This window comes from Ferrimonas sediminicola (assembly GCF_005116715.1).
GTDB classification, from domain to species: Bacteria; Pseudomonadota; Gammaproteobacteria; order Enterobacterales; family Shewanellaceae; genus Ferrimonas; species Ferrimonas sediminicola.
The window spans coordinates 169,379-225,604 of the sequence record NZ_SWCI01000002.1; the positions used below are offsets into that span (position 1 = coordinate 169,379).

58 protein-coding genes (2 of these 58 only partly in view) are annotated in these 56,226 nt (G+C 61.5%); 44 read left to right on the forward strand and 14 right to left on the reverse strand.

The features are described from left to right. The 4 genes in view from FCL40_RS04185 to FCL40_RS04200 are tightly spaced (at most 23 nt apart) and all read left to right on the forward strand, a layout consistent with a single transcriptional unit that may run on beyond the window. Positions 1-453 carry the 3' portion of a phasin family protein gene (locus FCL40_RS04185; RefSeq protein WP_136851662.1) on the forward strand. The gene continues 36 nt to the left of window position 1, outside the view, so the window shows 453 of its 489 coding nt (coding positions 37-489); the start codon falls outside the window, past its left edge; it ends in the stop codon at positions 451-453. Positions 454-476: 23 nt separating this feature from the next. Then, positions 477-827, forward strand: coding sequence for a phasin family protein (locus FCL40_RS04190; RefSeq protein ID WP_205729086.1), 351 nt, complete (start codon positions 477-479; stop codon positions 825-827). A gap of 16 nt (positions 828-843) precedes the next feature. Then, the gene (locus tag FCL40_RS04195; RefSeq protein WP_136851664.1) at positions 844-2,241 is read left to right on the forward strand and encodes a wax ester/triacylglycerol synthase domain-containing protein; all 1,398 of its coding nucleotides are present in this window, start codon (positions 844-846) and stop codon (positions 2,239-2,241) included. A gap of 9 nt (positions 2,242-2,250) precedes the next feature. Further along, complete coding sequence (locus FCL40_RS04200; RefSeq protein WP_136851665.1) at positions 2,251-3,171, forward strand: alpha/beta hydrolase; 921 nt, start codon at positions 2,251-2,253, stop codon at positions 3,169-3,171. Here the strand turns inward: FCL40_RS04200 and FCL40_RS04205 are convergent. The 3 genes from FCL40_RS04205 to FCL40_RS04215 are packed head-to-tail and all read right to left on the reverse strand — an operon-like array spanning position 3,134 to position 6,208. After that, complete coding sequence (locus FCL40_RS04205) at positions 3,134-3,721, reverse strand: TetR/AcrR family transcriptional regulator (protein ID WP_136851666.1); 588 nt, start codon at positions 3,719-3,721, stop codon at positions 3,134-3,136. The two genes, FCL40_RS04200 and FCL40_RS04205, sit on opposite strands and share 38 nt — an antisense overlap. A gap of 1 nt (position 3,722) precedes the next feature. Continuing rightward, the gene (locus FCL40_RS04210) at positions 3,723-4,220 is read right to left on the reverse strand and encodes a DUF2505 domain-containing protein (RefSeq protein WP_136851668.1); all 498 of its coding nucleotides are present in this window, start codon (positions 4,218-4,220) and stop codon (positions 3,723-3,725) included. Positions 4,221-4,228: 8 nt separating this feature from the next. Beyond that, the gene (locus tag FCL40_RS04215; RefSeq protein ID WP_136851670.1) at positions 4,229-6,208 is read right to left on the reverse strand and encodes an SDR family oxidoreductase; all 1,980 of its coding nucleotides are present in this window, start codon (positions 6,206-6,208) and stop codon (positions 4,229-4,231) included. A gap of 283 nt (positions 6,209-6,491) precedes the next feature. On the opposite strand from FCL40_RS04215, the gene folD reads away from it, so the two are divergent. The 13 genes from folD to FCL40_RS04280 all read left to right on the forward strand — a co-directional run bounded on the left by folD (position 6,492) and on the right by FCL40_RS04280 (position 16,660). After that, on the forward strand, positions 6,492-7,358 hold the full coding sequence (folD, locus tag FCL40_RS04220) for a bifunctional methylenetetrahydrofolate dehydrogenase/methenyltetrahydrofolate cyclohydrolase FolD (protein WP_136851672.1): 867 nt from the start codon (positions 6,492-6,494) through the stop codon (positions 7,356-7,358). Between the two features lie 101 nt (positions 7,359-7,459). Beyond that, positions 7,460-7,768: a hypothetical protein gene (locus FCL40_RS04225; protein WP_136851674.1), complete on the forward strand. Its 309-nt coding sequence runs from the start codon at positions 7,460-7,462 to the stop codon at positions 7,766-7,768. A gap of 2 nt (positions 7,769-7,770) precedes the next feature. Then, on the forward strand, positions 7,771-8,646 hold the full coding sequence (locus FCL40_RS04230) for a patatin-like phospholipase family protein (protein ID WP_136851676.1): 876 nt from the start codon (positions 7,771-7,773) through the stop codon (positions 8,644-8,646). Then, positions 8,646-9,521, forward strand: a complete 876-nt coding sequence (locus FCL40_RS04235; RefSeq protein ID WP_136851678.1) for a fructosamine kinase family protein — start codon at positions 8,646-8,648, stop codon at positions 9,519-9,521. Before FCL40_RS04230 ends, FCL40_RS04235 begins: the two co-directional genes overlap by 1 nt. A gap of 611 nt (positions 9,522-10,132) precedes the next feature. Further along, complete coding sequence (locus FCL40_RS04240; RefSeq protein ID WP_136851680.1) at positions 10,133-10,339, forward strand: hypothetical protein; 207 nt, start codon at positions 10,133-10,135, stop codon at positions 10,337-10,339. 122 nt (positions 10,340-10,461) lie between these two features. After that, a complete protein-coding gene (locus tag FCL40_RS04245; RefSeq protein ID WP_136851682.1) occupies positions 10,462-10,923 on the forward strand; it encodes a type 1 periplasmic-binding domain-containing protein in 462 nt (153 codons plus the stop codon). A gap of 388 nt (positions 10,924-11,311) precedes the next feature. Next, positions 11,312-11,968, forward strand: coding sequence for a hypothetical protein (locus FCL40_RS04250; RefSeq protein ID WP_136851684.1), 657 nt, complete (start codon positions 11,312-11,314; stop codon positions 11,966-11,968). A gap of 38 nt (positions 11,969-12,006) precedes the next feature. Then, positions 12,007-12,672 (forward strand): hypothetical protein, encoded by a 666-nt coding sequence (locus FCL40_RS04255; RefSeq protein ID WP_136851686.1) that lies wholly within the window; start codon positions 12,007-12,009, stop codon positions 12,670-12,672. A 310-nt stretch (positions 12,673-12,982) separates the two neighbouring features. Then, positions 12,983-14,182 (forward strand): DEAD/DEAH box helicase, encoded by a 1,200-nt coding sequence (locus FCL40_RS04260; protein WP_136851688.1) that lies wholly within the window; start codon positions 12,983-12,985, stop codon positions 14,180-14,182. A 184-nt stretch (positions 14,183-14,366) separates the two neighbouring features. Beyond that, positions 14,367-15,038, forward strand: coding sequence for a class I SAM-dependent methyltransferase (locus FCL40_RS04265; protein ID WP_136851689.1), 672 nt, complete (start codon positions 14,367-14,369; stop codon positions 15,036-15,038). A 105-nt stretch (positions 15,039-15,143) separates the two neighbouring features. Beyond that, positions 15,144-15,437, forward strand: a complete 294-nt coding sequence (locus FCL40_RS04270; RefSeq protein WP_136851691.1) for a hypothetical protein — start codon at positions 15,144-15,146, stop codon at positions 15,435-15,437. Positions 15,438-15,510: 73 nt separating this feature from the next. Continuing rightward, the gene (locus FCL40_RS04275; protein ID WP_136851693.1) at positions 15,511-15,804 is read left to right on the forward strand and encodes an antibiotic biosynthesis monooxygenase family protein; all 294 of its coding nucleotides are present in this window, start codon (positions 15,511-15,513) and stop codon (positions 15,802-15,804) included. A gap of 418 nt (positions 15,805-16,222) precedes the next feature. Beyond that, positions 16,223-16,660: a GNAT family N-acetyltransferase gene (locus FCL40_RS04280; RefSeq protein WP_169306997.1), complete on the forward strand. Its 438-nt coding sequence runs from the start codon at positions 16,223-16,225 to the stop codon at positions 16,658-16,660. Between the two features lie 219 nt (positions 16,661-16,879). Here FCL40_RS04280 and FCL40_RS04285 read toward each other — a convergent pair whose 3' ends face one another. Continuing rightward, the gene (locus tag FCL40_RS04285) at positions 16,880-17,383 is read right to left on the reverse strand and encodes a hypothetical protein (RefSeq protein WP_136851697.1); all 504 of its coding nucleotides are present in this window, start codon (positions 17,381-17,383) and stop codon (positions 16,880-16,882) included. Positions 17,384-17,573: 190 nt separating this feature from the next. Between FCL40_RS04285 and FCL40_RS04290 the strand changes: the two genes are divergently transcribed. Next, a complete protein-coding gene (locus tag FCL40_RS04290; protein WP_136851699.1) occupies positions 17,574-17,939 on the forward strand; it encodes a hypothetical protein in 366 nt (121 codons plus the stop codon). On the opposite strand, the gene yfaE is transcribed toward FCL40_RS04290, so the two are convergent. The 5 genes from yfaE to ubiG all read right to left on the reverse strand — a co-directional run bounded on the left by yfaE (position 17,872) and on the right by ubiG (position 23,332). Next, complete coding sequence (gene yfaE, locus FCL40_RS04295; protein ID WP_136851701.1) at positions 17,872-18,129, reverse strand: class I ribonucleotide reductase maintenance protein YfaE; 258 nt, start codon at positions 18,127-18,129, stop codon at positions 17,872-17,874. The genes FCL40_RS04290 and yfaE overlap by 68 nt on opposite strands. 2 nt (positions 18,130-18,131) lie before the next feature. Further along, positions 18,132-19,268, reverse strand: coding sequence for a class Ia ribonucleoside-diphosphate reductase subunit beta (gene nrdB / locus FCL40_RS04300; protein WP_136851702.1), 1,137 nt, complete (start codon positions 19,266-19,268; stop codon positions 18,132-18,134). A gap of 44 nt (positions 19,269-19,312) precedes the next feature. Then, positions 19,313-21,589 carry a class 1a ribonucleoside-diphosphate reductase subunit alpha gene (gene nrdA, locus FCL40_RS04305; RefSeq protein WP_136851704.1) on the reverse strand — a complete coding sequence of 759 codons (2,277 nt, stop codon included), beginning with the start codon at positions 21,587-21,589 and terminating at the stop codon, positions 19,313-19,315. 362 nt (positions 21,590-21,951) lie between these two features. After that, positions 21,952-22,629, reverse strand: a complete 678-nt coding sequence (locus FCL40_RS04310; RefSeq protein ID WP_136851706.1) for an HAD family hydrolase — start codon at positions 22,627-22,629, stop codon at positions 21,952-21,954. After that, complete coding sequence (gene ubiG, locus FCL40_RS04315) at positions 22,622-23,332, reverse strand: bifunctional 2-polyprenyl-6-hydroxyphenol methylase/3-demethylubiquinol 3-O-methyltransferase UbiG (protein WP_136851708.1); 711 nt, start codon at positions 23,330-23,332, stop codon at positions 22,622-22,624. The genes FCL40_RS04310 and ubiG overlap by 8 nt, the downstream gene beginning before the upstream one ends. A 312-nt stretch (positions 23,333-23,644) precedes the next feature. Between ubiG and gyrA the strand changes: the two genes are divergently transcribed. The 12 genes from gyrA (at position 23,645) to FCL40_RS04375 (ending at position 37,988) form a co-directional block, all read left to right on the forward strand. Next, complete coding sequence (gene gyrA / locus FCL40_RS04320) at positions 23,645-26,296, forward strand: DNA gyrase subunit A (RefSeq protein WP_136851710.1); 2,652 nt, start codon at positions 23,645-23,647, stop codon at positions 26,294-26,296. Positions 26,297-26,411: 115 nt separating this feature from the next. Then, the gene (serC, locus tag FCL40_RS04325; protein WP_136851712.1) at positions 26,412-27,476 is read left to right on the forward strand and encodes a 3-phosphoserine/phosphohydroxythreonine transaminase; all 1,065 of its coding nucleotides are present in this window, start codon (positions 26,412-26,414) and stop codon (positions 27,474-27,476) included. 23 nt (positions 27,477-27,499) lie between these two features. Further along, positions 27,500-28,597: a histidinol-phosphate transaminase gene (gene hisC / locus FCL40_RS04330; protein WP_267873498.1), complete on the forward strand. Its 1,098-nt coding sequence runs from the start codon at positions 27,500-27,502 to the stop codon at positions 28,595-28,597. Between the two features lie 78 nt (positions 28,598-28,675). Next, on the forward strand, positions 28,676-29,956 hold the full coding sequence (gene aroA, locus FCL40_RS04335) for a 3-phosphoshikimate 1-carboxyvinyltransferase (protein WP_136851714.1): 1,281 nt from the start codon (positions 28,676-28,678) through the stop codon (positions 29,954-29,956). A 190-nt stretch (positions 29,957-30,146) separates the two neighbouring features. Further along, complete coding sequence (gene cmk / locus FCL40_RS04340; RefSeq protein ID WP_136851716.1) at positions 30,147-30,830, forward strand: (d)CMP kinase; 684 nt, start codon at positions 30,147-30,149, stop codon at positions 30,828-30,830. Between the two features lie 101 nt (positions 30,831-30,931). Then, a complete protein-coding gene (gene rpsA, locus FCL40_RS04345) occupies positions 30,932-32,599 on the forward strand; it encodes a 30S ribosomal protein S1 (RefSeq protein WP_136851718.1) in 1,668 nt (555 codons plus the stop codon). Between the two features lie 68 nt (positions 32,600-32,667). Further along, a complete protein-coding gene (gene ihfB, locus FCL40_RS04350) occupies positions 32,668-32,958 on the forward strand; it encodes an integration host factor subunit beta (protein WP_028108420.1) in 291 nt (96 codons plus the stop codon). A 125-nt stretch (positions 32,959-33,083) separates the two neighbouring features. Continuing rightward, complete coding sequence (locus tag FCL40_RS04355) at positions 33,084-33,371, forward strand: LapA family protein (protein ID WP_136851720.1); 288 nt, start codon at positions 33,084-33,086, stop codon at positions 33,369-33,371. Next, the gene (gene lapB / locus FCL40_RS04360; protein ID WP_136851722.1) at positions 33,364-34,521 is read left to right on the forward strand and encodes a lipopolysaccharide assembly protein LapB; all 1,158 of its coding nucleotides are present in this window, start codon (positions 33,364-33,366) and stop codon (positions 34,519-34,521) included. The genes FCL40_RS04355 and lapB overlap by 8 nt, the downstream gene beginning before the upstream one ends. A 116-nt stretch (positions 34,522-34,637) precedes the next feature. Continuing rightward, positions 34,638-35,333, forward strand: a complete 696-nt coding sequence (gene pyrF, locus FCL40_RS04365; RefSeq protein ID WP_136851724.1) for an orotidine-5'-phosphate decarboxylase — start codon at positions 34,638-34,640, stop codon at positions 35,331-35,333. 157 nt (positions 35,334-35,490) lie between these two features. Beyond that, on the forward strand, positions 35,491-36,345 hold the full coding sequence (locus tag FCL40_RS04370) for a BKACE family enzyme (protein ID WP_136851726.1): 855 nt from the start codon (positions 35,491-35,493) through the stop codon (positions 36,343-36,345). An 80-nt stretch (positions 36,346-36,425) separates the two neighbouring features. Next, positions 36,426-37,988 (forward strand): long-chain-fatty-acid--CoA ligase, encoded by a 1,563-nt coding sequence (locus FCL40_RS04375; protein ID WP_136851728.1) that lies wholly within the window; start codon positions 36,426-36,428, stop codon positions 37,986-37,988. 73 nt (positions 37,989-38,061) lie between these two features. Here the strand turns inward: FCL40_RS04375 and metG are convergent, their stop codons facing one another. Further along, complete coding sequence (metG, locus tag FCL40_RS04380) at positions 38,062-40,116, reverse strand: methionine--tRNA ligase (RefSeq protein WP_136851730.1); 2,055 nt, start codon at positions 40,114-40,116, stop codon at positions 38,062-38,064. 158 nt (positions 40,117-40,274) lie between these two features. Between metG and apbC the strand changes: the two genes are divergently transcribed. The 9 genes from apbC to FCL40_RS04425 are packed head-to-tail and all read left to right on the forward strand — an operon-like array spanning position 40,275 to position 47,199. Next, positions 40,275-41,387, forward strand: a complete 1,113-nt coding sequence (gene apbC / locus FCL40_RS04385; protein ID WP_136851732.1) for an iron-sulfur cluster carrier protein ApbC — start codon at positions 40,275-40,277, stop codon at positions 41,385-41,387. A gap of 49 nt (positions 41,388-41,436) precedes the next feature. Beyond that, positions 41,437-42,078 (forward strand): uridine kinase, encoded by a 642-nt coding sequence (gene udk / locus FCL40_RS04390; RefSeq protein ID WP_136851734.1) that lies wholly within the window; start codon positions 41,437-41,439, stop codon positions 42,076-42,078. Positions 42,079-42,125: 47 nt separating this feature from the next. Continuing rightward, positions 42,126-42,710 (forward strand): dCTP deaminase, encoded by a 585-nt coding sequence (gene dcd / locus FCL40_RS04395; RefSeq protein WP_136851736.1) that lies wholly within the window; start codon positions 42,126-42,128, stop codon positions 42,708-42,710. Beyond that, positions 42,710-43,519, forward strand: coding sequence for an aminodeoxychorismate lyase (pabC, locus tag FCL40_RS04400; RefSeq protein WP_136851738.1), 810 nt, complete (start codon positions 42,710-42,712; stop codon positions 43,517-43,519). Before dcd ends, pabC begins: the two co-directional genes overlap by 1 nt. Beyond that, positions 43,516-44,526, forward strand: coding sequence for an endolytic transglycosylase MltG (gene mltG / locus FCL40_RS04405; RefSeq protein ID WP_136851740.1), 1,011 nt, complete (start codon positions 43,516-43,518; stop codon positions 44,524-44,526). The genes pabC and mltG overlap by 4 nt, the downstream gene beginning before the upstream one ends. Next, a complete protein-coding gene (gene tmk, locus FCL40_RS04410; RefSeq protein WP_136851742.1) occupies positions 44,523-45,149 on the forward strand; it encodes a dTMP kinase in 627 nt (208 codons plus the stop codon). The genes mltG and tmk overlap by 4 nt, the downstream gene beginning before the upstream one ends. Further along, a complete protein-coding gene (gene holB / locus FCL40_RS04415) occupies positions 45,146-46,042 on the forward strand; it encodes a DNA polymerase III subunit delta' (RefSeq protein ID WP_136851744.1) in 897 nt (298 codons plus the stop codon). The genes tmk and holB overlap by 4 nt, the downstream gene beginning before the upstream one ends. Positions 46,043-46,068: 26 nt before the next feature. Next, positions 46,069-46,395: a PilZ domain-containing protein gene (locus FCL40_RS04420; RefSeq protein ID WP_136851746.1), complete on the forward strand. Its 327-nt coding sequence runs from the start codon at positions 46,069-46,071 to the stop codon at positions 46,393-46,395. A 42-nt stretch (positions 46,396-46,437) separates the two neighbouring features. Next, the gene (locus FCL40_RS04425) at positions 46,438-47,199 is read left to right on the forward strand and encodes a TatD family hydrolase (protein ID WP_136851748.1); all 762 of its coding nucleotides are present in this window, start codon (positions 46,438-46,440) and stop codon (positions 47,197-47,199) included. A gap of 224 nt (positions 47,200-47,423) precedes the next feature. Here the strand turns inward: FCL40_RS04425 and rsmF are convergent, their stop codons facing one another. After that, positions 47,424-48,836 carry a 16S rRNA (cytosine(1407)-C(5))-methyltransferase RsmF gene (gene rsmF / locus FCL40_RS04430; RefSeq protein ID WP_136851750.1) on the reverse strand — a complete coding sequence of 471 codons (1,413 nt, stop codon included), beginning with the start codon at positions 48,834-48,836 and terminating at the stop codon, positions 47,424-47,426. Positions 48,837-48,905: 69 nt separating this feature from the next. On the opposite strand from rsmF, the gene FCL40_RS04435 reads away from it, so the two are divergent. Then, positions 48,906-50,135, forward strand: a complete 1,230-nt coding sequence (locus FCL40_RS04435) for a nucleoside recognition domain-containing protein (protein ID WP_136851752.1) — start codon at positions 48,906-48,908, stop codon at positions 50,133-50,135. Between the two features lie 52 nt (positions 50,136-50,187). Here FCL40_RS04435 and FCL40_RS04440 read toward each other — a convergent pair whose 3' ends face one another. The 3 genes from FCL40_RS04440 to FCL40_RS04450 are packed head-to-tail and all read right to left on the reverse strand — an operon-like array spanning position 50,188 to position 53,918. Then, positions 50,188-52,785 carry an MlaD family protein gene (locus FCL40_RS04440; RefSeq protein ID WP_136851754.1) on the reverse strand — a complete coding sequence of 866 codons (2,598 nt, stop codon included), beginning with the start codon at positions 52,783-52,785 and terminating at the stop codon, positions 50,188-50,190. Further along, the gene (locus tag FCL40_RS04445) at positions 52,775-53,398 is read right to left on the reverse strand and encodes a paraquat-inducible protein A (protein WP_136851756.1); all 624 of its coding nucleotides are present in this window, start codon (positions 53,396-53,398) and stop codon (positions 52,775-52,777) included. The genes FCL40_RS04440 and FCL40_RS04445 overlap by 11 nt, the downstream gene beginning before the upstream one ends. Beyond that, complete coding sequence (locus tag FCL40_RS04450) at positions 53,376-53,918, reverse strand: paraquat-inducible protein A (RefSeq protein WP_229360267.1); 543 nt, start codon at positions 53,916-53,918, stop codon at positions 53,376-53,378. The genes FCL40_RS04445 and FCL40_RS04450 overlap by 23 nt, the downstream gene beginning before the upstream one ends. 242 nt (positions 53,919-54,160) lie before the next feature. On the opposite strand from FCL40_RS04450, the gene FCL40_RS04455 reads away from it, so the two are divergent. The 4 genes in view from FCL40_RS04455 to prc are tightly spaced (at most 51 nt apart) and all read left to right on the forward strand, a layout consistent with a single transcriptional unit that may run on beyond the window. Next, positions 54,161-54,643, forward strand: a complete 483-nt coding sequence (locus tag FCL40_RS04455) for a GAF domain-containing protein (RefSeq protein ID WP_136851761.1) — start codon at positions 54,161-54,163, stop codon at positions 54,641-54,643. Further along, the gene (locus tag FCL40_RS04460; protein WP_136851762.1) at positions 54,640-54,939 is read left to right on the forward strand and encodes a hypothetical protein; all 300 of its coding nucleotides are present in this window, start codon (positions 54,640-54,642) and stop codon (positions 54,937-54,939) included. Before FCL40_RS04455 ends, FCL40_RS04460 begins: the two co-directional genes overlap by 4 nt. Further along, on the forward strand, positions 54,929-55,576 hold the full coding sequence (proQ, locus tag FCL40_RS04465; RefSeq protein WP_169306998.1) for an RNA chaperone ProQ: 648 nt from the start codon (positions 54,929-54,931) through the stop codon (positions 55,574-55,576). Before FCL40_RS04460 ends, proQ begins: the two co-directional genes overlap by 11 nt. A gap of 51 nt (positions 55,577-55,627) precedes the next feature. Next, positions 55,628-56,226: the start of a carboxy terminal-processing peptidase gene (prc, locus tag FCL40_RS04470; RefSeq protein ID WP_229360268.1), read on the forward strand. It continues 1,444 nt past the right edge of the window; the window shows 599 of its 2,043 coding nt (coding positions 1-599); the start codon lies at positions 55,628-55,630; the stop codon falls past the right edge of the window.

The window sequence follows — 56,226 nt, forward strand, 5'->3', positions numbered from 1 at the left end:
GCTGACACCCAGGAAGCACTGTATCGGAAAATCTGGTTGGCCGGTCTGGGCGCCTACTCCAAAGGGGCCGAAGAGATCAGCCAGCTGTCGGAAAGGGGCCTGAGCCTGTTCGATGAACTGCTGGAGCGGGGCAAGGAGCTGGAATCCTCTACCGTCGAGCGCGTCTCCGAAGCGTCCACTCAGACCAAGGAAGCGTTCGAGGCCCAACTGCACAGCCAGGTCCAGAAGGTGACCGGACTGGAGGCTGAACAACTCGAAGAGCTGGAGTCCAAGATCGACCGGCTGACCACGCTGGTGGACAAGATGGCGGAGGAGAAGGCCGCCGCCAAGGCCGCCCCCAAGGTCACCGCGACCCCGAAGACGCCACCTAAAGCAGCCCCTAAGGCCGCCCCTAAGCCTGCCGCCAAACCAGCGGCAAAGACCCCCCGCCGTACCACCAATAAGCCCGCCTGAAGCCGCGGTGTAAGGAGCACATGATGACTGAACAAGTGAAGGGAATGCCACCCGTAGAAGGCGTTGACAACGAGCAGCTGGCTCGAAACATCTGGCTCGCCGGGCTGGGTGTCTACAGCCGCAGCATCGAGGAGGCCAGGGAGCTGGAGGGCAAATCCGGTGACCTGTTCGAGAAGCTGGTTGAGCGCGGCCGCGAAGTGGAAGCCAACACCCGAGCCCGGGTAGAGGACAACCTGGATCGCGCCAACGAGGAGGTGGAAGCCCGGGTGCATAACCTGTTCTACCGCCTGAGCGGCATCCATCCGCGTCAGATTGAGGAACTGAACGCCAAGGTAGACAAACTGGCTGACGCCATCGAGAAACTGGCCAAGTAGGCCTGAAGGAGGGCGCATGACCACCTTGTCCCTGTCCGAGCTGGTGTTCCTGCTTTTTGAAAGCGACTCGACACCGCTGCATGTGTCAGGGCTGATGATGCTGCGCCCTCCTGAGGATTTGCCCGATTTCGGGTCGCGCCTTCACCGCCAACTGGTCCGCTGCGGACCGGTGGTGGCCCCCTTCGATCAGGTGATCCACTTCACCCCCTCCAGCTTGCCCCGCTGGCAGGCGGCGGATGAGGTGGATCTCTCCTACCATGTTCGCCTGGCGAAGCTACCCAGGCCCGGTGATGGCGATCAGTTGATGGAACTGGTGGCGCGGATCCACAGCTACCGACTGGATCGCAGCCGCCCCCTGTGGGAGCTGTGGGTGATCGACGGGCTGGAGAGTGGCGAGATCGCCCTGGTGATGAAGTTCCACCATGCCCTGACTGACGGCCTGCGCGCCGCCAGCCTGGTGAGAGACAGTTTCGACCTAACCGAGCGCCTGGGTTACCTGGTGCCCTTCTGGCAGCTCGGCAGCCGCATCGACGAGGAGCAGCCGGATCTGAGCCAGTGGCTGCAGACCCTGACCCCCGCCTTCTGGGCAAAGCAGGCGAGGATCGGCCTGGACAGCCTCAAGCTGCTGTGCCTGGCCACCACCGATCGGCTGTGCCTGACCCACAGTGGTATCCGCCTGCCCTTTACCGCACCGCGTACCCCCTTTAACCACATCAGCCCGGAGCGGGCCAAGCAGGTGACCCTGGCCAAACTGCCCGCCAGCCGCCTCAACCGCTTGGCGCTGCACACCGGCGGCCGTTTCGATGATGTGGTGCTGACCCTGTGTGACATGGCGCTGCACCGTTACCTCAGGGTACACAACTGGGGGGACAGTGACCCGCTGGTGGCCATGGTGCCCCTGCATTCCGCCGACAGCGACGAGCGATTGCATATGATCTCGGTCGGCCTGGTAGAGCTTGGACGACCGGGACTGACACCGATGCAGCGGCTTAAGGCGATCGGCCGCACCAACCGGCGCATCCGCGAACAGACCCGGCGCACCAGCGCCCGCGCCTACAACCGCTACTCGTCGGTGGTCAATGCCCTGTCGCTGGTGGCGGCCCGCTACGACAGCCAGCAGTGGCTGCCGCCGGCGGCGAACATGCTGATCACCGAGGTGGACGCGTCGGATCACCCCCTCTCCCTGCGCGGTGCCAGGATGACCGCCAGCTACCCACTGTCGCTGCTGATGCCGGGGCAGACCCTCAACATGACCCTGCTGCGCTACGATGGCATGCTCCACTTTGGCCTGGTGTGCTGTCGCCACTCACTGCCGGGATTTGAATCTTTCGACCGTTATCTGGAGGAGGGCTTGGAAGAGCTTGAGTCTTCAGTGTTTTCTCACATATCATCTAGCCTTTCTCCCGCAAACTAAGGAAAGTGGATGTCCAGCTGGCGTGCCAAGGCGCTCAACAAGGTGCTCTACCGGGCGATTCGAGGCCGCCTGGAGCGGTGTAACGACATCCTGTCGGTCAGGGGAGTGATAGCCGGGCTGGACAAGCTGAACTCCTACATAGGCACCCCGGCGGGGCTGGAGTGGATTGAGGACAGTCTCTCCGGCGTTCCATGTCAGTGGATCGTCAAAGGCCGCCCGGCCGGGGACAGCGTGCTGCTCTACTTTCATGGTGGTGGCTTCTGCTTCCGCTCTCCCCAGGTCCACAGCGCCATGCTCCACTACCTCAGCAGGCACAGCCGGGCCCGCGGGGTGATGGTCAACTATCGGTTGGCCCCAGAGTTTCCCTTTCCTGCCGCCCTCCACGATTGCTTTACCGCCTACCGCACCCTGCTGGAGCAAGGGGTGCCCCCGGAGAAGATCATCCTCGGGGGCGATTCCGCCGGCGGCAACCTGGCGCTGGCGACCATGGTGAAGTGCAAGGAGAAGGGGTTGCCTCAGCCGTTGGCGGCGCTGCTGTTCTCGCCGGCGCTGGACCTGACCATGAACAGCCAGTCCGCCTTCGTCATGCGTAACGAGGATCCCTTCTTCGACCTGGGCAGCCTGATGCTGCTGCGCAACTCCTACCTCAATGGCCACACTCCCTGTGACCCGCTGGCATCACCCCTGGCGGCGGATCTCAGCGACCTGGCACCGATAATGGTGCACGTGGGCAGCCTGGAGATCCTGCTGGATGATTCGGTCAGGCTGAAGTCCAGGGTGAGGCGCCAGGGCGGGGTGGCTGACCTGACCATCTGGCCAGGCCTGCCCCATGTATTCACCCTGTTTCAGCAACTGCCCGAAGCCCGGGAAGCGATGGAGCGGTGTGGCCGCTTTATTGATCAGTGCCGGCAAGATTCAGCTGCCGGGTAAGGTGAGGGTTGACCAGGGAGATCAGCCGTTGGGCCCCGCGCTCAACCGCCTTGTCGTCGCTGTCGCCTGAATCGAAACAGAGCCAGGAGAGCCCCAGCAGGAATAGGTTGTCCGCCAACTGCTCCCGCTGCTCCCCCTTTACCTGCAGCAACGCCTTCTCCTCCAGCGCCTCCAGGCTGTGGGCGGTGAAGCTGTGCAGCTGCTTCATCAGCCGCTGGGCGCCGCGGTTGCCCTGGGGCGGTGCCACCGTCTGCAGATCCAGGAACAGGAAACGGTAGTGCAGGCACACCCGCAGCAGGGAGAGCAGGAACACCCAGTACTCCGACTCGCTTATCGCCTCCAGGTCCACCCTGGCCAGCAGGGTGCCCACGGCCAGTTCACACTCCTTGGAGAGCTGGTTGATGATCTCCTCCTTGCCCTTGAAGTGGTAATAAAGGTTGCCCGGGCTGATCTCCAGCTCGGCGGCGATGTCCAGGCTGGTGATGTTGGCGGAACCGTGATGGTTGAACATCGCCAGGCTGGTGTCGAGGATACGCTGTCGGGTTCCCATATCAGGCCGGCTCTGTGGTCAGTTGGGTCTGCAGGTAGTGCCATTCGGCGTTGGCCATCCGCTCGATCTCGTCATGGACGAAGCGGGTCAGCTTGTTGCCGATGAAGGGCAGGGCGCTTTTCATCTGCATCTCCACCCGGTTGACACACCCCTGCTTTGCGGGTTCGAACACCATGGTGCCGGTGATCTTGATCGGCACCCCCACCAGTTCCACCGACATCTCGCAACGGTAGAGCGGCGCCCGGTCCAGCTGCCACTCCTCCACCTGCTTCACCAGGTTCTGCGATCCGAGCAGCCGCTTGAGCACCGCCGGCACATTGCTGGTCACCTCACGCTTAGTGGAGAGGGCGACGCCGCTGGGCTCGGCGAGATGTTGCGGAATACGCACCCGCTGACACCCCAGTGCCTCATACTTCTGCTGGATCATCTCAGGCTCGACGAAGAAGCGCAGCAGTTCCTCGGTGGAGCAGGCGTAGGTGTGGGTGAGTTCCAATTTCATTGTGTCTCCTAAAAGTGAATGCCCCGGAGCATCGCTGCCAGGCCTATCATCTGTTGCTGTTGGCTGTAATTCAGTTTCTCTTCCTGTACTTCGCCGGACTCGGGGAACATCCGGTAGATCATGTTCATGGTTATCTCCGCCAGCCTGGGGGAGAGGGCGTGCATCACCGCCCCCAGCACCCCGAGGCGGGTGGCCACCCGCTTGGGCTGGTGAACCACCGCCTTGGCCACCAGGTCGGCGGCCTGCTCGGCGCTGAGGGTGGGGACCGCCTGGTAGAGCTGGGTCGGGGCGATCATCGGCGTATCCACCAGCGGCATGTTGATGGTGGTGAAGCGCACCCCCTGATCCGAGTACTCGGCGGCGGCGCAGCGACAGAAGGATTCCAGGGCGGCGTTGGAGGCCACATAGGCGCTGAATCTGGGGGCGTTGGTGAGCACGCCGATGGAGGAGATGTTGATCACCTGGCCGGACTGCGCCTTGGCCATGGCCGGCAGGCACCCCAGTATCAGCCGCAGGGCGCCGAAGTAGTTGATGGCCATGGTGCGCTCATAGTCGTGCACCCGTTCGGTGGAGGCCGCCACCGAGCGGCGGATGGAGCGCCCGGCGCAGTTGATCAGCAGATCCACCCGCTCGTGGGCGCCGAGGATCTTGGCCAGCATCGCCTTGGCGACCACCTTGTCGGTGAGGTCGCAGCTGAAGCACAGCGCCTTGCCTCCCAGGGCTCGCACCTGCTGCTCGGTCTCCTTCAGCCGCTCGCTGTTTCGTGCCACCAGCAGCAGTTTGGCCCCGTAGGGCGCCAGCCGCAGGGCGGTGGCCCGGCCGATGCCGGAGCTGGCGCCGGTGATCAGCACCACCTTGTTGGTCAGCCTGTGGCGCAGGCTGTCATCCAGGAACAGGTCCGGATCCAGGTTGCGCTCCCAGTAATCCCAGATGGGCACCACGTAGCTGGCCAGGTCCGGACAACGGATGCCGGCGTCCCGCAGCAGCGCCTGGGTGGACTGGCTGTCGAAGCGGGTGGGATAGTTGAGCAGGCTCAGGGTCTCCGGCGGGATGCCGTAATCACTGACGATGCGCCGGGCCAGCTTGACCAGGGGCGGGTACTGGCTGGCCAGCTGCAGCCAGGGCCGGGGCAGCAGGCTGCTGAGGTTGAGATTGAATCCCAGCGCCAGGGTCGGCCCATGGCCCGCCTTGGAGAGCAGGTTGAGCACCTGGCCGGCGCTGTAGGGACGGGGATCGGTCAGGTGGAAGCAGCGCCGGTCCAGCTCGGGCTGACGGATCAGGTAGGCCATGGCCTCGGCGACAAAGTCCACCGGCACGATGTTGATCGGGCCCCCTTCGAACCCCACCAGCGGAAACCAGCTGGGCAGGGCGTTGCGGATCTTCTGCAGCAGCTTGAAAAAGTAGTAGGGGCCCTGGATGCGGTTGGCTTCGCCGCTGTGGCTGTCGCCCACCAGGATGCCGGGGCGGTAGATCCGCCAGGGCAGCGCGCCTTGCTGGCGGACCGCCTTTTCGCACAGGTGCTTGGAGAGGAAGTAGGGATGGGTCAGCTGCTCCGCTTCCTGGAACATGGTCTCATCGAAACAGCCGCGGTAGAGGCCGGCGGCGGCGATGGAGCTGAGATGGTGAAAGCACTGTGCCCCGAGATCGGCGGCGCAGGCCAGGGCGGCCTCGGTGGCCTGGACATTGGCCTTGACCACACCGTTGCCGTCGCGGCGGAAGTCGTTGTAGGCCGCCAGGTGGATGAAGTGGTCGATCTGCCCCCTCAGCCGGTCGCGGTTGGCCTGGGACAGCCCCAGTGCCGGGTCCTTGAGACTGCCGGCCACGGGGTGAATCTGCCCGTGGGCGTCCAGTTCGTCGGCCAGGGCGTCGAGACGCGCCTGTCCCTCCTGGTCGCGGACCAGGCAGTAGAGGGGGGCGCCACCGCTGAGCAGACGACGGATCAACTGCCGCCCCAGCAAGCCGGTGGCTCCGGTTACAAAGTAGCTCATCTGCGGCTCCTTCCTTGTGGCCCGGGGAGCGCTCCTGCGCCCCTGAGATGGCAGGCTAACTTTTCACCTAAGTTACCCCCGAAGGTAATTAAGTAGTTGACCTAAATCAATATCCTTCGAGGTATTCCCCTATAAAAGACGGGAATCTTTGTTTCTGTTATGGAAATGACCGGGGCCGGGATCGCCCAGAAAAACAGCGTTCGCGAGCGCGGTGGTGGTGAGGGGCTCGGCCCTTGCTCTAAGATGAGTGGTTTTTTCAAAATGGCGAGGTCAGAGGAACAAAATGAACCAGCCCAAGCGAATCGATGGACGGCGCATTGCCGATGAACAGGTGGCCCAGATCGCCCAACGGGTGGCGGCCTTGACCGAGCAGGGCAAGCGTCCTCCCGGGCTGGCGGTGGTGATGGTGGGGGACAACCCTGCCAGTGACGTCTATGTTCGAAACAAGATTCGCCGCTGTGAGCAGGCGGGGATCCTCAGCCGGGAGCACCGCCTGGATGAGCGGACCACCGAGGAGGATCTGCTGGGGCTGCTGGACAGCCTGAACCAGGACCCGCAGATCGACGGCATCCTGGTGCAGCTGCCGTTGCCGGCCCACCTGGAGGAGGGGCGGATCCTGAAACGGATCTCACCCGCCAAGGACGTGGACGGGTTCCACCCGGTCAACGTCGGCCTGCTGGGCATTGGCGATGCGCGCGCCCTGGTGCCCTGCACCCCGGCGGGCTGCGTCATCCTGGCCAAGGAGGTGCTCGGCGATCTCACCGGCAAGCACGTGGTGGTGGTGGGCCGCTCCAACATCGTCGGCAAGCCGGCGGCGCAGCTGTTTTTGGCCGAGGATTGCAGCGTCACACTGGTCCACTCCAAGAGCGCCAACGGCGCCGAACTGGCGCGCCAGGCCGACATCCTGGTGGTGGCGGTCGGACGGCCGCAGATGGTGGATGAGAGTTGGGTCAAGCCCGGCGCGGTGGTGATCGATGTGGGCATCAACCGCATCGATACCGGCGAGGGGACCCGGCTGGTGGGCGACGTGGATTATCAGCGGGTGGCCCCGGTCGCCGGAGCCATCACCCCGGTACCCGGCGGGGTGGGGCCGATGACCATCGCCGGCCTGCTGAACAACACCCTGACCGCCTATGAGGCGGTGGAGTAGGGCTGAGGCCCGCGCCTAGCACAAAAATGATCGGCGAAGGTCAACAGCCACCCCTGGGTGGGTTAGACTGGAGCCGATGAGTTAAACACAGGAATCAATTCATGGTATTACCTGGATTTGAAGGGCATGAAACCACCGAGTTCGCACTGATCCGGCTGCGGGTCGGCTTCAAGCTGGCGCCTGAGCATGTGTCCGGGCTGGAGCGGCTGCTGGAACAGTATATGGACGCGGCGATCTCCGACTCCAACGTGATGTCGTGCCAGTACCTGGATGGCGAGATGCAGCTGGAGATGAGCTTCTTCGGTGCCGATCAGACCACGGTCAAGATGGAGCTGGCCCGGCTGCACAAGGTGGTGCAGAGCCTGCTCAATCCCACCCCGGTGTTTACCGTGACCGTCGACAAGGAGTAGCGATGACCGAGGACAGGGATGGGTCCGGCGCCGCGGCGCACGGTGGCAGAAGAGAGGCCCTGGTTGTGGAGGGCGGGGCGATGCGCGGCATCTTCGCCGCCGGGGTGCTGGACAGGTTCATCGAACGGGATCATTTCGCCTTCGATGGCTGCTTCGGCGTCTCCGCCGGCTCCACCGCGCTGGCCGCCTACCTCTCCGGCCAGCGCGGACGTACCCGGCGCATCATCGAGGATTACTCCTGCCGGCCCGAGTTCATCAACCCCTGGCGGTTCCTGTGCGGCGGCCACCTGCTGGACCTGGACTGGCTGTGGCCCATCACCCTGACCGAGCTGCCCTTCGACTTCGACGCCTTCGAGGCCCGCGGCATTCCCCTCTACATTGGCCTGACCCGGGCCAGCGACGCCGCGCCCCGTCAGCTTAAAGCCGACCGCCACAACCTGGCGATGGCGATGAAGGCCTCCTGCTCGCTGCCGCTGGCCTACCGCGAGTTTGTCTCGTTGGAGGGGGAAGCCTACACCGACGGCGGCGTCTCCGACTCCATCCCGGTGGAGGCGGCCTGGCGGGCGGGCTTTACCGAGATCACCGTGGTGCTGTCCCAGAGGGCCGGTTACCTGAAGTCGCCGCCGCGATTCCCCGCCCTGATGCGCTGGGCGTTTCGCCGCCATCCCCAGCTGGGCCGGGCGATGCTTGAGCGCCACCGCCACTACAACCGCACCCTGGCGTTTCTCGCCTCCCCGCCACCGGGCTGCACCGTCCGGCTGATCCAGCCGCCGCCGCAGTTTCCGGTGGGCCGGCTGACCAAGGACTCCGCTCTGCTGGGGCTGGGCTATCAGATGGGCGCAGCGGCGGCGGATGGCTACCTGGCAGGACTTGGCTGATGGGCCTCTGCTGGTCGGCGGTCGCAAAGGGGATGGCTGAGGCGCTGAACGCACCGGTGTCCCTGTCCTCGCCGCAGCCGGTCTGCGGCGGCGACATCAACCCGGCGTTTTCGGTCAGCGACGGCCACAACCTCTGGTTTGTGAAGGTCAACCGCCGCAGCCACGGCGCCCTGTTCGAGGAGGAGGCCGAGGGGCTGATCGCCCTGGGCACTCTCGCCCCTCAGCCGCTGTGCTGGGGGGAATCCGGCGGCTGGCAGTACCTGGTGCTGCCCTGGATGGAGCTGGGGCGCCGGGGTGACGAGCGGGCGTTGGGCCAGGCTCTGGCCCAGTTGCACCAACAGCCCTCCAGGGACCGCCGCTACGGCTGGCAGGGCGACAACCACATCGGCACCACGGTGCAGCTCAACGGCTGGAGCGACAGTTGGCAGGGCTTCTGGTGGCGGCGGCGGCTGGAACCCCAGCTGACCTGGGCCATCGAGGCGGGCGCCGCCCGGCTTCGTCGCTGGCAGCGGCCCCTGAAGGAGGCCAGCGACGCCCTGCTGGCGGATCACCAGCCGCAGCCCTCGTTGCTGCACGGTGACCTGTGGCGGGGCAACGCCGGCTTCGACGGTGACCGCCCGGTGATCTTCGACCCCGCCTGCTACCAGGGGGACAGGGAGGCCGACCTGGCGATGACCCGGCTGTTTGGCGGCTTCTCCCCCTCCTTCTATCAGGGCTACGACAGTACCTGGCCACTGGCGCAGGACTGGCAGCGCCGAGAGGCGCTGTACAACCTCTATCATCAACTCAACCACCTCAACCTGTTCGGAGAGGGCTACCTGGATAGGGTGCTCTGTGGCTGCCAAGAGGTGATGCGCCAGGCCGAACGGGTTTAGCCTGCCGGCCGTTACAGCCATTCCCAACGCCGTCTGGTGATATTGCGTCACAGAGGGTCATCAAATGTCCCAAATCCAACACTCTGTGACCTGCCGCCTACCAAACCCCTGTGAAAGGGGGTAACTTAAACAATCAGTTAAATCAGTTAGATGTGGCCTGCCTAAGATGGCAACGACGAGCGCCCCCGCGCGTTATGGCGAAGCTTGGCCAACGTTCAGCCAGAACATTAATCAAGCCTTTAAAATTCAATAAGCTATAGGTTGGCAAAGACTAACCTCTCGGCAAAGCAAGATACTGTGCGTATGCACAGGTGTTGGTTGAATCCGCCTTTCCGCAAGCAACCGCCGCCTTGCACGCAGAACCGGGGTCACCAAGGCGTTGGGGTTCTAGCCTATCAACCTGAAAGGGTTGAAAAAGATGGCGCCAAGCAAGAAACCCTGGTTTGAGGATAGGCGGACAACTTCAATGAGCGAAAGGCGGATTGGTTCCGCATATTAAACTGTTATGTGGCAAAGGGAATAAATTGACTATTACAGCAAAAATAACTTTTTTGACGATTCCCAGACCTCCATATGGATATAGGTACTTTGGTAACAATTGCTGGATGCGGATGGACTCCGCAAAATTTACTGATTTAGCATGTGCATTGAGTTTTGAAGAAGGTAAAGAGTTTTTCGACGGTGATACTGCAGACGTAGAACTAGTATTCTACAACGGTGAGCCACTAGTTGAATCATTCGAAGAGGGAATGCAGTTCGACTTAAGGGTTCTCGATCTAAAAGTTGCAGAAGGAACCCTCACCAATGTATCTATTTAGCCAGCCACATAACAAACGCATGAATGAATGGACGTCTAAAGCTTGGCTGTCACTCGTTCCTCGCTAATTTTAGCCAAGCTTAATCCGCCCATTATGCGGGCGTTAGTTGCCAAGGATAGCTCATGGAATATTTATATCGCGGTGTTAGTGAAGAATTTTTTGAAAAGTTAGGTGGTAAATTATCACCTAAAAAAATGCATGAAAATTTTGCTACTTATGCGTCAGCAGGTGATCCACATGCTTTATGTGGTTCTGGAGTTGAGTGTGGCGAATCTACACTTAATACCACGATACTTCACCAATGGGAGCAACTTGGTTTGCCTACATCCGGGGTGTCTTCATCACCAGATAAAGAACGTGCAAAATTTTATGCTTTAAACGGTGGCAAGGTCAATAAAGGTTATGTTTTTCAAATTTCTGTCACAAAACTAAAAGAGCATGATGTATCAATATATATTGTTAACGATTTAGTGCCTTACCCTGCTATCCCGGAAGATAATGAGCATATTCTAGTTGCTAGTGATTTTGGAGCGATACCTACCCAAGCAATCGTTAGTGTTGAGTCGGTTGATATAGGCAACTAACAAACGCCTTAAAAAATGGACGCAAAACGCTTGGCTTGCGCTCATTCTTCGCTAATTTTAGCCAAGCATTTTCCGCCTCTTAGGCGGGCGTTAAATTCTAAGGGAGTACTGAGTGCAGTCTGTAATATTCGCAAAGAAGCTAGCAAGAGCCTGGAGCACTGAATCTAGTAAATCCAACTTTTCCGAGGTTCAGCAGTTCAGAGCATTAATGAGAAGCTTTGCTACGTTACGTGGGCCATTCAACATCGAAGAGTTTCACGGAATGAAACATCAAGTTGTTTTTAATGGTAAAGGTAGTTGGGGGCGTCCATCCGCAAGATGCGAAATTTCTGACTTGCTTATTGTGTCGTATAAGTAAAACCCTGAATTTCAGGCTAGAGTCACATTATTGCAAGCAAAGAAATCAAACGAAAAGCACACTAGTTTGTGTTGTGGTCTCGGTCATTCTGTTCCCTATACAGACTTTAAAGCGAACCTAGAGCAGTGGGACTTATTATCTCGTCGGCCAAATGTGCTTCCGTACCCGCCTTTTGATTGTCATCCAGAGATTCTAAGTGGGGCGATACTACCATCTATTGGTTCACTAGGCGTCTTTCACAGATACTCCGGTAAAAACTATGGTTTCTTTTACATGTCTGCGGATTCGGCTGAGCCTTTAAGCTTTCCAAAGCGTAAACACGCAAAATTGAAAACCAAGACAACTACAAATTATAGAAATTTACATGGATACACCGAATGCACTTACGCGTGCTGTTTGTCTACATTTGCAAGAGCACTTTATGAGCTGGAAATCGGCACCCCTATTGAGCCAAAAAATGTTACAAGTAAAAAGGACGAGAACTACAGAAATATTTTTAGGGGTTGGTTGCGCACGGTTTTATATAGTCACCTAGAAATGACTGATAATAACTCTGAATTGGCGAGAGACTTACTTAGTCAAATTGATTCAGAGTATGACGGGGAGTTCATGGGCGAACCACCATCGTTGTTGCTCCTCAACTGTGATGACATCGAATTTAACAAGCAAAGGCAGTCGGACGCGTAAACGCGCCGCTGCTTAGAGCGTTATAAGTTTGAGGAAATATGACAACAGTCAGAGAAGTTTTAGTTCGTACAGAACAAACGTTGGAAACTGCAAAGCATGGCTTTGACGACCTAGTTTCATCAAACATGACTCGACGTTTTACTGGTTTAAGGAACCTTATCGTATTTGGTCGTTCGGTAACTTTTGCGCTTCAAAATTTAAGGACTGCTGTTGGTAAAGAAAGATTCGATGCATGGTATGAACCTCATCAAGAATCGATGAAGCAAGATGTGGTGATGAAATACTTTGTGAAACTCAGAAACGAACTTGAAAAACAAGGACGTTTACCTGTCTCGACATCAGCACGTATCCATAATTTTTCTTCTGATATGATCTCACAATATAAGAAGCCACCGGGTGCTGTTGGTTTTTTCATCGGTGATCAACTCGGTGGTAGCGGTTTTGAAGTTGAGCTTCCAGATGGTAGCAAGGAAAAATATTACGTTGAAATACCAACCAGTGTTGCAGAGGTAACACAACATTTTAACGAATTACCTGTGCCTGATGACGATGAACTAAAATCAAAGACTATTGAGCAACTTTCTGAACATTTCCTCAAATCTTTAGAGGCTCTTCTGGATAACGCAAGAAAAGAGTTTCTTGACCAAGACACACAAATCATAAATGGACGCCGGTTGCCACCATACATGAGAGTGGTGAAATAAAACTTATAACAAACAATTAAAGAGGGATTCTCAACGCTTGGCATTTTTGCTTCTACTTCAATTTTAGTGGTTACGGTACAATGCTTTAGGTTGGGTGGTAGCGTTGCTCACCCCTTAATTGGGCGTTGATATGATTCCCCTGTCAGTAGACGCAGATCTGTTCAGGCCGGGCCCCAAAAGGCCGGTCTGTGCCGTGAAGCCTGAAGCGCCACCGCCCGCGTTTCCCGAATCAGATGGCTTTGTTATACTCGCCGCCCCTGTCCGCGGCCGTCTTTTGCCGAGCCGTTGTTTCACCTGAATGAGACCGCCGATGCCTTTCTCACGCCTGGGCTTATCCGCCCCACTTGTCGACGCCGTAACCGAAGCCGGGTACAGCGAGCCTACCCCGATTCAGCACAAGGCCATTCCCGTGGTGCTGCGGGGCGACAACCTGATCGCCGCGGCACAAACCGGAACCGGCAAGACCGCCAGTTTTGTGCTGCCGATTCTGCAGCGGTTGAGTCAGGGCAGTCGTGGACGCAAGAAGCGGGTCCGGGCTCTGATCATCGCTCCGACCCGGGAGTTGGTGGTACAGGTGGCCGACAGTGTCGAGCGCTATGCCCGCCACCTGCCGCTAACCTGCATGCCCATGTACGGTGGCGTAGACATTGAGCCGCAGCGCCAAGCCCTGCTGGATGGGGTTGATGTGTTGGTGGCCACCCCGGGACGGCTGTTGGACATGTACAGTCGCCGTGCCGTCCATTTCGATGAGGTGGAACTGCTGGTGTTGGACGAAGCCGACAAGATGCTCGACATGGGCTTTATTGACGACATCAATGACATCGTGGTCAAGCTGCCAACCGATCGCCAGTCTCTGCTGTTTTCTGCCACCCTGTCCAACAAGGTGCGGGCCCTGGCCAAGAGCGCGATCACCGACGCGGTTGAGATCAGCATTGCCGCCAGTCAGGCCAGCAAGGCGACCATCAGCCAGTGGCTGACGACCGTGGATAAAGACAGGAAGTCGGCGCTGCTGAGCCACCTGATCCAAACCACTCCCTGGAACCAGGCGCTTGTCTTCATCGAGACCAAGCACGGCGCGGCCAAGCTGGTGAGTCAATTGGCCAAACGCGGCATCAAGGCCGAATGTATCCACAGTGGCCGTAGCCAGGCGGTCAGGGAACAGATACTGGCCGATTTTAAGGATGGGAAGATTCGTTATCTGGTGGCCACCGGCGTTGCCGCCCGTGGCATCGACATCGATAACCTGGAGCGGGTGGTGAACTATGACCTGCCGTTCCCGGCGGATGAGTATGTCCACCGCATTGGTCGTACCGGCCGAGCCGGCGCCAGCGGCGAAGCGGTGTCACTGGTCTCAAAGGACGACTTCAAGAACCTGTGCATGATTGAAAGCCGGTTGAATCACTTGATTGAGCGCCGCGAGGTTGAGGGGTTTGCACCGAGAAAAGTGGTGCCGGTATCGATCTTAAATTATGTTCCCAAGGCCAAACGACAGGCCGACAACCCCAAGTAGCGGGTATATCGTCCAGGCCAGCTCTGCTGATGTGCGGCCTTAGGCACGGCTGTCGCTCCTTGAGAGTGAACAACTAGGCGAGTCGCGGCCGATGACTGCTGCTGATATCCTGGGTGACAGGATAGGTTGGCCGGCTCAACCCGCCATAGGGGAGTGTTAGGTCGAATAGCAGGGAGATCGGTGAGTGCGCAACGCACTAGGCAAGGGCAGGTTGAAAGAGATCTATGGGCATATCGCCAAGCGGTATGATTGCCAGCACGCCCTTGTTACCCTCCGTTCCGATCAGAAGGGCAGGGAAGTGCTGGTCGATAACTCTGTCAAAGAGGGAGACCAGGTACTGGATTGCGGCGCGGGCACCGGAACTACCGCACTCTTGGCAGCCAAGAGGGTCGGAGCCAGTGGCAAGGTCACCCTGTTTGATCTCAGTGAAGCGATGCTCGTCGTTGCACGCGAAAAGGCCGCCCGAGACAATCTGCAAGAAAGGATGTCATTTCAAACCGGCGACATGGTTGATCTGCCGTTCGACGACAACAGTTTCGACGTCGTGTTTTCAACCTACAGCCTGTGCCCACTGTATGATCCCGTAGGAGGCGCCCTAGAGCTCTACCGGGTGACCAAACCAGGAGGCAAGATTGCCGTTGCCCATTCGGTGGAGCCGGAACACCCTGTCGTGAGGTGGTTGGCCGAGCGCATCGACGCTGTTGCCTGGCGTTTGCCCTGGCTATCGATGGGTTGTCGATCTGTCGATGTCCTTCCTGATCTGGAGGACGCCGGAGGGAGAGTGCTTCTACTGAAACGCATCGGCGTTCCGCTGTGGCCATTTTTGCTGTTCGTCCTCGAGAAGCCTGCAACATAGCCATGCACCTTTATGGAACACTTTCCCGAAACCCTTACGCAGAGCGCATGCCACTGGCCGAGTTTTGCTCCGGTTGACCGATGGTTTTCGGAATGGTCTTTTCCTATGGTTGAACGAATTACGATGTTTTTTCGTATGATTGCCATCTCCTCGTGTATCGCGTTGTTCCCATTGCTTCTCGGCTACTTGGCCGGCGGTATTGCAGATATTTTGGACTGCCCGATTGCTGATGGGGTTATCGATCAGTGCCTGGTTGGCCCGTTAGACCTGAGTACGGTCCTCAATGTCATGCTATTAAGTCTTTGGTTATTGATTTTGACCTTTCCACTCGGTGCGTTTGGGGTGGCATTCAGTCTGGGTTACGTGGTTTTCGATTTTTTACGCCGAGAAAAAGCCTAGTCGGGCGCTGTCAGCGGTTCTCAACCCGCCCGGCTGTGGTCCAGTGTCGCCGGTTATAGTCAAGGAGAGATTGATGTACGCGGTGATTTTCAAAGCCAAAGCCGGTGTCCAGGATTCCCAGTACTCGCAGATGGTTGAGCTGATGCGGGAGTTGGCGTTCAGCCAATATCAGTGTCAGGACTTCATCGCGGTGACAGAAGGGGACCAGGAGATCGCAATATCGTATTGGGACAGCGAAGAGGATATCCGCCGCTGGCACGCAGATAGCCAGCATGCGCTAGCTCAACGGTTTGGCCGTAAGAAGTGGTACCGGTCCTACGTCGTCGAGGTGGTGAAGATCGAAAGACGCTATGCATTTGGTGGATAGCGGCCCAGCTTGACTGCGCCTATCATAGAGCGCCAAAGAGTGGGGGAAACGACAGGAGCCGCTGTGGCGGTCGACCCCAGCGCTTCATTGGCCAACAGCCCATACCAAAACAGGAGCCCCGGAGGCTCCTGTTCTGTATTCGGCTGAGTTACTCGGCGAAGCCGTCGGCATCGGCATCGGCAGCGCCGGGATCGTTACTTCGGCCAATTACACAACCAACCCTCTTCGGCCGGGCCTCCTTGAGCGTCGATTTCACTGTTATGAGCCATATAGATCATTGATTTAAAACGAGACAATTGCTAGCATGCCGTCGATTCTCAGCCGTCCTTGCGACCCCTCGGTTACACTCAGTCAGGCGGGACTTTGACTAATCCACCGGAGCAATATGTGTAGTGATATCACCGTCAGAGACGGAAGAGTGGCCGACGCCAAGTTAGTTCAGGCGATTGCCTCGCCAATCATGGAAAGTTATGGACTTGTACCAGATTTCGATTGCTTAGATTATGAGCTGGGCCATTTCGGGGAGTGTTACCATGGCTCCATTGCCCAACTTGTGGCCTGCTCAGACGGTGTTGTAGTTGGCTCGGTTATCCTCAAGGCTCACCAGGGAGAGGTGGCCAAACTTACCGGGTTCTATATAGCGGCGTGCCATCAAGGGAAGGGGGTAGGGAAGAGGTTGTTGGGTGCCGCTATCCAGAGGGCAAAGTCATCTGGACATCGCGCAATCTACCTGGAGACATGGGACAAGATGGCCGCCGCCACCGCCTTGTACAAGAGATTTGGCTGGAAGAAGATCACCGACCTTCCGCCAGAAAGTGGTGCGCAGCGGGGATACTGTCTCGATTTAGGCTGTTGAGCTCGCTCTGAGCATGGGGGGACAGCGTGGTCCCAGCGCCTGGCCACCAAGTTCGCCGCCTCCTTAGGTCGGATCTCCACCGGTTCGAACAACCCTATCGTGGCGGTGACAGTCGCTATGGAGCCAGAGCCATCAAGCAAAACAGGAGCCCCGGTGGCTCCTGTTTTGTTTTCGGCCCAGTGGCCTTCCGCAACGCCGCCATCGGCGCCGCCGTCGTCGTTACTTCAGCAGCAGCGGCCGCTGCTCGACCAGTTGCAGGAACTGCTCCATGTCGATCTTGTACAGCTCGGACAGCTGACCGATGAAGGCCTGGTGATCCCAGTCGCTGCTGCGCTGCTCGGCCACCGCCGCCATCAGGGTGGCGGTATTGTCCTGGTGCAGCTCAACCGGGCGCTCGCCCAGCAGGGCGCCGGTTTCCGCATCGAACACCTGCAGCATCAGCGGCAGGCGGCCGTCGGTCAGCTCGGGCTGCACGAACTTGTCGCCCAGGCCCTTGGCCTCGAAGGGGCAGTCCATCACCAGGCCGTTACCGAAGTCGAAGGAGAGCAGCAGGGCAGGGGCGCGGTAGATGACACCGGCCTGCACCTGGTGACTGCCCTGGCCCAGCACCTGCTCCACCTCGGGGTGGCTGGGGGCGGGGATGGCGATCAGGATGCGGTTGCTGTCGCCGGCAAACAGGTCGACGGAGGCGCCTTCCGGCGGAAGCTTGGTTGATTCGGTCATGGGTACTCTCTTTAGCGTGATAGCCGTGTGCGCCAAGTGTACCAGAGCCATGGGCACATGCCAGGGGTTGCATCCATCTGCGCTTAAGAAGGTGGCCAAAAATCAATCTGTTCCAAATGGCAGGTGCGCATTGTCCGCAGGGGTGGCGGATTTTGGACTAGGATAGAGATCCAACAGAGGAGGCCGGATCATGGTGCGCAAGGCATTCAAACTGGGCGGGGTTTTGCTGGTGGTGGCCGGGCTGTCGGGCTGCAGCGAGGACAATCAGCAGCGGGTCGAGGACGCCCTGGTTCAGGCGGGCCAGGCGGTGGAGATGCTCGGCAGCAGTGCCGCGGAGCTGGCCCAGGTGGCCTGGCTGGAGGGGCAGTCGCTGTGGCACTCCGGCGAAGCCCTGGCCCGTGACAAGCAGCAGGCGTTCAACCAGTGGCGCCGGCCGGTGTCACCCATCAGCCGCTACGGGGTGGTGGAGCCGGAGGTTACCGCCCGGGTCACTGCGGCGCCAGGTGAAGATCCGTCTCAGGCACGCAGCAACAGGGAAGAATCTCATCACCCCTGACCAGGGCCATGGGGGTGGAGAGATAGCGGACCCGGCCGTCGAGCAGCCGGGTCTTGCAGGCGCCGCAGTAACCGCTGCGGCACTCGCTGTAGTGTCCCTCAAGGGCGGTGAGCAGCGGGGTGGAGTCACCGCGGTGGCTGACCGGCGCCCGCTGGCCAACCCGCACCTTGAAGGTGTTGCCGTTAGCCAAACTTACAGCTCAAACCCGGACAGATCGTCCTGGTCCACCTCGTTCTTGATCTGGTTGGTCAGGTAGGAGGAGACCTCCACCTCCTGGGGCGCCACCTGCACGGTGTCGCTCTCCAGCCACTTGCTCATCCACGGCAGCGGGTTGGAGCGCTTGGGGAACAGCTCGGGCAGTCCCAGGGCGCTCATCCGCTGGTTGGTGATGAACTCCACGTAGTCCTCGATGATCTTCTTGTTCAGGCCCAGCATCGAGCCATCCTTGAACAGGTAGGCGGCCCACTCCTTCTCCTGCTCGGCGGCGCGGCGGAAGATCTCCACCGACTCCTGGAAGCACTCCACGGCGATCTCCGCCATCTCGTTGTCATCCTGGTTGGTGGCCATCAGGTTGAGCATGTGCTGGGTGCCCACCAGGTGCAGCTGCTCGTCCCGGGCGATAAAACGGATGATCTTGGCGTTGCCCTCCATCACCTCACGCTCGGCGAAGGCGAAGGAGCAGGCGAAGGAGACGTAGAAGCGGATCGCCTCCAGCACGTTGATGGAGACCAGGCACAGGTACAGTTTGCGCTTGAGCTCGCGGCGGCTGATGGTGAAGGCTTCCTCGCCCACCTGGTGCTCGCCCTCGCCAAACTGCTGGTAGCGCTGGGTGTAATCGATCAGCTCGTCGTAGTAGCCGGAGATGTCACCGGCGCGCTTCTGGATCTCGCTGTTGACCACGATGTCATCGAACACCACCGACGGGTTGTTGACGATGTTGCGGATGATGTGGGTGTAGGAGCGGGAGTGGATGGTCTCATAGAAGGACCAGGTTTCGATCCAGGTCTCCAGCTCCGGCAGTGACACCAGCGGCAGCAGCGCCACGTTGGGGCTGCGACCCTGGATGGAGTCCAGCAGGGTCTGGTACTTGAGATTCGACAGGAAGATGTGCTTCTCGTGCTCCGGCAGCTCGGCGAAGTCGATGCGGTCCTGGGTGACGTCCACCTCTTCGGGGCGCCAGAAGAAGGAGAGCTGCTTCTCGATCAGCTCCTCGAAGATGGGGTGCTTCTGCTGGTCGTAACGGGCAACGTTCACCGGGTTGCCGAGGAACATCGGTTCCTTGAGGGCATCGTTGGCTTCCCGGGAAAAGGTGCTGTATCTGTGGCTCATGGTCATATCCTTGGCTGAGAGAGCGGCCCTGTCGGGCCGGTCGCTTAAATCTTACAGGCGCCGCCGGCGCAGTCATCGGCGCTGTCGGTCTTGCTGCTGGTGTCCGACTGGCCGTCCCGGGTGTTCTGATAGTAGAGGGTCTTCAAACCGTACTTGTAGGCCAGCATCAGGTCCTTGAGCAGCACGCTCATCGGCATCTTCCTGTCGTTGAAGCGGCTGGGATCGTAGTTGGTGTTGGCGGAGATCGCCTGGTCCACAAACTTCTGCATGATCCCCACCAGCTGCAGGTAGCCGTTGTTGTCGGGAATGTCCCACAGCAGCTCATACTGGTTCTTCAGGGTTTCGATGCCGGGCACCACCTGCTTCATGATGCCGTCCTTGGAGCCCTTGACGCTGACCAGGCCGCGGGGGGGCTCGATGCCGTTGGTGGCGTTGGAGATCTGCGAGCTGGTCTCCGACGGCATCAGCGCCGACAGGGTGGAGTTGCGCAGGCCGAACTCCTGGATGTCGGCGCGCAGGCTTTCCCAGTCCAGGTGCAGGGGCTCGTCGCAGAACTCGTCCACCGCCCTCTTGTAGGTGTCGATGGGCAACAGCCCCTGGGCGTAGGTGGTTTCACCGAAACCCGGGCAGGCGCCCCGCTCCTTGGCCAGGGTGCTGGACGCCTTGAGCAGGTAGTACTGGATCGCCTCGAACGCCTTGTGGGTCAGGCCGTTGCCGCTGCCGTCGGAGTAGCGGGCGCCGTTCTTGGCCAGGTAGTAGGCGAAGTTGATCACCCCGATCCCCAGGGTGCGTCGCTTCATCGAGCCCAGCTCGGCGGCGGGCACCGGGTAGTCCTGGTAGTCCAGCAGGCTGTCCAGGGCGCGCACCGCCAGTTCCGCCAGCTCCTCCAGTTCACCCAGGTCGTCAATGGCGCCCAGGTTGAACGCGGACAGGGTGCACAGGGCGATCTCGCCATCGGGATCGTCCAGCCGGGTCAGCGGCTTGGTGGGCAGGGCGATCTCCAGGCACAGGTTGGACTGCTTCACCGGCGCCACCTTGGGATCGAACGGGCTGTGGGTGTTGCAGTGGTCCACGTGCTGGATGTAGATGCGGCCGGTGGAGGCACGCTCCTGCATCAGCAGGCCGAACAGGCTGACCGCTTTCACCGTCTTGCGGCGAATGCTGCTGTCCGCCTCGTACTGGGTATAGAGCCGCTCGAACTCCTCCTGATCGGCGAAGAAGGCGTCATACAGGCCGGGCACGTCCGAGGGGGAGAACAGGCTGATGTTGCCGCCGTCGATCAGCCGCTGGTACAGGGTGCGGTTGATCTGCACGCCGTAGTCCAGGTGGCGGATGCGGTTGGCGTCGGTGCCGCGGTTGTTCTTCAGCACCAGCAGCTCCTCCGCTTCCAGGTGCCACAATGGGTAGAACAGGGTGGCGGCACCACCGCGGACCCCGCCCTGGGAGCAGGACTTCACCGCGGTCTGGAAGTGCTTGAAGAAGGGCAGGCAGCCGGTGTGGAACGCCTCGCCGCCGCGGATCGGGCTGCCCAGGGCGCGGATACCGCCGCCATTGATGCCGATGCCGGCGCGCTGGCTGACGTAGTTGACGATGGCCGCGGAGGTGGCGTTGATGGAGTCCAGGCTGTCGCCGCACTCGATCAGCACACAGGAGCTGAACTGGCGGGTCGGGGTGCGCACGCCGGACATGATCGGCGTGGGCAGGGAGATCTTGAACTTGGAGGTGGCGTCGTAGAAGCGCTTGACGTAGTCCAGCCGCTCCGCCTTGGGGTAGTCGGCAAACAGGCAGGCCGACACCAGCATGTAGAGGAACTGGGCGCTCTCATACACCTCACCGGTGACCCGGTTCTGCACCAGGTACTTGCCCTCCAGCTGCTTCACCGCAGCGTAGGAGAAATCCATGTCGCGCCAGTGATCGATGTGATCGTTCAGCTGGTTGAGCTCGTCGCGGCTGTAGTCGCTGAGGATATGGGGATCGTAACGGCCCGCCTCGACCATCTTGGTGACGTGGTCGTACAGGTGGGGCGGTTCGAACTGACCGTAGGCCTTCTTACGCAGGTGGAACACCGCCAGCCGGGCCGCCAGGTACTGGTAGTCCGGGGTCTCCTCGCTGATCAGGTCGGCGGCAGCCTTGATGATGGTCTCATGGATCGCTTCGGTGGTCATGCCATCGAAGAAATGGATGTGACTGGCCAGCTCTACCTGGGACACTGACACATTGTTCAGGTCCTGAGCCGCCCAGTAGATCACCCGATGGATCTTATCCAGATCCAGGGGTTCCTGTTTACCACTTCGCTTGGTGACGAGGAGAGATTTATTCATGTCCGACTTTCGGGCGGGGAGTCACCAGCTGCCGCAAAGGTGACGCCGCGCCCTTATCCTTATTTTGAGTACCTGAGAACTGCCGATCGCCGCCTGAACGGCAATCATCCTTAATAGTGTGTGTTTCCCCTATTGGACACTATATGTAGTAGCGCCAATGGCATAATTTACAAGATAAGGCGGTTTCGGGATCTGTGCAATAGGTCCGGATGTGATCAATTTGTGGGTAAGGTTGTGAATAATTGGGGAGGGGAAAATATGGGCTTCTGCCAAGCCTTACCACCATTGGCCTGGCGGAAATGCAAGTGTTTTTTTCAAAAAAAGTGAGGGACAAAAAAAATTTTTTGCCCCGGTCCGTATGACTAATTTTGAGTCAGATCGCGGATCAGATCGAACAGATCGCTGGGGCGATCGCAGCGGTGGTGAGCGGGCCAGGTGTGGGCCTGATCCTCGTCGCTGATGTAGCCCCACAGGGCGGCGACGCTGATCATGCCGGCGCGGTTGGCCGCCACCATATCACGCTCGGCATCCCCCACGTAGAGGATGCTGTCCGGGGCCAACGCCAGGGTGTCGGCACCCAGATGCAGCGGCGCCGGATCCGGCTTGGCCACCGCCAGGGTGTCGCCGCCCACCAGCACGCCGCTGCCGGCCAACGCCGGCTGCAATGCCAGCAGCTGCCGGGCCAGTCCCTCCGGCTTGTTGGTGATGATCCCCCAGGGCAGCCGGTTGGCGTCCAGGTAGTCGAGCATGGTGGGGATACCGTCGTAGGGGCGGGTATGATGGCTGATGCGCTCGGCGTAGGCCGCCAGCAGGGTGTCGCGCATCGGCCCGATGTCGGTGCGGTGGAAGCTCTCCCCCAGCCCCGCCTTGAGCAGCCCCCTGGAGCCGTGGCTGGAGTAGAGGTAGGCCTGTTCGTCGCTGATGCCGGGGTAGCCGAATCGGGCCAGGGCCACGTTGGCGGCATGGCCCAGGTCCAGCGCGGTGTCCAGCAGGGTGCCGTCCAGATCGAACAGCACCCCCTTGATGGCGCCGTTACTCATGGGGCTTGACCGCGTGGATCATGTAGTTGATCTCCATGCGGCTCGACAGGCGGAAGGTCTCGGTCAGCGGGTTGTACAGCACGCCGTCGGCATGTTGGACACGCAGGCCGGCGCGCTCACACCACTGGATCAGCTGGGAGGGGCGCAGGAACTTGCTGTAGTCGTGGGTGCCCTTGGGCAGCACCTTGACGATCTGCTCGGCCCCGACGATGGTGGTCAGGTAGGCCAGCGGCGTCTTGTTGATGGTGGACAAGTACAGGTGGCCACCGGGCTTGACCATCTCGGCGCAGGCGCGGACCACGGATTCGGGGTCCGGCACGTGCTCCAGCATCTCCATGCAGGTGACCACGTCGTAGTGGGCCCCCTTGTGGGCGGCGTGGGCCTCGGCGGTGCACAGCTGGTAGTCGATATCCAGCTCGCTCTCCAGGGCGTGCAGCCTGGCCACTTCGATGGGCTCCTCGCCCATGTCCAGGCCGGTGGCCTGGGCGCCGGCCCGGGCCATCGCTTCGGTCAGCAGACCACCGCCACAGCCCACATCCAGCACCCGCTTGCCAAACAGACCGTCGGCATGGCGCTCCACGTAGGCGGTGCGAAGGGGGTTGAGCTGATGCAGAGGCTTGGAGTGCCCCAGGGGATCCCACCAGGTGGCGGCCAGCTTCTCGAATTTGCCCACTTCGACGGGATCGACGTTTGACTGCTGCATGTTGTGTCCTTTCTCTTGATACGGCCGGCTCCCCAACCGGGGAAGCGTGATGGGGCCAGTATACGATGGGGCAGGGTGGGTAGAAAGCCGGTTACGGCAGGAAAACCGTGCAAACGGGTCTGAAAAGGTACATTTTAACCACGGTGCAGCGTGTTTTTTAGTCAGTTGTAAGCCGTTGTTTCCTTAGGCAAGAAACGCCGCTTTCCAACAGCTATCTCTGTGCTACAATGCCGAATTACCGTTTTTACCGGCCTGGCCGGGACGGCGGAGGAATTGGGATTCTCCGTCGCATTTAGGGGACACTATCTGTCTATGACTGATCTGGCTAACGAAATTACGCCAATTAATATCGAAGAGGAGCTGAAGAGTTCCTACCTCGACTATGCCATGAGCGTGATTGTCGGGCGTGCACTGCCCGACGTCCGGGACGGCCTTAAGCCGGTACACCGTCGCACCCTGTTCGCGATGCACGGCCTGGGCAACGACTGGAACAAACCCTACAAGAAATCCGCCCGTGTGGTGGGTGACGTTATCGGTAAATACCACCCCCACGGTGACAGCGCGGTCTACGATACCATCGTGCGTATGGCCCAGCCCTTCTCCCTGCGTTACTGCCTGGTGGACGGCCAGGGCAACTTCGGCTCCGTCGACGGCGACTCCGCCGCGGCGATGCGATACACCGAAGTGCGCATGGCCAAGATCTCCCACGAACTGTTGGCGGATCTGGACAAGGAGACCGTGGACTACGTGCCCAACTACGACGGCACGGAACTGATTCCCGAGGTGCTGCCCACCAAGGTGCCCAACCTGCTGGTGAACGGCTCCAGCGGCATTGCGGTGGGCATGGCCACCAACATCCCGCCTCATAACCTGACCGAAGTGGTCGATGGCTGCCTGGCCTACATCGATAACTCGGAGATCAGCATCGATGAGCTGATCGAGATCATCCCCGGACCCGACTTCCCCACCGGTGGCATCATCAACGGCCGCAAGGGGATCATCGACGCCTACAAGACCGGTCGTGGCAAGATCTACGTCCGTGCCCGCACCGAGGTCGAGACCAGTGCCAGCGGCAGAGAATCGATCATTGTTCACGAGCTGCCCTACCAGGTGAACAAGGCCCGCCTGATCGAGAAGATCGCCGAGCTGGTCAAGGACAAGAAGCTGGAGGGGATCTCCGGCCTGCGCGACGAGTCCGACAAGGACGGCATGCGGGTGGTGATCGAGCTCAAGCGCGGCGAAGTGCCGGAAGTGGTGCTGAACAACCTCTATGCCCAGACTCAGATGCAGACGGTGTTCGGCATCAACATGGTGGCCCTGGGCAACAACCAGCCCAAGCTCTACAACCTGAAAGAGACCCTGGAAGCCTTCGTCACCCACCGTCGTGAAGTGGTGACCCGCCGTACCGTGTACGAGCTGCGCAAGGCACGCGAGCGGGCCCACATCCTGGAAGGTTTGGCCATCTCCCTGGCCAACATCGACCCGGTGATCGAGCTGATTCGTCACTCTCCGACCCCGGCAGAGGCCCGTGAGGCTCTGCTCACCCGAGGCTGGGAGCTGGGCAACGTCGCCGCCATGCTGGAGAAGGCCGGTGACGATGCCGCCCGTCCGGACTGGCTGACCCCGGAGTTTGGCATCCGCGACGGCCTCTACTACCTGACCCAGACCCAGGCCCAGGCGATCCTGGACCTGCGCCTGCAGAAGCTGACCGGCCTCGAGCATGAGAAGATCCTCGACGAGTACCGCGAGCTGCTGGACGTCATCGCCGAGCTGATGCACATCCTGGCCAGCCCGGAGCGCCTGATGGAGGTGATCCGTGAGGAGCTGGAAGCGATTCGTGCCGAGTACGGTGACGAGCGTAAGACCGAGATCAGTTCCGCCTCCGCAGACATCTCCCTCGAGGACCTGATCAACGAAGAGGACGTGGTGGTCACCCTGTCCCACGCCGGATACTGCAAGTACCAGCCCCTGACCGACTACGAGGCCCAGCGCCGTGGCGGTAAGGGTAAGGCGGCGGCCAAGATGAAGGATGAAGACTTCATCGAGCGGCTGCTGGTGGCCAACACCCACGACACCATCCTGTGCTTCTCCAACGCCGGTAAGGTTTACTGGCTCAAGGTGTACCAGCTGCCCCTGGCCAGCCGCACCGCCCGTGGCAAGCCCATCGTCAACCTGCTGCCGCTGGATGAGGGTGAGGTGATCCAGGCGATCCTGCCGGTCCGCGAGTACGACCCCAGCAAGTTTATCGTCTTCGCCACCGCCAAGGGCACCGTCAAGAAGACCGCGCTGGACGCCTACAGCCGTCCCCTGTCCTCCGGCATCCGCGCCATCAACCTCAACGAGGGGGATGAGCTGATCGCCGTGGACATCACCGACGGCAGCAACGAGGTGATGCTGTTCTCCGACGCCGGCAAGGTGGTGCGCTTCGACGAGTCCAACGTTCGCGCCATGGGCCGGACCGCCACCGGGGTGCGCGGCATTGCCCTGGACGACGTGGATCGCGTGGTCTCGATGATTGTACCCCGCGACGATGGCGCCATCCTCACCGTGACCCAGAACGGTTACGGCAAGCGCACCGCCGAGTCCGAGTACCCCACCAAGAGCCGGGCCACCAAGGGGGTGATCTCCATCAAGGTGAGCGAGCGTAACGGCGCCGTGGTCGGGGCGGTCCAGGTCCATGACAACGACGAGATCATGCTGATCACCGACGGCGGCACCCTGGTGCGCACCCGGGTGCACGAGGTCTCCGAAGTAGGCCGCAACACCCAGGGAGTGACCATCATCCGCACCATGGAGGGCGAACAGGTGGTGGGTCTGCAGCGCATCGATGAGATCGCGGAGCCGGAACTGGCGGAAGGCGAGCCGGTCGACGGCGAGCAAGTGGAGGCGATCGAGGGCGACGCCCCGGCCACCGATACTCCGGCCAGCGAGGCGCCCGCCGCCGACGAGGCCAACGACGAGTAACCGCTGCTTATCGCGCAATAACCGAAAACGGACGCCCAGGCGTCCGTTTTTTTATTCCTTAGCCGGGAAAACTGGTGTTAAATGGGGTGTTTTATCTAGATAAAGGATCCGAGGAATGAGCGTGTACAACTTCTGCGCCGGTCCGGCGATGTTGCCGGCCGAAGTGATGGCCAAGGCCCAGAAAGAGCTGGTGGACTTCCATGGCCTGGGCGTATCGGTAATGGAGCTCAGCCACAGATCCAAGGAGTATCTGGCGGTGGCCAACGCCGCGGAAGCCAACCTGCGCGAGTTGATGGGCATCAGTGACGACTACGCGGTCCTGTTTACCCACGGTGGCGCCCGGGCGCACTTCTCCGCCATTCCCCTGAACCTGGCCGGCGCCGATGACCAGGTGGATTACCTGATCTCCGGCCAGTGGTCGGCCGGTGCCGCCCAGGAAGCGGCCAAGTACGCCCAGGTCAACCGCATCGATCTGCGCGTCGGTAACGGCCTGGAGATGACCAGGGCCGGCGAGGCGGGGCAGGGTGCCTACCTGCACTACTGCCCCAACGAGACCGTCGACGGAGTGGCGATCTTCGATGAGCCGGACAGCGACCAGCCGCTGATTGCCGATTACTCCTCCTGCATCCTGGGCCGGGAGATTGACATCAACCGCTACGGCCTGATCTACGCCGGCGCCCAGAAGAACGTCGGTCCCGCCGGGTTGGCGCTGGTGATCGTCCGCCGCGACCTCATCGGTCAGGCGCAGCCCACCACCCCCTCCATCCTGGACTACGGATTGCTGGACAAGCACGACTCCATGTACAACACCCCGCCCACCTACGCCTGGTACCTGGCCGGGGAGGTGTTCAAGTGGATCAAGGCCCAGGGTGGGGTGGCCGCCATGGCCGAGCTCAACCGCCACAAGGCGGCGTTGCTGTACGATTTTATTGACAGCGGTGACTTCTACCAAAATCGGGTGGATCCAAGCCATCGCAGTGAGATGAATGTACCTTTCCAACTGGCCAACCCTGATCTGGACGCCGCCTTCCTGGCGCAGTCGCAGCAGGCCGGGCTGATGGCGCTGAAGGGGCACCGCAGTGTGGGCGGTATGCGGGCCAGCCTCTACAACGCCATGCCCATCGAGGGGGTCCAGGCCCTGGTGGCCTTCATGAAAGCCTTCGAGCTTCAACACAAATAGGAAAGAAGATAAGGAAAGCATAAGTGTCAAATGAACTGACCCGGCTCGCCAACCCCGGGGTTGACGGGCTGATGCCCTACCAGCCCGGCAAGCCCATGGAGGAGCTGGAGCGGGAACTGGGGATCACCGACGTCGTCAAGCTGGCGTCCAACGAAAATCCCCTGGGACTGAGCCCACTGGCGCGGGCCGCCATCGACAAGGCGGCGCCGGAGTTGGCGCGCTACCCGGACGCCAACGGATTCTACCTGAAGCAGAAGCTCAGCGGCCTGCTGGGCTGCGGCAGCGACCAGATCACCCTGGGCAACGGCTCCAACGAAGTGCTGGAGATCCTGTTCCGCACCTTCGTCGGCGCCGAGGACGAGGTGATCTTCGATGCCCACGCCTTCATCGTCTACCAGCTGCTGACCCAGTCCTGCGGCGCCACCGCGGTCAAGACCCCGGCCAAGGAGTGGGGCCATGATCTGGAGGCGATGCTGAACGCCATCAGCAAACGCACCAAGCTGATCTGTATCGCCAACCCCAACAATCCTACCGGCACCTTCCTGACCGCCGACGAGCTCGAGGCCTTCATGGCGCGGGTGCCGCAGCGGGTACTGGTGGTGCTGGACGAAGCCTACTACGAGTACCTCACCCCGGAGCAGCGCCCCCCCAGCCTCCAGTGGCTGGCCGACTACCCCAACCTGTGCGTCAGTCGCACCTTCTCCAAGGCCTACGGCCTGGCGGGGTTGAGGGTCGGCTACCTGGTGGCCTCGGCGGCGATGACCGATCTGCTTAACCGGGTTCGGGAGCCCTTCAACAACAACGCCCTGGCGTTGGCCGCCGCCGAAGCGGTGCTGGACGATCACGACTACCTGGCGCGAGGCATCGAGCTGAACCGGAGGGAGATGGCGCGAATGGAAGCCTATTTCACCGATCGCGGCATCCCCTATATCCCCAGCGTGGCCAACTTCATCACCATCGAGGTGGGCCAGGCCGCTGCCCTCTATGAGGCGTTGCTGAAAAAGGGGGTGATAGTACGTCCCATTGCGGGTTATGGTATGCCTTCTCACCTGCGCGTCAGCATCGGGCTGGAGTTTGAGAACTCCCGCTTTATGCAGGCGCTGGATGACGTCATGAGGTAACGCCCTAACCACCTCGGCGAATTACAGCAGTTTTCAAGGGGCCAACGGCCCCTTTTCATTTTTAAGCGGGAGCAGTCCATGGAGCAGTTACACCTTTCTCCGATTTCCCGGGTCGATGGGGTGATCACCCTGCCCGGTTCCAAGAGCATCTCCAACCGAGCCCTGCTGTTGGCCACCCTGGCCAGCGGCAGCACCCGGTTGACCAACCTGCTGGACTCGGACGACATCCGCCATATGCTCAATGCGCTGACCACCCTCGGGGTGAGTTACGATTACGACCGGGGCGCCGCCACCATCGAGGTCGAGGGGCTGGGCGGACGCCTGGCCCGGGGCCAGCAGGCGGAGCTGTACCTGGGCAACGCCGGCACCGCCATGCGGCCGCTGGCCGCGGCCCTGGCCATCGGCAGCGGCCAGTTTGTGCTGACCGGTGAGCCGCGGATGAAGGAGCGCCCCATCGGCCACCTGGTCGAGGCCCTGGCGCCGCTGGGGGCCGAGATCCGCTACCTGGAAAACCCCGGCTACCCGCCGCTGGCGATCACCGCCGCCGATCTCGGCGGCGGCGAGGTGGAGATCGACGGCTCCATCTCATCGCAATTCCTCACCGCCCTGCTGATGGTGGCGCCGCTGCTCGGCGGCAGCCTCACCATCCGCGTCAAGGGGGAGCTGGTCTCCAAGCCCTACATCGACATCACCCTGGGGATGATGGCCCGCTTCGGTGTCGAAGTGGAGAACCGCGACTACCAGAGCTTTAAGATCGCTTCTGGTCAGCAGTACGTCAGCCCGGGCGACTACCTGGTAGAGGGGGATGCCAGCTCCGCCTCCTACTTCCTGGCGGCGGCGGCCATTGGCGGCGGCACCGTCGAGGTGCGCGGCGTCGGCACCGACAGCCTGCAGGGGGATAAACACTTTGCCGATGTGCTGGCGGCGATGGGCGCCCGGGTCGAGTGGGGCAGGGACTTTATCCGCTGCGGACGCGGCACCCTCAAGGGGGTGGACATGGACATGAACGCCATCCCCGATGCGGCGATGACCATCGCCACTACCGCGCTGTTCGCCGAGGGACCGACCACCATCCGCAACATCTACAACTGGCGGGTGAAGGAGACCGACCGGCTGACGGCCATGGCCACCGAGCTGCGCAAGGTGGGCGCCCTGGTTGAGGAGGGAGAGGATTACCTGCGCATCGAGCCGACGCCGCAGCTCAGGCACGCCGAGATCGCCACCTACAACGATCACCGCATCGCCATGTGTTTCGCCCTGTTGGCCGTGGGTGGGCAGCCGGTCACCATCCTCGACCCAGGCTGTACCGCCAAGACCTTCCCGGACTTCTTTGACCGGCTGGCGTCCATCAGCCGCTAGCAGCTGCTACACTTCATGGTTTTGCCGCGGCAGGGCCATTTTGGCGCAAGCGATCGAGCAATTGTGAGCTAAGGGCTTACTTTAACTTGGGAATCTGTATAATGGGCCCGCTTTCCTGCCGCCGGTTGCGGCAGGATACTGCCGGGTCATGGTCCCCGGTGGATATTGAGAAACTGTTTTGGAGACAAGCATGCCTCATCAGGCCCCTGTGATTACCATTGACGGACCCAGCGGGGTGGGGAAGGGCACCGTATGCCACCTATTGGCCGAAAAGCTGGGTTGGCACCTGCTGGACTCCGGCGCCATCTACCGTGTCCTGGCCCTGGCAGCGCTGCACCATAACATTGAACTGGACAACGAAGAGGGGCTGGCGTTGATGGCCGCCCACCTGGACGTGTCTTTCAGCCCGGATGACGAGGGCGGCATCAAGGTGGTGCTCGAGGGCGAGGTGGTCAGCCGCGAAATCCGCAGCCAGGAGTGCGCCAATGCCGCTTCAAAGGTGGCGGCTTTTCCCCGAGTCCGTGAGGCGCTGCTGCGCCGCCAGCGGGCATTTCGGGTCGAACCCGGGCTGATTGCCGACGGCCGCGACATGGGAACGGTGGTGTTCCCTGACGCAGAGGCTAAAATCTTTATGACTGCCAGTGCGGAGGAGCGTGCGCGACGCCGTTACTTGCAGTTGAAGGAGAAGGGCTTAGATGCTAGTATTGACCGCCTTTTGGCGGAGATACGCGAGCGTGACGAGCGCGATGCCAACCGTAAGGTGGCACCGATGAAGCCCGCCGAAGACGCATTACTGATTGATACCACGGAGCTGTCCATCGACCAGGTGGTCGACAAGGCGCTTCGCTTCGTGGTGGAAAAACTGGGCCGGTAACGGCCCGCAAGCTGCCCGTATCAAGGAGTGACGCGGGTTTATGGCAACTACCCCATGTCCAGGATGGCACATGGATGACCACTATTAATTGTTGATTAAACATGACTGAATCTTTTGCTCAACTGTTTGAAGAATCCCTGAAGGATCTGGAAACCCGCCCCGGTGCCATCGTTAAAGGTACCGTTGTTGCTATCGAGAACGGCATCGTTCTGGTTGACGCCGGCCTGAAGTCCGAGTCCGCCATCCCCGCCGAGCAGTTCAAGAACGCCAAGGGCGAGCTGGAGATCAACGTAGGCGATTCCGTAGACGTAGCTCTGGACGCTGTTGAAGACGGCTTCGGTGAGACCCAGCTGTCTCGCGAAAAAGCCAAGCGTCACGAAGCATGGCTGCGCCTGGAGAAAGCCTACGAAGATGAAGAGACCGTTATCGGTATCATCAACGGCAAGGTTAAAGGCGGTTTCACCGTCGAGCTGGAAGGCATCCGTGCGTTCCTGCCTGGTTCCCTGGTTGACGTACGTCCCGTACGTGACACCACTCACCTGGAAGGCAAAGAGCTGGAATTCAAGGTGATCAAGCTGGACCAGAAGCGCAACAACGTTGTTGTTTCCCGTCGTGCGGTTATCGAATCTGAGAACAGCGTTGAGCGCGAGCAGCTGCTGGAGAACCTGCAAGAAGGTCAAGAAGTTAAGGGTATCGTTAAGAACCTGACCGACTACGGTGCCTTCGTAGACCTGGGCGGCGTTGACGGCCTGCTGCACATCACCGACATGGCTTGGAAGCGCGTTAAGCATCCTTCCGAGATCGTGAACGTTGGCGACGAGATCAACGTTAAGGTACTGAAGTTCGACCGCGAGCGCACCCGTGTTTCCCTGGGTCTGAAGCAACTGGGCGAAGATCCATGGGTAGCCATCGCTGGCCGTTACCCTGAAGGTACCAAGCTGACCGGTCGCGTGACCAACCTGACTGACTACGGCTGCTTCGTTGAGATCGAAGAGGGCGTTGAAGGTCTGGTTCACGTTTCCGAGATGGATTGGACCAACAAGAACATCCACCCATCCAAGGTTGTTAGCCTGGGCGACAACGTTGAAGTGATGGTTCTGGATATCGACGAAGAGCGTCGTCGTATCTCCCTGGGCCTGAAGCAGTGCAAAGCCAACCCATGGGATGAGTTCGCGTCCAACTTCAACAAGGGCGACAAGGTTTCCGGTAAGATCAAGTCCATCACCGACTTCGGTATCTTCATCGGCCTGGAAGGCGGCATCGACGGTCTGGTTCACCTGTCCGACATCTCTTGGAACGTGGCTGGCGAAGAAGCCGTTCGCGACTACAAGAAGGGCGAAGAGATCTCCGCTGTGGTTCTGTCCGTAGACCCCGAGCGCGAGCGCATCAGCCTGGGTGTTAAGCAGATTGAAGAAGATCCCTTTAACAAGTACCTGTCTGATAACAAAAAAGGTGCTATTGTTAAGGGTACCATCACTGCCGTTGACGCCAAGGGCGCCACTGTAGAGCTGGGCGAGAACGTTGAAGGTTACATCCGTGTAGCCGACATCTCTCGTGATCGCATTGAAGACGCTTCCACCGTGCTGTCCGCCGGTGAGGAAGTTGAAGCCAAGTTCATGGGCGTTGATCGTAAGAACCGCACCATCAGCCTGTCCATCCGTGCTAAGGATGAGGCCGATGAGAAGGAAGCGATTGACAGCCTGAACCAGCGTGAAGAAGCTACCTTCTCCAACGCTATGGCTGAAGCCTTCAAAGCTGCTAAACAATAATCGCCTGTTGATTGGGGAGCCCCGGCTCCCCATAAAGGCGACTGGTATTGGCTTTTAGGAGAGCGAGGATGACCAAGTCCGAACTTATCGAAAGATTGGCCAGTAAACAGTCGCACCTGTCCGGAAAGGAAGTGGAAGGTGCAATAAAAGAGATGCTGGAGCAGATGGCTACCACGCTGGAGCAGGGGGATCGCATTGAGATCCGCGGCTTCGGCAGCTTTTCGCTTCACTATCGGGCTCCTCGGGTTGGCCGTAACCCCAAAACCGGGGATGCCGTTGAGCTGACTGGCAAATACGTACCTCATTTCAAGCCGGGCAAAGAGTTACGCGAACGCGTGAACCAAAGCCTTCAGGGTTGATTATTAAAAAGCCTCCGCCATGCGGAGGCTTTTTGTTTTGGGGCGCCTGAACCAGATGCCCCTAGCCATCATTTTCTTTTTATAAGATAATCTTACTCCCTGTTTGACGCTCATGAGGAGCCACAGTGAAAGCCCTGCTTATCACGGCACTGGTTGCTGTCTTCTTCGTGGTTGCCATGGCCTTTGGTGCCCGCAACGACCAGGTGATCACCCTGAACTACTTCATCGCCCGAGGTGAGTTTTCCCTGCCCATGGTATTGGCGGCCACCTTCTTTAGCGGCTTCGTGATCAGTTGGCTGATCACCATGGCCCTGATGTTGGGACAAAGGTTCAAATTGGGACGCATCACCGCCCGAAACCAGCAGCTGGAGAAGCGGATAGCCGAGCTCGAGTCCAACGACACCAATGCTTGAGCTGTTTTTCCTCCTCCTGCCCGTCGCCGCCGCCTACGGCTGGTACATGGGCCAGCGCAGCGCCGGTAACTCCGAGCGCCGCCGCGCCCGTGCTTTCTCCAAGAATTACTACGAAGGCCTCAACTTCCTGTTGTCGGATCAGCCCGACAAGGCGGTGGATCTCTTTATCGAGCTGCTGCAGGTGGACGAGGAGACCTTCGAGACCCACCTTTCCCTGGGAAACCTGTTCCGCAAGCGGGGTGAGGTGGACCGCTCCATCCGCATCCATCAGAACCTCATTGCCCGTCCGCACCTGACCACTGAGCAGCGGGATGCGGCGATGATGGAGCTGGGCAAGGATTATCTGGCCGCCGGCCTCTACGACCGGGCGGAGGATCTGTTCCTCAAACTGGTCAAGGAGCCGGACCACAGCGAGGACGCCGAGCGCCAGCTGCTCTCCATCTACCAGGCCACCAAGGAGTGGTGGAAGGCGATCAAGGTGGCGCGCAAGTTCGGCCGGGTGAGCCGCAAGGAGCTCAAGCCCATCGTCGCCCACTACTACTGCGAACTGGCCCAGCAGGAGCAGGATCCGGCCGGGCGGATGAAGCTGCTGGACCGGGCGCTGTCCACCGACGGCCACTGCGTCCGCGCCATGGTGGAGAAGATCCGCGCTTTGCAGGGCCGCGACAACGCCGGCGCCGCCAAGCTGGTGACCAAACTGGTGGCGGTGGCCCCGGACATGCTGCCCGAGGTGGTGGATGATGCCGAGGCGATCTACCGCCAACTGGGACTCGAGGACCAGTTTGTGTCGTTGTTGCACACGGTGCTGGAGCGAGATGGCAACGTCAGTACCCTGTTGAAGCTGGTGGACATCACCGCCCAGACCACCGGCACCGAACAGGCCGAGCTGCTGCTGCTGGAGCACCTGAAGCGCCAGCCGACCATGCGTGGCTTCCACCACCTGATGCAGCTGCAGATGGCGCAGGCGGATCTCGGCGCCGGCCGCGAGCGTATCGCCATGCTCTCCAAGCTGGTGGAAGCCCAGATCAAGCTCCGTCCCATCTATCGCTGCCGCCGCTGCGGTTTCCCGTCCCACAGCCTCTATTGGCACTGTCCCTCCTGCAAGAGCTGGGGTGAGGGCAAGCGGATCCGCGGCCTCGATGGAGAATGAGTTGCAACCCTGGCTGACAGGAGCGCCCCTCGGGGTCAGCCAAGCTCTGAACAGCAGAGATAATCACGCTCCTGATACTAAGAACGACCGATAACACCCTACAACCGGAGACACCCATGCAAAATGACCCCAAGGTGCTGATCGCACTGGACTTCAATGACGCAGAGACGGCACTGAGCTTTGTATCTGAACTGGATGCCTCCCAATGCAGACTGAAGGTGGGTAAAGAGCTGTTTACCTCCTTCGGGCCACAGTTCGTGCAGCGCCTGATTGACCAGGGCTTCGACGTATTCCTGGACCTGAAGTTTCACGACATCCCCAACACCGTCGCCAAGGCGGTGGCCGCGGCCGCCGACTTGGGGGTATGGATGGTGAATGTGCACGCGGGGGGCGGCAGTCGTATGATGAAAGCCGCCGCAGAGGCACTCAAACCCTACGGGGACAAGGCGCCGCTGCTGATCGCCGTGACCATGCTCACCTCCATGGAGGAGGGCGAACTGGCCGAGATGGGGGTCACCCGCAGTGCCGAGGAACACGTGCTGTCCCTGGCCAGGCTGGCACAGGCCAGCGGTCTGGATGGGGTGGTGTGCTCCGCCCGCGAAGCCTCCCTGCTCAAATCGGAGCTGGGCAAAGAGTTTAAGCTGGTGACTCCGGGTATTCGCCCCGCCGGCAGCGACAAGGGCGACCAGAAGCGGGTGATGACCCCTGCCGAGGCGGTGGCCGCCGGAAGCGACTACCTGGTGATAGGCCGTCCCATCACCCAGGCGGACTCGCCACTTCAGGCGTTGGTGGCGATCAACGCCACCCTGTAATCAGTGGCAGGGCCGGCTTGGGCCAGGTCCCACGGGTTCCCCACCCGAACCAAGGCGACCCATGGCGGTCGCCTTTTCTTTGCCTATCGACACAGCCCCTCTTGTCATACCAAGCAGATGCTTGGTAGGTTAGTTCAATCAGTGACCAGGAGGGCTTATGACGCACAAGGCGGTGATCACCTGTGCCCTGACCGGGGTACTCACCGATCCCAAGCACCACCCGGTGCCGGTCACCCCGATGCAGATGGCCGCCGAGGCCAGGTCCGCCTATGATGCCGGGGCCAGCGTGATGCACCTCCATTTTCGCCGGCAGTCACCGCACCAGGGTCACCTTCCCAGCTGGGAGCCGGAGGTGGCACAGGCGATCAGCGAGGCGATTCGAGACGCCTGCCCCGGGGTACTGCTCAACTTTACCACCGGGGTGGTGGGACGGGACCAGTCCGGTCCGCTTGCCTGCCTGGGACGCTGCCGGCCGGAGATCGCCGCCTGCAACGCCGGCAGTCTCAACTACCTCAAGGTGACCGCCGACGGTCACTGGGCCTGGCCGCCCATGCTGTTCGACAACCCCGCCGACAAGGTGGAGGAGATGGTCAGTCACTGCGATGCCCTGGGAATTCGCCCTGAGTTCGAGTGCTTTGACCTCGGTATCGTGCGCAGCGTCGCCATGTACCACAGGGTGGGGATGGTGGCCCGCCCCAACTATAACCTGGTGATGGGGGTGGCCTCCGGCATGCCGGCGGACCCGGATCTGCTGCCGCTGCTCCGGCGCTATATGCTGCCCGGAGCGATGTGGCAAGCCACGGTGATCGGCCGCCAGGAGATCTGGCCGGTCCACCGCAAGACCGCCGAACTGGGCGGCCATCTGCGCAGTGGCCTGGAGGACAGTTTCTACCTGCCTGACGGCAGCAAGGCCAGGGGCAACGGCGAGATGATCGCCGCACTGGCGACACTGGCCGAAGAGGCCGGTCGAAGCATCGCCAGCCCCGAGGAAGCCAGGAGACTCTATCTTTAATCTGAGCGAACCTATTGAAGGGGAGGTGGTTGGAGCCCTGTCACCGATCGGCGATGACGCCGTGCGACCTAGAGGGATCCATGCAACTGACCCAGATGATAAAACGCAATGCCGCGCTTTACCCCGACAATACCGCCACCCTCTGTGGCGGACGCCACCACAGCTGGACTGAGTTAAGAGAACGGGTGGCCAAGGCGGCGTCGCTGCTTAGGCAGTGTGGCGTGGGGGAGGGGGACCGTGTCGCGGTGCTGTCGCTGAACAGCGATCGCTACTACGAGCAGTTCTTCGCGGTGCCCTGGGCCGGCGCGGTACTGGTGCCGCTGAATATCCGCTGGTCAGTGAAGGAGAGCCTGTATGCCTTGAAGGACTCCGGTGCCAGGGTGCTGGTGGTGGACGATGCCTTCCTCCCCGCCGCCGAGGCCGTCCTCGCCGGTGACAGCGAAGTGGAGAGGGTGATCCACATCGGAGACCTCCCCACCCCGGAGGCGATGGTGGAGTACGATGCCGCCCTGGCCGGTCTGTCACCGATGGCGGACGCGGGCCGGGGCGGGGAGGCGCTGGCCGGAATCTACTACACCGGCGGGACCACCGGCTTTCCCAAGGGGGTGATGCTCAGTCACCACAACCTGTGGATCTCCAGCGTGTCGGCGTCACTGGGCCTGACCCTGTGCCGCCCGGATGTGCGCTACCTGCACGCCGCGCCGATGTTCCACGCCGCCGACATCGCCATGTCCTATGCCACCACCATCTGCGGAGCCACCCAGGTGTTTATCCCCGCCTTCGATTGCCAGGCGGTGGTGGACAGCATCGCCGAGCACCGGGTCACCCATACCCTGCTGGTGCCCACCATGGTCACCATGCTGCTGGGGGCCGGGGTGATCCCGGGAGCGGACCTGGCCAGTCTGGACACCATCGTCTATGGCGCGTCGCCGATGCCGGAGGGTACACTGCGCCAGGCGTTGGCCGAACTGCCCGGGGTCGAGTTTATCCAGGCCTATGGTCAGACCGAGATGGCGCCGCTGATCACCATCCTTGCCGCCCGCTTCCACGTAGTGGAGGGACCCGAAGCCAGTCGGTTACGCTCCGCCGGCCAGGCGGTCGCCTGCGTCGAGCTTGAGGTGGTGGATCCCCTGGGCGGGCCGTTGCCTTGTGGCCAGGTAGGGGAAGTGCGGGTTCGCGGCGGCAATGCCATGAAAGGCTACTGGAACCGGCCCGATGAGAGCGCCGAGGTGATGCGCGACGGCTGGATCCACACCGGCGATGCCGGCTACCTGGATGAAGAGGGGTTCCTGTTCCTGGTGGACAGGGTCAAGGATATGATCATCAGCGGCGGCGAGAACGTCTACTCCGCCGAGGTGGAGAGCGCCCTGTCCCGTCACCCGGCCGTGGCCGAGGTGGCGGTGATCGGCATTCCCAGTGAGCGCTGGGGCGAGCAGGTGCATGCGCTGGTGAGGCTGAAACCGGGTCAGGCTCTCGGGGAGCGCGAGCTGATCGACTTCTGTCACCAGGCGATCGCCGGTTACAAATGCCCCAGGAGCGTCGAGTTCCGCCCCGAGCCCTTCCCGATCACCGGCGCCGGAAAACTGCGCAAGGCGGATCTGCGCGCGCCCTACTGGGAGGGGCATCGACGCCGGGTCAACTGACCGGGCCGGACCAACAAAAAAGCCAGCCCGTTTGGGGCTGGCTTTTCAATCCATCGTTTTCTGGTGACCGGGTTTACTTAATCCGCATACCAGGCTTGGCACCGGAGTCCGGAGAGAGGATGTACAGCTCATCCTTGCCGGGGCCGGCGGCCAGCACCATCCCCTCGGACACGCCGAACTTCATCTCGCGGGGCGCCAGGTTGGCCACCATCACGGTCAGGCGACCCTCCAGCTCCTCGGGCGCGTAGGCGGACTTGATGCCGGCGAACACCTGCTTGGTTTCGCCGCCCAGGTCCAGGGTCAGCTTCAGCAGCTTCTTGGCTTTTTCGACGTGCTCCGCCTTGGCGATGCGCGCTACCCGCAGGTCCACCTTCATGAAGTCGTCGAAGCTGCAGGTGTCGCTGATGGGATCCTTGGCCAGTTCGTCGTTGGCGCCGGTGTCGGCGGTGGCCTCAGGCTCCGCCTGGGCATCCACCAGGTTCTCCTTGGAGGCGTCGACCATGGCATTGACCTTGTCCATCTCGATGCGCTGGATCAGCGGCTTGAACTGGTTGATGCCGTGGCCGGTCAGGGTGGTGTGGATCCCCTCCCAGGTCAGCTCGGAGGCCAGGAACTCCTCGACGGCGGCGGCCATCACCGGCAGCACCGGCTTGAGGTAGATCATCAGCAGGCGGAACAGGTGGATCCCCATGGAGCACACCTCGTGGGCCTTCTGCTCCATGCCATCCTGCTTGACCAGCTGCCAGGGGGCGGCGTCGGCGATGTAGCCGTTGGCCTTGTCCGCCAGGGCCATGATCTCGCGCATGGCACGGCCAAACTCGCGATCCTCATAGTACTGGGCGATGGTGGTGTCGGCGTCCTGGAACTCCTTCAGCAGTTCCGGGGCGTCGATGGCGTCGGCCAGCTTGCCGTCGAAACGCTTGGCGATGAAACCGGCGGTGCGCGAGGCGATGTTCACCAGTTTGCCGACCACGTCGGAGTTGACCCGCTGGGCGAAATCTTCCAGGTTCAGGTCCAGATCGTCGATGCGGTTGTTCAGCTTGGCGGCGTAGTAGTAGCGCAGGTACTCGGGGTTGAGGTGATCCAGGTAGGTGCGCGCCTTGATGAAGGTGCCACGGGACTTGGACATCTTGGCACCGTTGACGGTGACATAGCCGTGGGCAAACACATTGGTGGGCTTGCGGAAACCGGCGCCGTCCAGCATGGCGGGCCAGAACAGGCTGTGGAAGTAGATGATGTCCTTGCCGATGAAGTGGTACAGCTCGGCGTCGGAGTCGGCGGCAAAGTAGTCGTCGAAGTTCAGGTCGTCACGCCTGCCACACAGGTTCTTGAACGAGCCCATGTAGCCGATGGGGGCGTCCAGCCAGACGTAGAAGAACTTGTCGCCGTTGGTGCCGGGGATCTCGAAGCCGAAGTAGGGCTTGTCGCGGCTGATGTCCCACTGCTGCAGGCCCTGCTCGAACCACTCGTTCAGCTTGTTGGCCATCTCCTCCTGCAGGGAGCCGCTGCGGGTCCAGGCCTCCAGCATCTCCTTGAACGCCGGCAGGTCGAAGAAGTAGTGCTCGGAGTCCTTCAGCACCGGTGTGGCACCGGAGACCACGGACTTGGGGTTCTTCAGATCGGTGGGACTGTAGGTGGCGCCGCAGTTGTCGCAGTTGTCGCCGTTCTGATCGTCGCTGTCGCACTTGGGGCAGGTGCCCTTGACGAAGCGGTCCGGCAGGAACATCTGCTTTTCCGGATCGAACAGCTGGCTGATGGTGCTGGTCTTAATGTGGCCGGCGTCGTTCAGCCTGGTGTAGATCAGGGTCGCCAGCTCACGGTTCTCATCGCTGTGAGTAGAGTGGTAGTTGTCAAACCCCACCTGGAACTCGGCAAAGTCCGCCTGGTGCTCTTCGGATACCTGGGCGATCATCTCCTCCGGGGTCATGCCCAGCTGCTGCGCCTTGAGCATGATCGGGGTGCCGTGGGCGTCATCGGCACACACATAGGTGCAGTGGTGACCGCGCAGCTTCTGGAAGCGTACCCAGATGTCGGTTTGGATGTACTCCAGCATGTGGCCAAGATGGATGGGACCGTTGGCATAGGGGAGGGCGCTGGTGACCAGGATCTTTCTTTGTGGAGATGCCATTTTATCTCTTGCGTGCAATGGATTACGGAATTCGAGCCAGTTTAACCGATAGGAGGCGCATTTTCATCCATCTGCGATGCCGTTGCTTGCATTATGCGCATGCGAATGTGGAGAGTTCTGGTACACTTGGCGAAATCTCTCTATGACGGAGCCTGAGCGTGAGCCCAAATCCCATCCAAAATCAGCTGCCGGAAGCGCTTTCCGGCCAAGTCCTTGAGATCCTCGCCCAACAAATCGACCCCTATCTTGAGCAGAACCTGGTTGAGGCCGGCATCGTCCGCAGCCTCGACATCGACGGCCGCTGCCTGAAGCTGGGACTGGCCTATCCCTACCCCTGCCAGAGTAAATATCGTCAGCGGGTGATGGGGCTGACCAACGCCCTGGCCAAGCTGGAGGCGATCGAGGAGGTCGAGTGTGAAATCGACCTGCAGGTGCCCGCCATCACCGCCGCCGGCCAGGCACCTCAGGTGAAAGGGGTGAAGAACATCATCGCCGTCTCCTCCGGCAAGGGGGGCGTGGGCAAGTCGACCACCGCCATCAACCTGGCCCTGGCCCTGGCTGCCGAGGGCGCCCGGGTGGGGGTGCTGGATGCGGACATTCACGGGCCCTCGGTGCCGATCATGCTGGGGGTCAAGGAGTTTCAGCCGGTCAGCACCGATGGCAAGACCATGGAGCCCGCCTTCGCCCATGGTTTGGCCGCCATGTCCATCGGGTTCATGGTGAGCGAGGATCAGGCGACCGTCTGGCGTGGCCCCATGGCCGCCGGCGCCCTGGTCCAGTTGCTGAACGAGACCAATTGGCCGGATCTGGACTACCTGGTGATCGACATGCCCCCGGGCACCGGTGACATTCAGCTGACCCTGTCCCAACAGGTTCCGGTGGCCGGCGCCGTGGTGGTGACCACCCCCCAGGATATCGCCACCGCCGACGCCCGCAAGGGGATCACCATGTTCAACAAGGTGAACATTCCGGTCCTGGGCATCGTCGAGAACATGAGCTATCACATCTGCAGCCAGTGTGGCAGCAAGGAGCACCCGTTCGGCTCCGGTGGCGGGCAGGCAACCGCGGAGCGCTATAATGTGCCACTGCTGGGAGACCTGCCACTGAACGTGGCGATCCGAGAGGCGGTCGACAGCGGCAACCCCACCGTGGTGGCGGATCCGGAGGGGGAGTTGGCGTCCCAGTACAAGAGCATTGCCCGCAAGACCGCCGCTGCTCTGGTGACCCTGTCCGAGCCTTCCGGGCTGGAGATCGAAATTTGCGAGGAGTAGGCTCGCCTGCCGTCGCCCGTTTTCATTAACGTTAAACGAAGTACAAGTCATGGCTAACCAACAACAATGCGTCATTATCGGCATCGCCGGTGCGTCTGCTTCGGGCAAGAGCCTCATCGCCCGGACCATCTGTGACGATCTGCGCCAGGATATGGGCACGGATCAGATCGCAATGATCACCGAGGACTGCTACTACAAGGACCAGGGCCACCTCTCCATGGAGGAGCGGGTCAAGACCAACTATGACCACCCCAACGCCCTGGACCACAAACTGCTGTGTCGGCATCTGGAGCAGCTGCGTGCCGGCGAGTCCTGTGAGGTGCCGGTCTACAGCTATGTGGAGCACACCCGCATGCCCCAGACCACCAAGGTGACCCCCAAGCGGGTGATCATCATCGAGGGGATCCTGCTGCTGACCGATCCCAAGTTGCGCGAACAGATGCACGCCTCCATCTTTATGGATACCCCGCTGGACATCTGTCTGCTTCGCCGGCTGCGTCGCGACGTGGAGGAGCGGGGCCGGACCATGGATTCGGTGCTGGAGCAGTACAAGCAGACGGTTCGTCCGATGTTCCTGCAGTTCATTGAGCCCTCCAAGCAGCACGCCGATCTGATCGTGCCGCGCGGTGGCAAGAACCGCATCGCCATCGACTTCCTCAAAGCCAAGATCCGTCAGCTGGCCAGCGACTAATACAACAATAACTCGACTTGTACCCAAGGCTTTTAGGGATAGAAAAGATGCGTCTTACCGATATTGAGATTGAACAGCACCTGGATGAGGGCCTTATCGCCATCGAGCCCCGGCCCTCCCAGGATCGCATTTCCGGCGTCAGTGTGGACGTGACTCTGGGGGACCGTTTCCGGGTGTTCCAGGACCACACCGCCGCCTCCATCGACCTGTCCGGTCCCAGTGGGGAGGTGCAGAAGGCCCTCAACAGTGTGATGAGCGACGAGATCGCCATCGCCGACGGCGATGCCTTCTACCTGCACCCGGGCGAACTGGCCCTGGGGGCCACCTTGGAGTCGCTGACCCTGCCGGCCAACGTGGTCGGCTGGCTGGACGGCCGCTCCTCCCTGGCCCGGTTGGGGCTGATGGTGCACGTGACCGCCCACCGCATCGATCCCGGCTGGTCCGGTCAGATCGTGCTGGAGTTCTACAACAGCGGCAAACTGCCGCTGGCGCTGCGTCCCGGCATGACCATCGGTGCGCTGAACTTCGAGAAGTTGACCATGGACTGCGCTCGTCCCTACAACAAGCGCAGCAATGCCAAGTACCGTGATCAGCAAGGTGCGGTGGCCAGTCGCATTACCCAGGATGGCTGATGCCGAGCTGGGTTGACGGCACGCCCGCCGACACCATCGGCCTGGCCGACCGGGGACTGAACCTGGCCGACGGCCACTTTACCACCCTGCTGTTGCAGGGGGGGCGGCCGCGGCTGTGGCCGCTGCACCGTCAGCGCTTGGCCCAGGGCTGTGCCCGGCTGATGATGGCGGCCCCGGACTGGGCCACCCTCGAGTCGACTCTGGACAGCGCCGCCGCCGGCCTGCCGGAGCGGGCCGTGGCCAAGGTGGTGCTCACCCGGGGCGATCAGGGCCGGGGCTACGCCGCCAACCTGAATCAGCCTCCCCGGGTGATCGTCAGCACCCACCCCTATCCGCAGCACTACCTTCGCTGGCAACAGGCGGGGATCCGCGTCGGACTCGCCGACCTGGTGCTCGGCAGCCAACCGGCCCTGGCCGGTCTCAAGACCCTGGGACGCACCGAGCAGGTGCTGCACCGGGCCGAGGTGGATGCCGGTCCCTTCGATGAGCTGCTGGCGACGGATGGGGGCGGGCGGATTCTGGAGGCCAGTGCCGCCAACCTGTTTGTCGGCTATGGCCACACCCTGGTAACCCCCTCCCTGCACCGGGGCGGGGTAGCTGGCGTGCTGCGCCAGCACCTGCTGCACCTGGCCCCGCAACTGGGCTGGTCGGTTGAGATCCGCGATCTCCACCCCGGCGAACTGGCGCAGGCCGACACCGCCTTTGTCACCAATTCGCTGATGCAGCTGGTCCCCATTATCGAACTGCTGGGGCGTCCCCTGGCGATCCCCCAACCACTGAGACGGCTTCAGGAGGCGGTGCTAAGATGAATCGATGGATGACAAGGCTGCTGCTCTCCCTGATGAGCCTGGCTCTGGCGTTGGTGGTCGCCGCGGCCTACATGGTCCACCGGCTCGAGTCGCAGATGACGGCGCCACTGGCCATGGACCAGCCCACCGAGTGGACGCTGCCGGAGGGGGCGACCACGGTGCGGGTGGCCAACCTGTGGTCGCAGGCGGGCTGGGTGCCCACCTCTTTCTGGATCAAGGTGGCGGTGAGACTGGAGCCCGGCCTGGCGCAGATCAAGGCCGGCACCTATGAGCTCACTCCGCAGATGAGCGTTCGTGACGCGCTGCAGTTGCTGGTGGAGGGCCGACAGAAGGCGTTCCGCCTGACCCTGGTGGAGGGGGAGACCCTCAGGCAGGCGCTGGCGCGCATCGCCGCTCACCCTAAGCTGGTGCAGCCGGAGCAGGGGGGGGCCGCGTTGAAGGCGGCAATCGGTTTTCAGGGCGACAACCCGGAGGGGATGCTGTTCCCCGATACCTACCAGTTTCACGCGGGGGACTCCGCCGTGGCCCTGGTGAAGCGCTCCTCCGCCAGGATGCAGCGGGAGATCCAGCTTGCCTGGTCCCAGTGCCAGGAGGGGCTGCCGCTGAAGAACGACTATCAGATGGTGATCCTGGCCTCGATCATCGAGAAGGAGACCGCCCTGGCCGAGGAGCGTCCGTTGATCGGGTCGGTGTTCATCAACCGCCTCAACCGCGGCATGCGACTGCAGACTGACCCTACTGTGATCTACGGTATGGGCGAGCGGTTCAACGGCAACATCACCAAGGCGGATCTGCTGGAGCGCACCCCCTACAACACCTACCGAATTCGCGGGCTGCCGCCCACCCCCATCGCCCTGGTCGGCCGGGAAGCCCTGCAGGCCGCCTGTCAGCCAGCCCAGAGCAAGTATTACTACTTCGTGTCCCGGGGGGATGGCAGCCACCACTTTTCGCGGACCCTGAGAGAGCACAATCAGGCCGTCAACAAGTACATCAGAAAGAGATCATGAGTCAGACAGGAAAATTCATCGTCATCGAGGGCCTGGAAGGGGCGGGCAAGAGTTCCGCCATCGAGCGGGTCAATGCCTGGTTTGAAACCCACTTTCCCGGCCAGTCCAGAGTCAACACCCGCGAGCCCGGCGGCACCCCCCTGGCGGAGGAGATCCGCGAGATCTGGAAACGCCCCCGGCAGGAGCCGATGGCGAACCTGACGGAACTGCTGATGGTGTACGCCTGCCGGGCGCAGTTGGTGGAAACGGTGATTAAGCCTGCGTTGGAGCAGGGAAAGTGGGTGATCGGCGACCGCCACAACCTCTCCTCCCTGGCCTACCAAGGCGCCGGTCGAGGCTTGACCAGGGAGGTGGCGGGGCTGTCGACCATCACCCTGGGGCCGTTTAAGCCGGACCTGACCCTCTACCTGGACATCGACCCCAAGGCGGGCCTGGAGCGCGCCAGGGGCCGGGGTGAGCTGGATCGTATCGAACTGGAGAGCCTGGACTTTTTCGAGCGTGCCCGCCAGTGCTATCTGGAACAGGCGGCCAGTGACCCCAGCATCCGCACCATCGACGCCTCCCAACCTATGGAGAAGGTGCAACAGGATATTGAACTGGCCCTGGCTGAGGCGCTGCTGTGAATCCTCTGCCCGCCCCCCTGGTGGAGATGCCCTGGCTGGCACGGAGCTGGCAGCTGTGGCACCAGAGCCTGGCGTCCGGCCGCCTGAGCCATGGCTGGCTGATCTGCGGCGCCCGCGGCATCGGCAAGGGGGCCCTGGCCGATACCCTGGCCGACTCACTGCTGTGTGAATCGGCCAACCTGTGCGGCTACTGCCGCGGCTGTCAGTTGTTGGCGGCCGGAAACCATCCGGACCGGATGGTGATCTCGCCCGACCCCAGGGTGATCAAGGTGGAACAGATCCGCGACCTGATCCAGACGCTGGAGGGCACCGCCCACCAGGGGGGCCGCCGGGTGGTGGTGATTCAGCAGGCCGATGCGATGAACGGCGCCGCCGCCAACGCCCTGCTGAAGACCCTGGAGGAGCCCGGCACCGGGGTTCACCTGCTGCTGGTCAGTGATGCCCCTAATCGGCTGCCCGCCACCATCATCAGCCGCTGCCAACGGCTGATGGTGACCTCACCCAGCCGCGGCCAGTCTCTGGCCTGGCTCGGGGAGGGCAGGGTAGACCCGGCCAAGCTGGACGGCCTGCTGCGGCTGTTCGGTGGCCCGTTGAAGCTGGCCGAAGCCCTGGCCTCGGGCGAAGTGGACGCCATCGAGGCCTGGCGCCAGGGGTGGCAACGCAGCCTGAGCAGCGGGGTGCTGGACCCGGTGCTGTTCGGCCTGGACGACGCCCAGGCGGCACAGGCGCTCAAGTTGCTCTATATTGATCTTGTTGCCGATCCTCACGCCTACGTCACCTCCCTGAAGCGCTATCAGTCTGTGGCCAGGGCGGCGGCGGCGCTGCATCACAGGTTTGAAACCCAACCCGGACTCAACCCGGCGGCGGTGTTTCAGCAACTGATCAATCGCTAGGGCCTGAGGGCCCGCTTGGAGGCCCGATGACCACCAGCCTGACCCATCACTACGCCTCGCTGACCGAATTGCGCCTGGCCTACATGGCGTTTCTCAAGGGCGGAGGTCTGTTCGTGCCCAGTGAGCAGCCCAACCGGCTTGGCGACCGGGTCGAACTGAAGGTCACCCTGCCCGGTGACGCAGAGCCGCAGCGGATCATCGGGCCGGTGGTCTGGCTCAATCCTCAGGCGGACAATCAAAGGCCCATGGGGGTGGGAGTGGCCTTCGCCGAGGGCGACCAGGCACTCCGATCGCGCATCGAGCGGCTGCTGGCCGATACCCTGGGCAGCGGTCAATTGACCTGGACCCTCTAACCCCTTAAGCTCTGCCGCTTCGAAAATTTCCGGAGTGATGTTGTGCTTATCGATTCCCATTGCCACCTCGATCGCCTGGCCGACGATGCCAGCCCCGATTCGCTCAAGCCCGTAGTGGAGCGCGCCCGCGCCGCCGGCGTCAAGGAGATGCTCTGTGTCTCAGTGTCCCAGGCAGGTTATGAGCCGATGCGCCGCGCCGCTGAGCCCTTCGACGAGGTGGTGTTCTCCTGCGGTGTCCACCCCCTGGACATCAAGGAGGGATTCGATGTGGCCTGGCTCAGGCAGCATGCCCAGGATCCGCGGGTGGTGGCCATCGGTGAAACCGGCCTGGATTACTACTACAGCAAAGACAACATCCTCGACCAGCAGCGCGCCTTTGCCGAGCACCTCGAGGTGGCCCGCGAACTGGACAAGCCGGTGATCGTCCACACCAGGGATGCCCGTGAAGACACCCTGGGGGTGTTGCGTGAAGGCGGAGAGATCAATGGGGTGCTGCACTGCTTCACCGAGAACTGGGCGATGGCCAAGGCGGCGCTGGATATGGGGCTGTATATCTCCATCTCCGGCATCATCACCTTCCGCAATGCGGAGATGCTCAGGGACGTGGTGCGCCAGGTGCCCCTGGACAGACTGCTGGTGGAAACCGATTCCCCCTACCTGGCGCCGGTGCCCTACCGGGGCAAGCAGAATCAGCCCGCCTATGTGAAAGAGGTGGCCCAGTACGTGGCGGATCTCAAACACTGCTCCTTCGAGGCGCTGTGTCGGCAGACCGGAGACAACTACCAGCGACTGTTTCGCCGCTAGGGGCAGGGGGGCGACGGCCCCTCGTCATTCCGGACGGCAAGACAAAAAAAAGCCCATAACCACTCCAAGTTGTCACAGGCTTAGGGGAACTGTCGGGCGCACTCTTCCGGCGCCCGTTTCAAAGCTCCCATAAAGGTAGACTAAAAAATCACCGCCCGCCAAAAAATGAACGACGTTTTCCGTTGGGGCGGCGAGCCGGCCTGGCACAGCTCGCCACTCTCCACTCAGATCTTCGCTACATTATCCCGAACCAGGTCCCTTGGCAGGGAGTTCTTCAGCTTGTTGCCCACCCACTTGGCCTGTCCCAGGGGGGTGCCACGCCAACGGACCAGCACCTCACCCTTGGCTTTGGCGCCATTGTCCATGGGCAGATCCCGTCCCATCAGATAGGTGACCGCCTGGTCGTCGTCCAGCTCCACCGCCTTGCATGCCTCGGCGCCCAGGAGCATCAAGGCTTCGTGGCTGATCCTAAAACCGTGCTTGGCCTCCTCCGCCAGCCTGATCCCCAATCGCTGCATGCGGATGGCCGGGATGAAGCGGTCACTGCCTTCGGGGAACAGCCACAGCTCCTTGTCCCTGGCCATCAGGGTGGTCCGCGGCAGGGTGATGCCGAATCTGCTCTTCAGATGATCGGTCAGCGCCTGAACCTGTTTGCCTGGGGCGGGGACGAAGGGGAACCGACCCAGTCTTGGAGTCCGGTGTTCTCCCGCTACCGGACCGACCTTGCGCAGGGCGGCCACAAAGAACCCTTCGCTGTCGTACAGCTGGGGCCAGATATGCAGGAACCCCTCCTCGGTGACCGCCTTGTCGGCACCGTCGAACAGCCGGGACAGGTCGACATACTCCACCGCGTCGCCATGGCTCGCCTTCAGGTGCCGGCACACCTCCTGGTTCTCCCGACGGTTGAGGGTGCAGGTGGAATAGATCAGCACCCCGCCAGTCTTCAGCGCCTGGAATCCGGATTCGATCAGCTCCCGCTGCATCGCGGCGATGCTCTCCACCGACGCCAGACTCCAGTTGTTCAGGGCATCGGGGTCCTTCCTCAGGGTACCCTCGCCTGAGCAGGGGGCATCCAGCAGGATGGCGTCGAACGCCTCGGGCAGGGTGGCACCGAACACCCGGGCGTCGAAGTGGGTTAGGATGGCGTTGCTCACCCCCATCCGGGTGAGGTTGGCGTGCAGTCCCTTGAGTCTGGAGGAGGAGTACTCGTTGGCCATCAGCAGTCCGTGATTCTCCATCCAGGCCGCCATCTGGGTGGTCTTGGAACCCGGGGCGGCCGCCATGTCCAGCAGGGTGTCGACCCGGTCGACCAACGCCGCCAGGGCAACCGGCGGCATCATCGAGGAGGCCTCCTGGATATAGAACAGACCGGCCAGGTGCTCCAGGGTGTTGCCCAACTGCACCGACTCGTCCTCGCGGGTGAGCCAGAACCCCTCATGACACCAGGGGATCGGGTCGAAGTGCCACCCCTTGGGGGTCATGGCGGCGATAAAGCTGGCCGGGTCGGTCTTCAGGGTGTTGACCCGGATGGCGGGGCGCAGGGGTTGGCTGTTGAAATGAGCAAACTCCTCCAAGCTCAGGTGACTTGGTAAGATCTCACTGATAGAGTTGAGGAATTCTTGCTTAATTTGCGCCATGGCTGAGTCCGGCTTGGTAAAAATGGCGGCAAATATAGCACAGACCATGACAAAAAAGGTGGAGCGCGGGTGCTAAATAGACTGTGGTTGGCGCTGTTTTTCCTGGGGGCGGCCGGCGGACTCTGGCAGTGGCTGGTCGACGGAAACCAGCAGGTGCTGCCGGCGATGATCGCCAGCCTGTTTGAGATGGCCAGGTTGTCGGTGGAGATCGTCATCGGCCTGCTCGGGGTGTTGGCCCTGTGGTTGGGACTGATGCGCATCGGTGAACAAACCGGCCTGATCCAGGCCCTCTCCCGCGGGCTGACCCCGCTGTTCTCCAGATTGATGCCGGAGGTGCCCGCCGGCCACCCGGCCCTGGGATCGGTGACCCTCAACCTGGCGGCCAATGCCCTGGGGCTGGACAACGCCGCCACCCCGATGGGGCTCAAGGCGATGCAGGATCTGCAGAGCCTCAATCCCACCCCCTCCGTGGCCAGTAACGCCCAGATCCTGTTCCTGGTGCTCAACACCTCTTCGGTCACCCTGCTGCCGGTGACGGTGTTCATGTACCGGGCCCAGCAGGGGGCGGCTCACCCCACCGATGTGTTTATCCCGATCCTGCTGGCCACCTGTGCCTCCACCCTGGCCGGGCTGTTGGCGGTGTCCCTGGTGCAGCGTATCAACCTGCTCAACCGGGTGGTGCTGCTGTGGGGCGCGGCGCTGGTGGCGGGGCTGCTGGCGCTGCTGGCCTACCTGATGAGCCTGTCCGCCGAGGCCCTGCAGCAGTTCTCCACCCAATCCAGTGCCTTGGTGCTGTTCGCGGTGGTGATGCTGTTTCTCGGGCTGGCCTGGTACCGAGGGGTGAACGCCTACGACGCCTTCATTGCCGGGGCGGGGGAGGGGGTGAAGCTGGTGGTTACCCTGCTGCCGTACCTGCTGGCGATGCTGCTGGCCATCGGCTGGTTGCGCGGCTCCGGCGCCCTTGAGGCCTTGCTGGCGTTGATCCGCAGCCTGTGTGCCTGGCTGCAGCTGGACGACCGCTTCGTGGATGCACTGCCCACCGCCCTGATGAAGCCACTCAGCGGCTCAGGGGCCAGGGCGATGATGGTGGAGACCATGAACCATTACGGCGCCGACTCCTTTGCCGGGCGACTGGCGGCGATGTTCCAGGGATCGACGGAAACCACCTTCTACGTGTTGGCGGTCTACTTCGGCTCGGTGGGGATCCGCAATGGCCGCCACGCGGTGGCCTGCGGTCTGACCGCGGATGTGGCGGGGATCCTCACCGCCATCGCGGTAGCCTACCTGTTCTACGGCTGAGGAGCCCGGCGCAATGACTTGAGGGGCCCGCCAATGGCGGGCCCCTATGTTGTCACTGGAACAGCGGCGTCCATCTCAGCCAGCTCTCCCGGGAGCGTTCATGCAGGGGGAAGCGATCCAGACCCGAGGCGCGGTTGTGCTCGTCGGTGGCCTGCTCGGTGGCAAAAGCGATCCCCCCAATCAGCAGGGTGTCCAGCGACTCGGTGTGGATCTCGGCGCCGCTGAACAGCCCCAGTTTTACCGTCAGGCCGCTGGCGTTCCAGAAGCGGCTGGTGCGGTTGACCAGGTGACGGTATTGGGGCTGCAGCTCGATGGTGATCTCCACCTGGCTGGCGTTCTCGGCCAGCTCATGCTGAACCACCTCACCGACGGGGATCTGCCGGTAGAGGACCGGGCTGCCGATGCGCACCGATCCCAGCTGTGCCTGGGTCAACACCAGGCGCAGAGACTGAGCCTGGGCATCGGGTGCCGGTTCGGCGGGCAGGGCGGTGAACCGCTGCTGACCCGGGGAAGCGTCCGGACCGGGCAGGGCGGCCAGGTGGTTTCCCAGCACCAGGTTGGACACATTCTTGGTGCTGCCAAGTCCAATCTGCGCTTCGGCCAGGTAGTAGCGGGCCCCGGCGACGGCGAAGCGGTCCGCCCACTTGGGCGCCAGGGCCAGGGTGGCGGTAAGGCGGGTCAAATCGGGCGCCAGGGTGACGCGCTCGACCTTGCCCAGCCGCTGCTGATGGTATTTAACCGGGGCGCCGGCCTGGAGATCGGCGTCGGCGTCCAGGATCACCTGTACCCTTACCGCTGGTGTGAGCGCCTCGTCCCGGTTGGCATAGAGCCAGCGGTCACGCTGGGCGCCGGTCATCCCCTCCAGGTTGTCGAAGGCGATGCCGCCGCGCAGCAGGGCCATGGCGGCGGCGGCGTCGACCTCAAAGTGGGTTAACGACCCCTGAATGCGCACCCCTGAATAGCGCCAGAACCGGCTGGCGTTGGAGAAGAGGCGGCGATATTCGCCGTCCAGTGTCAGGCTGATCTGAAAGCCACCGTCGGCCAGGCGCACCCGCTTGACCTGGCCCACCTCCAACTGGCGATAGTAGACCGGGGCTCCGGGCGCCAGGCCGTCGGCCTGGTCGGTGTGGAGCTTGAGCCACAAAGGCTCGGGTGCATCGGCCGCCCCCTGGCGGTCCAGCAGCGGGAAGTGCGGGGCACCGGCGTCGGTGCCGGGCTTTCCCTTGGAGAAGGCGATACCACCGGACACCAGCTGTTGCAGGGGATCGGCCTCCAGGGTCAGGGTGGCGAGATCCGCCTGGATCCGCACGCCCTGGGTCAGCCAGAACTGACTGCCGTTGCCGACCAGGCCATCATAGGGGGCGTTGATCCAGGCCCTGATGCGGATGCCATCGCCATCGTCCAGCCCCAGCTCCAGCACCTCGCCCACCTGCAGCTGGTTGAAGTAGATCGGGTCCCCCCGGCTCAGGCCGGCGGCGTCCTGGCGCAGCAGGGTGACCGCCCGCCCGCTGCGGGCCTGGTCGGGCTTGCGTTCCTCCAGCAGAAACCGGTCCTGGGGCGCGCCGCTGCCGGCGGATACGTTGATGAAGTCTCCCAGCACCAGGTTACCCAGGTTGCGCACGCCCCGCAGCGACAACTCTCCCCTGACCTGCCAGAAGCGGGTACCCGAGACCAGGATGTGGCGATAGCTGTCTCGCACCGCTCCGGTCAGGGCCACCCGGTTGCCGCTGACCCGGATGTCGGTCAGTTCGCCCACATCCACTCCCAGCAGGCGGATCTTGCTGCCCACCTTCAGCCCCTCGGCCGTGGCTGCGTCGAAGGTGACGGTGTGATCCTGGGTTGCGGCGTCCCTGTCCTCATACAGGCGATAGCTGCGGCCGCTGCGGGCCTGGGGGCTGTCTTCGGGAGAGTCGAAGGCCACCCCACCGGTCAGCAGGCTGGCGATGCTCTCCAGCTCCAGTTTGACACCGGCCAGTGAGGCGTCGGCCGACAGGCCGGACACATTCCAGAAGTGGGAGCTCTCCTTGACCAGCGGCGCGTAGTTGGCGTCGATCTGGGCGGTGACCATCACCTTCTTGGTGTGGGGATCCAGCCTGGACTGGAGGATGTTGCCCACCTTGATCTGCTGGAAAAACACTCCGGAGCCGGCGTCCAGGGAGCCCCCCTTGTCGGCGACCAGCTGGATCAGGGTCGCATCCTCCTCCGAGGTCGGGGCCATGGTGTCCGCCTCGAACTGGGTGAGGCGCTCACCTTCGCCGGGCTTCATGGCGATGTAGTTGCCGGAAAACAGCGCATCCAGCCCCTCCACGCCGGTCAGAGACGCCTTGGGGCTCACCAGCCAGAAGCGGGTCTGGTCCCGGAGCAGGTCGTCCACGGTGTGGTCCATCTTCACCATCACGTTGACCGAGGAGCGATCCGGGTTCAGGGACACCTCCTGTACCATGCCCACCACCAGGCCCTGGTACTTGACCAGAGTCTTGCGGGCTTCGATGCCGTTTGCGTTGGGAAAACGGATGGTGATCTCCGTTCCCTGTTGCTTGATGTAGGTGAAAAGCAACCAGGCCCCCAGCACCGTGGCCAGTATCGGCAGAATCCAGATGGGGGAGAGCAGGCGCTTGCGCCGCACCCGGGCAGACTGGTTAGTGTTCATCGCGGTATTCAAGATCCCAGAGTAAACGTGTGTCGATGGATTTGGCTGCCAGTTGGGTGAACAGGATCACCATGGCAAAGAAGGTGGCGGCTGGCGCCGGTTTGGCGTCCAGCAGTTGTCCCATGTTGATCAGGCTGGCGACGATGCCGATCACAAACAGATCCAGCATCGACCAGCGGCCGATAAATTGAACGAAGTGATAAAACAGCATCAGCCAGCGGCGGGACAGTCTCAGCCCGAGGGTGATCGTGGTCAGGATGATCGTCAGGCCGGCGATCTTCAGCACCGGCACCACTATGCTGGCGACGAACACGATCACCGCGATGCCGGCCATCTCGGACTCCACCAGGGAGAGGATACCGGTGTAGATGGTATCGTAGCCGGTGACCCCCTGATTGGTCGTCTGGGTGATGGGAAAGAAGTTGGCCGGGAAGATCATCACCACGGCGGTGAGCAGCAGCGCCCAGGCGTACTGGAGACTGTTGGGGCGTCGGGGTTCCACCCGGGAGTGGCAGCGGCTACAGTGATCGCCCTCCATCACGATGTTGTGACAGTTGCGACAGAGGCGCCAGCTGCGATCGATGCCCCGTTCAGTCGGCAAATCGTTCTTCATACATCTGCCACATCAGGTCACGGTTATATTCGTACTGTACGTAAAAAACCATTATAAACAGCAGCATAAAACATAGTGTTCCCCAGCCGTAATGAAGATCGGCAAAGTCGCCCAGTTTGAAGGCCGCGACAAAGAAGCTGATGAGGTACACCTCCAACATTGCCACCTCGTCCAGCATCGGATGCCACTTGATCAGCTGCCTCAGGGCGACCTTGCCGGTCCCCAGTCTCAACAGCAGCAGTTGCAGCAGGATCGAGGTGAGCAGCAGCAGCGGCGCCAGTACCCCGGCGACGAAGATGGCACAGCCCACCAGCCAGAACCCCTGTTCGAAGGTGATGACCGCGCCGAAAGCGATGGTGGCCTGGCGCACGCTGCCCAGCAGGTTGACTTCGAGGATGGGCAGCAAATTGGCCGGCAGGTAGAGAATCAGGGCGGTGATCACCAGAGCGGTCAGCGCATTCAGATCGCAGTAGGGGGAGTCCATCAGCCGGCTGAGGCAGCGCGGGCAGAAGAGTCTCATCCCTTTGGGCAGGGCCCGGCGGCGGACGATCTGGTCACAGTGCGGGCACAATATGAAGCAATTTGACAAAGTTTACCGCCACTTAGCTTTGGTTATCTCCCCTATGATAGCGAACTCGATGGCAAATTCGTCACTTTTTACCCAAATACCCCGGTAAATTTGGTCGAACCAGTGTTGCGGGCTTGACTGACTTGTCAGAAACTGGGTTAATGACAACCTTATGTGAATGAACCGCTGAAAAGATGTCCAGTTCCGATCGAAACCCCTATGCCACTTTGGCTAAACAGGCCGAAGCGCTGATTGAGGGTGAACCCAGCCTCATCGCCAACCTGGCGAATATCTCTGCACTGATATTCAACTCCGTATCCGACCTCAACTGGGCCGGATTTTATTTATTGGAGGATCAGGATACGCTGGTGCTGGGACCGTTTCAGGGGCAGGTAGCCTGTGTGCGCATCCCCGTCGGCCGAGGTGTGTGTGGCACCGCGGTGGCCGAGGACCGCACCCAGTTGGTGGCCGACGTGCACGCCTTCCCTGGCCACATCGCCTGCGATGCGGCCAGCAACTCTGAGATCGTTGTGCCGGTGCACCATCAGGGTCGGGTCATTGGGGTGCTGGACATCGACAGCCCGTTGCATGGCCGTTTCGGCGAAGAGGAGAGACAGGGTTTCCAAGCCCTGGTTTCTGTGCTGGAGCGCCACCTGGACAAGGTGGGCCTGAAATGAAGGAGCTGGTGACCATTCACAGCTATCTCGCCGATCCCGAGGGGGTCGGCGACTGGGAAGGCGAAGAGGAACTGGCAGCAGACAACCTCAATCGCCTCTATCATGCAGTTTATGACGCGGCCGATGACGACATGGATCCCGCTTCCCTGGAAGCGATGCTGGAAGCCATCTGGCCCTATTGGCAACACAATCCCGAACTTACGGAGTTGGATGATGAGATGATCGAGGGGTTTGTCGATTCCCTCTTTGAGCATTTCAACAACAGTTCGGGTCAGGATGATTTTGATGACTACTGAGAACCAAACCAAGCTTTCCGACATCAAGGCGGTAATCGCCTTTCTGTGTGAAAAGTTCCCCAATTGCTTCAGCCAGGAGGGCGACGCCAAGCCGCTGAAGATTGGCCTGTTCCAGGAGCTGGCGGAGAACCTGGCGGATGACGAGCGCGTCAGCAAGACCCAGCTGCGCCAGGCGCTGCGCCGTTACACCAACAGCTGGCGCTACCTGCGCTCCATCAAGGAGGGCGTGCAGCGGGTGGACCTCGAGGGGAACGCCTGTGGCGAGATCGATGCCCAGCACGTGGAGCACGCCCAGCAGGCCCTCAAGGAGAGCCAGGAGCGCGCCAAGGAGCGCAAGGCCGAGCAGAAGCCCAAGGGGGACAAAGGAACCTCTGCCGCTCACAAACGGTCTAAGCTGAAAGGTAAACCCTCCGGCGCGCCCCGCAGCAAACCGGAAGGTGCCAAACGTCCCGCCAAGCCCCGCCCCGAGCTGAAGAGCGTCGAAGCGGCCGCGCTGAGTGTGGATCAGAAAGTCAAAGTTCAGTTGGGCCGGGCTCCGGCTGACGGTGTGGTGGTGGACATCAACAAAGATGACGTTCAGGTTCGCCTGGACTCTGGAATGACCATCAAGGTTAAGGCCTCCCACATCCGTATCTAATCCGAGCCGGCTTTAAGGAGTAAAGCACTTATGGTGAAAACGAGTCTCAAGATGACGACATTGGCCAGTCTGTTTGCCGGCGCGCTGTTCAGCGTCCAGGCCCTGGCCCTTTCTCCGGTCATCTCTGAGGAGGAGATCCCCGTCCTTAGCCAGGAGGCGCAGCACAAGGTTGCCAGCAAACGGATCACCAATCTGTTTACTCGTTCCCACTACCGTAAGTTCGCCATGGATCAGGCGTTCTCCGGGGAGATCTTCGATCGCTACCTGGAGCAGCTTGACTTCAACAAGAGCATCTTCACCCAGGCCGACGTGGACCGGTTCCGCAAGGTGCGCACCGAGTTCGGTGCCCACATCGCCAAGGGCGAGATGCAGGACGCCTACACCATCTACCAGGCGGCGCTGGACAAGCGTTACCAGAGATTCAGTTACGCCTTGAAGCTGCTGGAGACCCCCTTCGATTTCACCAAAGCGGGCGATAAGTACTACTTCGACCGCGAGGATTCCCCCTGGGCCGCCAACGAGGCCCAGTTGGATGAACTGTGGCGCCAGCGGGTGAAGAATGATGCGCTGAATCTGAAGATGACCGGCAAGGAGTGGCCCGAGATCAAGGAGATCCTCGGAAAGCGCTACAACAACGCCCTGAAACGACT

Coding starts and splice junctions, on each gene's coding strand:
- FCL40_RS04190 (WP_205729086.1), top strand. CDS start 477: ATGACTGAACAAGTGAAGGGAATGCCACCCGTAGAAGGCGTTGACAAC.
- FCL40_RS04195 (WP_136851664.1), top strand. CDS start 844: ATGACCACCTTGTCCCTGTCCGAGCTGGTGTTCCTGCTTTTTGAAAGC.
- FCL40_RS04200 (WP_136851665.1), top strand. CDS start 2,251: ATGTCCAGCTGGCGTGCCAAGGCGCTCAACAAGGTGCTCTACCGGGCG.
- FCL40_RS04205 (WP_136851666.1), bottom strand. CDS start 3,721: ATGGGAACCCGACAGCGTATCCTCGACACCAGCCTGGCGATGTTCAAC.
- FCL40_RS04210 (WP_136851668.1), bottom strand. CDS start 4,220: ATGAAATTGGAACTCACCCACACCTACGCCTGCTCCACCGAGGAACTG.
- FCL40_RS04215 (WP_136851670.1), bottom strand. CDS start 6,208: ATGAGCTACTTTGTAACCGGAGCCACCGGCTTGCTGGGGCGGCAGTTG.
- folD (WP_136851672.1), top strand. CDS start 6,492: ATGAACCAGCCCAAGCGAATCGATGGACGGCGCATTGCCGATGAACAG.
- FCL40_RS04225 (WP_136851674.1), top strand. CDS start 7,460: ATGGTATTACCTGGATTTGAAGGGCATGAAACCACCGAGTTCGCACTG.
- FCL40_RS04230 (WP_136851676.1), top strand. CDS start 7,771: ATGACCGAGGACAGGGATGGGTCCGGCGCCGCGGCGCACGGTGGCAGA.
- FCL40_RS04235 (WP_136851678.1), top strand. CDS start 8,646: ATGGGCCTCTGCTGGTCGGCGGTCGCAAAGGGGATGGCTGAGGCGCTG.
- FCL40_RS04240 (WP_136851680.1), top strand. CDS start 10,133: ATGGACTCCGCAAAATTTACTGATTTAGCATGTGCATTGAGTTTTGAA.
- FCL40_RS04245 (WP_136851682.1), top strand. CDS start 10,462: ATGGAATATTTATATCGCGGTGTTAGTGAAGAATTTTTTGAAAAGTTA.
- FCL40_RS04255 (WP_136851686.1), top strand. CDS start 12,007: ATGACAACAGTCAGAGAAGTTTTAGTTCGTACAGAACAAACGTTGGAA.
- FCL40_RS04260 (WP_136851688.1), top strand. CDS start 12,983: ATGCCTTTCTCACGCCTGGGCTTATCCGCCCCACTTGTCGACGCCGTA.
- FCL40_RS04270 (WP_136851691.1), top strand. CDS start 15,144: ATGGTTGAACGAATTACGATGTTTTTTCGTATGATTGCCATCTCCTCG.
- FCL40_RS04275 (WP_136851693.1), top strand. CDS start 15,511: ATGTACGCGGTGATTTTCAAAGCCAAAGCCGGTGTCCAGGATTCCCAG.
- FCL40_RS04285 (WP_136851697.1), bottom strand. CDS start 17,383: ATGACCGAATCAACCAAGCTTCCGCCGGAAGGCGCCTCCGTCGACCTG.
- FCL40_RS04290 (WP_136851699.1), top strand. CDS start 17,574: ATGGTGCGCAAGGCATTCAAACTGGGCGGGGTTTTGCTGGTGGTGGCC.
- nrdB (WP_136851702.1), bottom strand. CDS start 19,268: ATGAGCCACAGATACAGCACCTTTTCCCGGGAAGCCAACGATGCCCTC.
- nrdA (WP_136851704.1), bottom strand. CDS start 21,589: ATGAATAAATCTCTCCTCGTCACCAAGCGAAGTGGTAAACAGGAACCC.
- FCL40_RS04310 (WP_136851706.1), bottom strand. CDS start 22,629: ATGAGTAACGGCGCCATCAAGGGGGTGCTGTTCGATCTGGACGGCACC.
- ubiG (WP_136851708.1), bottom strand. CDS start 23,332: ATGCAGCAGTCAAACGTCGATCCCGTCGAAGTGGGCAAATTCGAGAAG.
- gyrA (WP_136851710.1), top strand. CDS start 23,645: ATGACTGATCTGGCTAACGAAATTACGCCAATTAATATCGAAGAGGAG.
- serC (WP_136851712.1), top strand. CDS start 26,412: ATGAGCGTGTACAACTTCTGCGCCGGTCCGGCGATGTTGCCGGCCGAA.
- aroA (WP_136851714.1), top strand. CDS start 28,676: ATGGAGCAGTTACACCTTTCTCCGATTTCCCGGGTCGATGGGGTGATC.
- cmk (WP_136851716.1), top strand. CDS start 30,147: ATGCCTCATCAGGCCCCTGTGATTACCATTGACGGACCCAGCGGGGTG.
- rpsA (WP_136851718.1), top strand. CDS start 30,932: ATGACTGAATCTTTTGCTCAACTGTTTGAAGAATCCCTGAAGGATCTG.
- ihfB (WP_028108420.1), top strand. CDS start 32,668: ATGACCAAGTCCGAACTTATCGAAAGATTGGCCAGTAAACAGTCGCAC.
- lapB (WP_136851722.1), top strand. CDS start 33,364: ATGCTTGAGCTGTTTTTCCTCCTCCTGCCCGTCGCCGCCGCCTACGGC.
- pyrF (WP_136851724.1), top strand. CDS start 34,638: ATGCAAAATGACCCCAAGGTGCTGATCGCACTGGACTTCAATGACGCA.
- FCL40_RS04370 (WP_136851726.1), top strand. CDS start 35,491: ATGACGCACAAGGCGGTGATCACCTGTGCCCTGACCGGGGTACTCACC.
- FCL40_RS04375 (WP_136851728.1), top strand. CDS start 36,426: ATGCAACTGACCCAGATGATAAAACGCAATGCCGCGCTTTACCCCGAC.
- metG (WP_136851730.1), bottom strand. CDS start 40,116: ATGGCATCTCCACAAAGAAAGATCCTGGTCACCAGCGCCCTCCCCTAT.
- udk (WP_136851734.1), top strand. CDS start 41,437: ATGGCTAACCAACAACAATGCGTCATTATCGGCATCGCCGGTGCGTCT.
- dcd (WP_136851736.1), top strand. CDS start 42,126: ATGCGTCTTACCGATATTGAGATTGAACAGCACCTGGATGAGGGCCTT.
- pabC (WP_136851738.1), top strand. CDS start 42,710: ATGCCGAGCTGGGTTGACGGCACGCCCGCCGACACCATCGGCCTGGCC.
- mltG (WP_136851740.1), top strand. CDS start 43,516: ATGAATCGATGGATGACAAGGCTGCTGCTCTCCCTGATGAGCCTGGCT.
- tmk (WP_136851742.1), top strand. CDS start 44,523: ATGAGTCAGACAGGAAAATTCATCGTCATCGAGGGCCTGGAAGGGGCG.
- FCL40_RS04420 (WP_136851746.1), top strand. CDS start 46,069: ATGACCACCAGCCTGACCCATCACTACGCCTCGCTGACCGAATTGCGC.
- rsmF (WP_136851750.1), bottom strand. CDS start 48,836: ATGGCGCAAATTAAGCAAGAATTCCTCAACTCTATCAGTGAGATCTTA.
- FCL40_RS04440 (WP_136851754.1), bottom strand. CDS start 52,785: ATGAACACTAACCAGTCTGCCCGGGTGCGGCGCAAGCGCCTGCTCTCC.
- FCL40_RS04445 (WP_136851756.1), bottom strand. CDS start 53,398: ATGAAGAACGATTTGCCGACTGAACGGGGCATCGATCGCAGCTGGCGC.
- FCL40_RS04450 (WP_229360267.1), bottom strand. CDS start 53,918: ATGAGACTCTTCTGCCCGCGCTGCCTCAGCCGGCTGATGGACTCCCCC.
- FCL40_RS04455 (WP_136851761.1), top strand. CDS start 54,161: ATGTCCAGTTCCGATCGAAACCCCTATGCCACTTTGGCTAAACAGGCC.
- FCL40_RS04460 (WP_136851762.1), top strand. CDS start 54,640: ATGAAGGAGCTGGTGACCATTCACAGCTATCTCGCCGATCCCGAGGGG.
- proQ (WP_169306998.1), top strand. CDS start 54,929: ATGACTACTGAGAACCAAACCAAGCTTTCCGACATCAAGGCGGTAATC.